The organism is Herbaspirillum frisingense (assembly GCF_047325095.1).
Taxonomy (GTDB): Bacteria; Pseudomonadota; Gammaproteobacteria; order Burkholderiales; family Burkholderiaceae_D; genus Herbaspirillum; species Herbaspirillum frisingense.
Window position 1 is genome coordinate 4,608,911 of sequence record NZ_CP168558.1, and the last position, 57,671, is coordinate 4,666,581.

General features: G+C 63.2%; 44 protein-coding genes, 1 tRNA gene and 1 pseudogene (2 of these 46 running past the window's edge). 21 read left to right on the plus strand and 25 right to left on the minus strand.

Annotated elements, in window-relative coordinates:
* From ACEOAC_RS21100 to ACEOAC_RS21110, 3 genes are all read left to right on the plus strand, one after another.
* Positions 1–283, plus strand: the 3' portion of a protein-coding gene (locus ACEOAC_RS21100) for an enoyl-CoA hydratase/isomerase family protein (RefSeq protein WP_166758372.1). It extends 494 nt beyond the left edge of the window; only the last 283 of its 777 coding nucleotides appear in the window; its start codon lies off the left edge, out of view; the stop codon is at positions 281–283.
* Between the two features lie 170 nt (positions 284–453).
* The gene (locus ACEOAC_RS21105; RefSeq protein WP_413445218.1) at positions 454–1,572 is read left to right on the plus strand and encodes a porin; all 1,119 of its coding nucleotides are present in this window, start codon (positions 454–456) and stop codon (positions 1,570–1,572) included.
* Positions 1,573–1,676: 104 nt separating this feature from the next.
* Complete coding sequence (locus tag ACEOAC_RS21110; protein WP_413628569.1) at positions 1,677–2,552, plus strand: alpha/beta fold hydrolase; 876 nt, start codon at positions 1,677–1,679, stop codon at positions 2,550–2,552.
* Positions 2,553–2,575: 23 nt separating this feature from the next.
* On the opposite strand, the gene ACEOAC_RS21115 is transcribed toward ACEOAC_RS21110, so the two are convergent.
* A complete protein-coding gene (locus ACEOAC_RS21115) occupies positions 2,576–3,487 on the minus strand; it encodes a methyltransferase domain-containing protein (protein WP_413628570.1) in 912 nt (303 codons plus the stop codon).
* A gap of 551 nt (positions 3,488–4,038) precedes the next feature.
* Between ACEOAC_RS21115 and ACEOAC_RS21120 the strand changes: the two are divergent.
* Positions 4,039–4,362: pseudogene (locus ACEOAC_RS21120) on the plus strand (helix-turn-helix domain-containing protein); the annotation flags it as partial.
* A gap of 315 nt (positions 4,363–4,677) precedes the next feature.
* On the opposite strand, the gene ACEOAC_RS21125 reads toward ACEOAC_RS21120, so the two are convergent.
* Positions 4,678–4,756 (minus strand) — tRNA-Ile (locus ACEOAC_RS21125).
* Positions 4,757–4,811: 55 nt separating this feature from the next.
* Positions 4,812–7,037 carry an RNA polymerase sigma factor RpoD gene (gene rpoD, locus ACEOAC_RS21130; protein ID WP_006462953.1) on the minus strand — a complete coding sequence of 742 codons (2,226 nt, stop codon included), beginning with the start codon at positions 7,035–7,037 and terminating at the stop codon, positions 4,812–4,814.
* 115 nt (positions 7,038–7,152) lie between these two features.
* On the opposite strand from rpoD, the gene ACEOAC_RS21135 reads away from it, so the two are divergent.
* The gene (locus ACEOAC_RS21135) at positions 7,153–7,383 is read left to right on the plus strand and encodes a hypothetical protein (RefSeq protein ID WP_413445427.1); all 231 of its coding nucleotides are present in this window, start codon (positions 7,153–7,155) and stop codon (positions 7,381–7,383) included.
* Between the two features lie 497 nt (positions 7,384–7,880).
* Here ACEOAC_RS21135 and dnaG read toward each other — a convergent pair whose 3' ends face one another.
* From dnaG to ACEOAC_RS21175, 8 genes are all read right to left on the minus strand, one after another.
* Positions 7,881–9,677 (minus strand): DNA primase, encoded by a 1,797-nt coding sequence (gene dnaG, locus ACEOAC_RS21140; protein WP_006462951.1) that lies wholly within the window; start codon positions 9,675–9,677, stop codon positions 7,881–7,883.
* 52 nt (positions 9,678–9,729) lie between these two features.
* Positions 9,730–10,176, minus strand: a complete 447-nt coding sequence (locus ACEOAC_RS21145) for a GatB/YqeY domain-containing protein (RefSeq protein ID WP_413445104.1) — start codon at positions 10,174–10,176, stop codon at positions 9,730–9,732.
* A 295-nt stretch (positions 10,177–10,471) separates the two neighbouring features.
* Positions 10,472–10,684, minus strand: a complete 213-nt coding sequence (gene rpsU / locus ACEOAC_RS21150) for a 30S ribosomal protein S21 (protein WP_006462949.1) — start codon at positions 10,682–10,684, stop codon at positions 10,472–10,474.
* Positions 10,685–10,916: 232 nt separating this feature from the next.
* Complete coding sequence (locus tag ACEOAC_RS21155; protein ID WP_006462948.1) at positions 10,917–12,125, minus strand: NAD(P)/FAD-dependent oxidoreductase; 1,209 nt, start codon at positions 12,123–12,125, stop codon at positions 10,917–10,919.
* Between the two features lie 246 nt (positions 12,126–12,371).
* Positions 12,372–13,601 carry a YbdK family carboxylate-amine ligase gene (locus ACEOAC_RS21160; protein ID WP_413445103.1) on the minus strand — a complete coding sequence of 410 codons (1,230 nt, stop codon included), beginning with the start codon at positions 13,599–13,601 and terminating at the stop codon, positions 12,372–12,374.
* Positions 13,598–14,806 carry a cation:proton antiporter gene (locus tag ACEOAC_RS21165; RefSeq protein ID WP_006462946.1) on the minus strand — a complete coding sequence of 403 codons (1,209 nt, stop codon included), beginning with the start codon at positions 14,804–14,806 and terminating at the stop codon, positions 13,598–13,600. The genes ACEOAC_RS21160 and ACEOAC_RS21165 overlap by 4 nt, the downstream gene beginning before the upstream one ends.
* Positions 14,807–15,151: 345 nt before the next feature.
* Positions 15,152–18,673, minus strand: a complete 3,522-nt coding sequence (locus ACEOAC_RS21170; protein ID WP_413628571.1) for a UvrD-helicase domain-containing protein — start codon at positions 18,671–18,673, stop codon at positions 15,152–15,154.
* The gene (locus ACEOAC_RS21175) at positions 18,622–21,417 is read right to left on the minus strand and encodes a PD-(D/E)XK nuclease family protein (protein ID WP_413444198.1); all 2,796 of its coding nucleotides are present in this window, start codon (positions 21,415–21,417) and stop codon (positions 18,622–18,624) included. The genes ACEOAC_RS21170 and ACEOAC_RS21175 overlap by 52 nt, the downstream gene beginning before the upstream one ends.
* 497 nt (positions 21,418–21,914) lie before the next feature.
* Here ACEOAC_RS21175 and trxA point away from each other — a divergent pair, with 497 nt between their 5' ends.
* The 5 genes from trxA (at position 21,915) to ACEOAC_RS21200 (ending at position 27,658) form a co-directional block, all read left to right on the plus strand.
* A complete protein-coding gene (gene trxA, locus ACEOAC_RS21180; RefSeq protein WP_006462943.1) occupies positions 21,915–22,241 on the plus strand; it encodes a thioredoxin TrxA in 327 nt (108 codons plus the stop codon).
* 125 nt (positions 22,242–22,366) lie between these two features.
* On the plus strand, positions 22,367–23,629 hold the full coding sequence (rho, locus tag ACEOAC_RS21185) for a transcription termination factor Rho (protein ID WP_006462942.1): 1,263 nt from the start codon (positions 22,367–22,369) through the stop codon (positions 23,627–23,629).
* A gap of 286 nt (positions 23,630–23,915) precedes the next feature.
* Complete coding sequence (locus tag ACEOAC_RS21190) at positions 23,916–24,185, plus strand: type B 50S ribosomal protein L31 (protein WP_006462941.1); 270 nt, start codon at positions 23,916–23,918, stop codon at positions 24,183–24,185.
* Between the two features lie 281 nt (positions 24,186–24,466).
* Positions 24,467–26,191, plus strand: a complete 1,725-nt coding sequence (locus tag ACEOAC_RS21195) for an ArnT family glycosyltransferase (RefSeq protein ID WP_413444199.1) — start codon at positions 24,467–24,469, stop codon at positions 26,189–26,191.
* A gap of 75 nt (positions 26,192–26,266) precedes the next feature.
* Positions 26,267–27,658, plus strand: coding sequence for an MATE family efflux transporter (locus ACEOAC_RS21200; RefSeq protein ID WP_413444197.1), 1,392 nt, complete (start codon positions 26,267–26,269; stop codon positions 27,656–27,658).
* On the opposite strand, the gene ACEOAC_RS21205 is transcribed toward ACEOAC_RS21200, so the two are convergent.
* Positions 27,648–29,747 carry a putative bifunctional diguanylate cyclase/phosphodiesterase gene (locus ACEOAC_RS21205; RefSeq protein ID WP_102661790.1) on the minus strand — a complete coding sequence of 700 codons (2,100 nt, stop codon included), beginning with the start codon at positions 29,745–29,747 and terminating at the stop codon, positions 27,648–27,650. The two genes, ACEOAC_RS21200 and ACEOAC_RS21205, sit on opposite strands and share 11 nt — an antisense overlap.
* A 988-nt stretch (positions 29,748–30,735) precedes the next feature.
* Here ACEOAC_RS21205 and ACEOAC_RS21210 point away from each other — a divergent pair.
* On the plus strand, positions 30,736–31,188 hold the full coding sequence (locus ACEOAC_RS21210; protein WP_166758385.1) for an XRE family transcriptional regulator: 453 nt from the start codon (positions 30,736–30,738) through the stop codon (positions 31,186–31,188).
* Positions 31,189–31,419: 231 nt separating this feature from the next.
* On the opposite strand, the gene ybiB is transcribed toward ACEOAC_RS21210, so the two are convergent.
* Positions 31,420–32,472: a DNA-binding protein YbiB gene (gene ybiB, locus ACEOAC_RS21215; protein ID WP_413444196.1), complete on the minus strand. Its 1,053-nt coding sequence runs from the start codon at positions 32,470–32,472 to the stop codon at positions 31,420–31,422.
* Positions 32,473–32,602: 130 nt separating this feature from the next.
* Here ybiB and tsaD point away from each other — a divergent pair, with 130 nt between their 5' ends.
* On the plus strand, positions 32,603–33,664 hold the full coding sequence (tsaD, locus tag ACEOAC_RS21220; RefSeq protein WP_241811364.1) for a tRNA (adenosine(37)-N6)-threonylcarbamoyltransferase complex transferase subunit TsaD: 1,062 nt from the start codon (positions 32,603–32,605) through the stop codon (positions 33,662–33,664).
* A gap of 99 nt (positions 33,665–33,763) precedes the next feature.
* Here the strand turns inward: tsaD and plsY are convergent, their stop codons facing one another.
* The 4 genes from plsY to ACEOAC_RS21240 all read right to left on the minus strand — a co-directional run bounded on the left by plsY (position 33,764) and on the right by ACEOAC_RS21240 (position 36,435).
* On the minus strand, positions 33,764–34,381 hold the full coding sequence (gene plsY / locus ACEOAC_RS21225) for a glycerol-3-phosphate 1-O-acyltransferase PlsY (RefSeq protein ID WP_077237343.1): 618 nt from the start codon (positions 34,379–34,381) through the stop codon (positions 33,764–33,766).
* Positions 34,382–34,414: 33 nt separating this feature from the next.
* A complete protein-coding gene (gene ybaK, locus ACEOAC_RS21230; RefSeq protein WP_006462931.1) occupies positions 34,415–34,915 on the minus strand; it encodes a Cys-tRNA(Pro) deacylase in 501 nt (166 codons plus the stop codon).
* A 77-nt stretch (positions 34,916–34,992) separates the two neighbouring features.
* Positions 34,993–35,916: a site-specific tyrosine recombinase XerD gene (gene xerD / locus ACEOAC_RS21235; protein WP_006462930.1), complete on the minus strand. Its 924-nt coding sequence runs from the start codon at positions 35,914–35,916 to the stop codon at positions 34,993–34,995.
* A 9-nt stretch (positions 35,917–35,925) separates the two neighbouring features.
* A complete protein-coding gene (locus ACEOAC_RS21240; protein ID WP_006462929.1) occupies positions 35,926–36,435 on the minus strand; it encodes a methylated-DNA--[protein]-cysteine S-methyltransferase in 510 nt (169 codons plus the stop codon).
* A 98-nt stretch (positions 36,436–36,533) separates the two neighbouring features.
* Between ACEOAC_RS21240 and ACEOAC_RS21245 the strand changes: the two genes are divergently transcribed.
* Positions 36,534–37,187 (plus strand): VOC family protein, encoded by a 654-nt coding sequence (locus tag ACEOAC_RS21245; RefSeq protein ID WP_413628572.1) that lies wholly within the window; start codon positions 36,534–36,536, stop codon positions 37,185–37,187.
* 517 nt (positions 37,188–37,704) lie between these two features.
* On the opposite strand, the gene ACEOAC_RS21250 is transcribed toward ACEOAC_RS21245, so the two are convergent.
* The 3 genes from ACEOAC_RS21250 to ACEOAC_RS21260 all read right to left on the minus strand — a co-directional run bounded on the left by ACEOAC_RS21250 (position 37,705) and on the right by ACEOAC_RS21260 (position 40,687).
* A complete protein-coding gene (locus tag ACEOAC_RS21250) occupies positions 37,705–38,985 on the minus strand; it encodes a TRAP transporter large permease (RefSeq protein ID WP_006462927.1) in 1,281 nt (426 codons plus the stop codon).
* Positions 38,982–39,542 carry a TRAP transporter small permease gene (locus ACEOAC_RS21255; protein WP_006462926.1) on the minus strand — a complete coding sequence of 187 codons (561 nt, stop codon included), beginning with the start codon at positions 39,540–39,542 and terminating at the stop codon, positions 38,982–38,984. The genes ACEOAC_RS21250 and ACEOAC_RS21255 overlap by 4 nt, the downstream gene beginning before the upstream one ends.
* Before the next feature lie 128 nt (positions 39,543–39,670).
* Positions 39,671–40,687: a TRAP transporter substrate-binding protein gene (locus tag ACEOAC_RS21260; protein ID WP_006462925.1), complete on the minus strand. Its 1,017-nt coding sequence runs from the start codon at positions 40,685–40,687 to the stop codon at positions 39,671–39,673.
* Positions 40,688–40,907: 220 nt separating this feature from the next.
* Here ACEOAC_RS21260 and ACEOAC_RS21265 point away from each other — a divergent pair, with 220 nt between their 5' ends.
* The 3 genes from ACEOAC_RS21265 to ACEOAC_RS21275 are packed head-to-tail and all read left to right on the plus strand — an operon-like array spanning position 40,908 to position 44,468.
* Positions 40,908–42,935 carry a two-component system sensor histidine kinase NtrB gene (locus ACEOAC_RS21265; protein WP_077237467.1) on the plus strand — a complete coding sequence of 676 codons (2,028 nt, stop codon included), beginning with the start codon at positions 40,908–40,910 and terminating at the stop codon, positions 42,933–42,935.
* Positions 42,936–42,985: 50 nt separating this feature from the next.
* A complete protein-coding gene (locus tag ACEOAC_RS21270) occupies positions 42,986–43,576 on the plus strand; it encodes a response regulator transcription factor (protein WP_241811360.1) in 591 nt (196 codons plus the stop codon).
* 1 nt (position 43,577) lies between these two features.
* Positions 43,578–44,468: an AEC family transporter gene (locus ACEOAC_RS21275; RefSeq protein ID WP_006462922.1), complete on the plus strand. Its 891-nt coding sequence runs from the start codon at positions 43,578–43,580 to the stop codon at positions 44,466–44,468.
* A 133-nt stretch (positions 44,469–44,601) separates the two neighbouring features.
* On the opposite strand, the gene ACEOAC_RS21280 is transcribed toward ACEOAC_RS21275, so the two are convergent.
* The 4 genes from ACEOAC_RS21280 to queG form a co-directional block, all read right to left on the minus strand.
* Positions 44,602–45,120 carry an OmpA family protein gene (locus ACEOAC_RS21280; RefSeq protein WP_413445389.1) on the minus strand — a complete coding sequence of 173 codons (519 nt, stop codon included), beginning with the start codon at positions 45,118–45,120 and terminating at the stop codon, positions 44,602–44,604.
* On the minus strand, positions 45,117–46,382 hold the full coding sequence (locus ACEOAC_RS21285; protein ID WP_413445390.1) for a diguanylate cyclase domain-containing protein: 1,266 nt from the start codon (positions 46,380–46,382) through the stop codon (positions 45,117–45,119). Before ACEOAC_RS21285 ends, ACEOAC_RS21280 begins: the two co-directional genes overlap by 4 nt.
* On the minus strand, positions 46,379–46,891 hold the full coding sequence (locus tag ACEOAC_RS21290) for a YfiR family protein (protein ID WP_413445392.1): 513 nt from the start codon (positions 46,889–46,891) through the stop codon (positions 46,379–46,381). The genes ACEOAC_RS21285 and ACEOAC_RS21290 overlap by 4 nt, the downstream gene beginning before the upstream one ends.
* Positions 46,892–47,320: 429 nt before the next feature.
* The gene (queG, locus tag ACEOAC_RS21295) at positions 47,321–48,451 is read right to left on the minus strand and encodes a tRNA epoxyqueuosine(34) reductase QueG (protein WP_006462918.1); all 1,131 of its coding nucleotides are present in this window, start codon (positions 48,449–48,451) and stop codon (positions 47,321–47,323) included.
* 57 nt (positions 48,452–48,508) lie between these two features.
* Here queG and tsaE point away from each other — a divergent pair, with 57 nt between their 5' ends.
* From tsaE to ACEOAC_RS21310, 3 genes are all read left to right on the plus strand, one after another.
* Complete coding sequence (tsaE, locus tag ACEOAC_RS21300; protein WP_006462917.1) at positions 48,509–48,994, plus strand: tRNA (adenosine(37)-N6)-threonylcarbamoyltransferase complex ATPase subunit type 1 TsaE; 486 nt, start codon at positions 48,509–48,511, stop codon at positions 48,992–48,994.
* Positions 48,958–50,313, plus strand: coding sequence for an N-acetylmuramoyl-L-alanine amidase (locus ACEOAC_RS21305; protein ID WP_413628573.1), 1,356 nt, complete (start codon positions 48,958–48,960; stop codon positions 50,311–50,313). Before tsaE ends, ACEOAC_RS21305 begins: the two co-directional genes overlap by 37 nt.
* Positions 50,314–50,547: 234 nt before the next feature.
* Complete coding sequence (locus ACEOAC_RS21310) at positions 50,548–52,758, plus strand: OsmC domain/YcaO domain-containing protein (protein WP_413443443.1); 2,211 nt, start codon at positions 50,548–50,550, stop codon at positions 52,756–52,758.
* A 100-nt stretch (positions 52,759–52,858) separates the two neighbouring features.
* Here ACEOAC_RS21310 and ACEOAC_RS21315 read toward each other — a convergent pair whose 3' ends face one another.
* Positions 52,859–53,521, minus strand: a complete 663-nt coding sequence (locus tag ACEOAC_RS21315) for a VTT domain-containing protein (protein ID WP_006462914.1) — start codon at positions 53,519–53,521, stop codon at positions 52,859–52,861.
* 441 nt (positions 53,522–53,962) lie between these two features.
* Between ACEOAC_RS21315 and ACEOAC_RS21320 the strand changes: the two genes are divergently transcribed.
* Together ACEOAC_RS21320 and ACEOAC_RS21325 are read left to right on the plus strand one after the other, a co-directional pair.
* On the plus strand, positions 53,963–56,983 hold the full coding sequence (locus ACEOAC_RS21320) for an EAL domain-containing protein (RefSeq protein ID WP_413443442.1): 3,021 nt from the start codon (positions 53,963–53,965) through the stop codon (positions 56,981–56,983).
* Positions 56,984–57,439: 456 nt separating this feature from the next.
* Positions 57,440–57,671: the 5' portion of a methyl-accepting chemotaxis protein gene (locus ACEOAC_RS21325; protein WP_077237353.1), read on the plus strand. Its footprint extends 1,742 nt past the window's final position; the window shows 232 of its 1,974 coding nt (coding positions 1–232); its start codon is at positions 57,440–57,442; its stop codon lies beyond the right edge, outside the window.

Here is a 57,671-nt window from a genome sequence, read left to right on the forward strand (position 1 = left end):
GGTCGGCGGCCAGGAGCTGTATCGGCTGGGCATCGTCGAAGCCTGCGTGGCGCCCGAGGCCCTGCTGGAGACGGCACTGGAGATCGCCCATGTGATCGCATCCAAAAGCCCGGTCTCCACGCGCATGGGCAAGCACACCATGAACGTCATCGAAGACCTGAGCCTGCGTGACGGCTATCGCTACGAACAGGACATGACCGCCGCCATCGGCAAGACCGAGGATGCGCGCGAAGCGCAGCTGGCGTTCAAGGAAAAGCGCGCACCGGTCTTCACCGGCCGCTGACCTCTGCCGGTGCCGTCCCACCGCTGCACACCCACGTAGCGGCCGGCCCGGAACACCTTCACAAGATTCCACTGCTGCGACCTCGCCGTCGCAGTGGAAGGGACACGTCTTGCCTGCGCCCGGCATCGGGCCGGGCAGCAGACACATATCAACCACAAGGAGGAGCATCCATGTCTTACCCATTGTCATCACAGTTTTCCCCGTCGACAAGGCAGCCTGACACCCGCACATATGCCCGCCAGCTGGCCCTGGGCGCCGCCCTGCTGCTGTCGACCCACGCCGCGTTGGCGCAGTCCGGCGTGACCATCTATGGCATTGTCGATACCGGCTTCGTACACGAATCCGGTGGCCGCAACGGCTCGGTCAACAAGATCACCGGCGGGATAGGATCGGGTTCCCGACTCGGCTTCAAGGGGACCGAAGATCTCGGTGGCGGCATGTCGGCGCTGTTTGTACTGGAGTCCGGATTCCAGAGCGACACCGGCGCGATGGGCCAGGGCGGCTTGCTCTTCGGGCGCCAGTCCTATGTGGGCCTGTCGGGTTCGCAAGGCACGCTCACGGTGGGCCGCCAGTACACGCCACACTACACCGGCTTCGTGCTGGCCGATCCGTTTGCGGCAGGCTTTGCCGGTAACGCCGCGAACCTGGCGGCGAATTCGGGCAGTCGCATGGACAACACGGTCAAGTACGTGTCACCTTCCTTCGGCGGCGTCTCCGCCGAAGCGGTCTACGGCTTCGGCGAAAACGCCGGTTCCAATGCCATGGGCCGCGCCTGGGGCGGCGCCCTGGCCTATGCCAATGGCGGCCTTTCGCTACGCCTGGCGCACCATAACCGCAACATGGATACGCCCACCGTCCAGCGCAGCGAGAACGCCAAGAACACGCTGCTCTCCGGCAGTTATGACCTGAAGGTGGTCAAGTTCAACTTCGGCTACGGCATCAACAAGGGCTATGGCAGCTCGGCACTCAACAATGCCAATGCCTACGGCCTGGCGGTGGCCCCTACCCCGACCACCGACAGCCGCGACATGATCCTCGGCGTGACCCTGCCCTTGGGACAGCACAAGCTGATCGCCTCCTACATCCGCAAGGATGACCGCACCCGCTTCAACCAGGATGCTTCGCAACTGGGACTGGGCTATCTGTATGCGCTCTCCCGACGTACCGAACTGTACACAACGGTCGCCAGGATCTGGAACCGGAACGGCGCCGGCTACACGGTGGGCAGCGCCATCGAGACCGGCTCGGGCGACATGGCCTGGAATGCCGGGATCAGGCATACGTTCTGAGCCGTACCTGCCTGAGCCCATGCATGGATACGCGTGGGCGGCACGGCAGGCTCCGACCTGCCGTGCCGCCCGCGCCAAGATCGTGACAAGAAAAAGGATACCCCATGAAGATTGCGATGTTGCTGGCTGCCGTAACGGCATGGCTGGCGTGGAGCGCGCCACTGGCGGCAGCCAATGTACGCAACCATGCCATTGTTCAAGAGGGGGAAACGTCGATCGAGGTAATCGTCGATGAAGCCTCAGGCCCCGATGCCCGGGAGCGCAAGGGAGTGATCGTGCTGCTGCCTTCCTCGCAACGCGGCAGCGAGGATTTCGACACCGTCGCCGAACTCCTGTCCCAGGCCGGTTACCGTGTGCTGCGGCCGCAACCGCGTGGCATCGGTGCCAGCCGGGGAGCACTGGAAGGGATGAGCCTGCACACCCTGGCCGGTGATGTGGCGCTGGCGATCCGGCTGCTGGGCCAAGGTCGCGCCGTCGTGGTGGGCCATGCCTACGGACATTACGTGGCCCGGGTCACGGCGCTGGATTATCCCGCACTGGTACGCGGCGTGGTCGTGGCAGCTGCGGCAGCCAAAGGACGGCTCCCGGCGCAATTGAGCGCGGCGCTGGATACCGCTGCAGACCAGCGCAACTCAACCGCGCAGCGGATTGCGGCGCTCAGAGATGCCTTCTTCTCCGGACCGTTCGTGCCGCAGTCCTGGCTGGAGGGATGGCATCCAGAACTTGCTTCGGCCTATCGGCAGGCCAGCCGGACGACACCACAGTCGACGTGGTGGCCGTATTCGACCGTACCCATCCTCGACCTGCAAGCGCAGCACGACCCCTGGCGCCCTGCGGCCACCCGCGATGAACTGCGCGACGCCCTGCCCGGCAGGGTGGAGGTGCGGGTGATTCCAGACGCCAGTCATGCGCTGTTTCCGGAACAGCCGCAGGCGGTTGCCAGGGAGATTGTGGACTGGGTCGACAGGCTGGATCGCTAAGGCCTGTTCACAACGCGCCAGGTTCAGCCCGGCAAGGTCGCCATGATGAACATGCGCTGGAACGGCAACAAGGTACTGCCGTCACTGCGAGGCGGATAGGCCAGATGCATCCTGCGCGCATAATCGGCGCGAAAGGCCTGCAGCTGTTCGCCCTTCATCTTTTCAAGGTAGGGCCGCAGGCTGCTGCCGCTGGCCCATTCCAGGACCGGGTCCTCGCCCTTGAGCACATGAAGATACGTGGTCTGCCAGATATCCAGGCTCGCCACCCGTGGTCGCAGCAGGTCGTGATAACCGCCCATGTCCAGCACATTGCGTCGTTCCGACACGTCACCCAGAACCTCTGCATAGGCCGGCGAGCGCGCCAGCTCCACCTGCGCCAGTCTCAACGGCGCATCGTGCATGACCGGCATCTGCACCGCCAGGCAACCACCGGGATTAAGGAAGGACAACAGCCGTGGGAACAGCTGTGCGTGATCGGGAAGCCATTGGAGGGTCGCGTTGGTGTAGATCAGGTCAAGCTTGTGCTCCGGCGTCCAGTGGTTCAGATCAGCCTGGATGAAGCGACCATGCGGAACGGTCGCGCGCGCCTTGGCCAGCATGTCCTCCGAGCCATCCACGCCCAGCACTTCAGCCTCTGGCCAGCGCTGCTGCAGCAAGGTTGTCAGGTTACCGGCACCGCAACCGAAATCGAGAATACGGGCGGCTGCCTGCAAGGGCAGATGCAACATCAGGTCCAGCGCCGGACGCAGGCGTTCACTGCCGAAGCGCAGATACTGGGCGGCGTCCCACGGAACCTGGGGTTGTTGGGGTTGTTGGGGTTGTTGGGGTTGTTGGGGTTGTTGGGGTTGTTGGGGTTGTTGGGGTTGTTGGGGTTGTTGGGGTTGTTGGGGTTGTTGGGGTTGTTGGGGTTGTTGCGGGTCTTGAAGGTTTGGCATGCCTTGCTCCTGATGGGGTCCTTGGATGGGTCACCATCGTATACCTGTGTGCGTGATCTTGCCTGGTAGGGGGGGAGCGTTGGCTTGGGTGGCTTTGCGTGAGCTGGATCCGCAAAGTCATGACGATTGCCTGTAGCCTTAAAAGAAAAAGGAACTTCGATCTCTCGAAATCCCTTTCAGGTACTGGTGGCCCACCCCGTGAGTCGAACACGGCACCAACGGATTATGAGTCCCTAGTGTTCAATAACTTCACATGTCAACACGTCACAACAGCTTGAGATTCTCGGCATTAGACAACTATGAACCACCTTAAATACTGAACGCCGTTGAACCTTTGTAGTACTCGTTCTATGAGCCAGAGCCGGGAACGTTTGGATCTTCGGGAACTGTTTTATCCAAGAGCGTGTTATCAACGAGACCAAATAACAGGGCAACAATCTCCAGCTGTTGAATTGCATCGAAAACTGACCCACTTAAGCCAGAAATTTGCATCCTAAGTTGACCCATGTTTAGACCACAATCCTGCTCAAGACAGCGAGCGGGAGAACGGAGTGATAAACGTGGCCCTACTTGGAATTATTCAGCGCTGGTACATCAGAGACCGCGTTTCGATCAGGGAAATAGCCCGTAGGCTAGACATTTCCCGAAACACTGTTCGTCGCTATATTCGGTCCGAGGCGATCGAACCGTCTTATCCCACCAGGCAATCACCGAGCTCGCTCGATGAATTCGCGCCTAGACTTTCCGCCTGGCTGAGCGCTGAGGCAGTCAAATCACGGAAGCAAAGAAGAACCCTGAAACAGATGTTCCTGGACTTGAAAGAACTGGGATATAAGGGGTCGTATGACCGCGTAGCTGCCTTCGGAAGGCAGTGGAAAGTGGGTCAGATGGCGAGGGTCAATTCTGCGAGCAAATCAACACTAGCGCTCCCAAAGGGCAAACTTACGCACATCCTGCGGCATACATTTGCCAGTCACTTCGTCATGGAGGGCGGCAACATTTTGACGCTTCAGAAAGTGCTGGGACCACCACAGCCTTGCAATGACGATTCGATATGCTCATCTCTCACCAGATCATCTTAAGGAAGCAAAACGGCTGAACCCGCTTTCCCTGCTCGAAACGCGTTGACCCTCCGTTGAACCTTTAACGAAAAAAAGGGACCCCGACTTCTCGGAATCCCTTTCTGGTACTGGTGGCCCCCCCGTGAGTCGAACACGGCACCAACGGATTATGAGTCCGCTGCTCTAACCAAGCATGAGCTAGGGGGCCAAAAAATCAGCCGGCGATTTTAACATCTTCGCCGGCCAATTCTGACACCCTAATATCAATTCCCTTCCAGGAAGCTCTTCAGCTTGTCCGAACGGGAGGGGTGACGCAGCTTGCGCAGTGCCTTGGCTTCGATCTGGCGGATACGCTCGCGGGTCACGTCGAACTGCTTGCCCACTTCTTCCAGCGTATGGTCGGTCGACATCTCGATGCCGAAGCGCATGCGCAGGACCTTGGCTTCACGCGGGGTCAGCGAGTCCAGGATGTCCTTGACCACGTTGCGCATCGAGGCATGCAGCGCCGCATCGGCCGGGGCCAGCGTGTTGTTGTCCTCGATGAAGTCGCCCAGATGGGAATCGTCGTCGTCACCGATCGGCGTTTCCATGGAGATCGGTTCCTTGGCGATCTTCATGATCTTGCGGATCTTGTCTTCCGGCATTTCCATCTTGATCGCCAGGGTCGCGGGATCCGGCTCGGCACCGGTTTCCTGCAGGATCTGACGCGAGATGCGGTTCATCTTGTTGATCGTCTCGATCATGTGCACCGGAATACGGATGGTGCGCGCCTGGTCGGCGATGGAGCGGGTGATGGCCTGACGGATCCACCAGGTCGCATAGGTCGAGAACTTGTAGCCGCGACGATATTCGAACTTGTCCACTGCCTTCATCAGACCGATGTTGCCTTCCTGGATCAGGTCCAGGAACTGCAGGCCACGGTTGGTGTACTTCTTGGCGATCGAGATCACCAGACGCAGGTTGGCCTCGGTCATTTCACGCTTGGCCATGCGTGCCTTCTTTTCACCAGCGCCCATCTTCTTGTTGATGGCGCGCAGGTCCGGCAGCGGCAGTACCACGCGGGCTTGCAGGTCGATCAGCTTCTGCTGCAGTTCCTTGATGGCCGGGACGTTACGGCTCAGCACGGTGCTGTAGTCATGGTTGGCGGCGACTTCGCCGTCCACCCAGTCCAGGTTCACTTCATTGCCGGGGAAGACCTTGATGAAGTGGGCGCGCGGCATGTTGCACTTGTTGACGGCCACGTCCAGGATCTGGCGTTCGACGGTGCGGACTTCATCCACCTGCGCGCGCAGGGTGTCGCACAGCTTCTCGACGATCTTGGCGGTGAAGCGGATGCCCAGCAGCTCGTTGGAAATGATTTCCTGCGCCTTGACGTAGGGCTTGGAGTTGTAGCCTTCCTTTTCGAAAGCCTTGCGCATGTTCTCGAACTGGGTGCCGATGACGGCGAACTTGCCCAGCGCGTCGCGCTTCAACTGTTCCAGCTGTTCGGCGGAGAAGCCGGCAGCGCCGGAACCGCTGTTCTCGCTTTCCTCTTCTTCGTCTTCTTCCTCGTCTTCTTCCGCTTCTTCGTCGTCCTCGTCGGAGTCCGAAGCGGCGGCGTCGACCTGCTGTTCGCTTTCGTTGGGATCAACCAGGCCATCGACGATTTCGTCGACCTTGATCTCATCCTTGGAGATGCGGTCAGCGGCAGCCAGGATCTCGGCGATCGTGGTCGGGCAGGCGGAGATGGCCTGGATCATGTCCTTCAGGCCGTCTTCGATGCGCTTGGCGATCTCGATTTCGCCTTCGCGGGTCAGCAGCTCGACCGAACCCATTTCACGCATGTACATGCGCACCGGGTCGGTGGTACGGCCGAAGTCGGAATCGACGGTCGACAGGGCGGCTTCGGCGGCGGCTTCGGCGTCGTCATCGCTGGCGACGTTGGCCACGTTGTCCGACAGCAGCAGGGTTTCGGCGTCAGGGGCGTGCTCGTAGACCGAGATGCCCATGTCGCTGAAGGTACCGATGATGCCTTCGATGGCTTCCGGATCGACGATGTTCTCGGGCAGGTGGTCGTTGATTTCCGAGAAGGTCAGGAAACCACGCTCCTTGCCGAGCTTGATCAGGGTCTTCAACTTCTGGCGACGGCGCTCCAGCTCTTCTTCGCTGGCTTCGGTGTCGGAAGAGAAGGCGTCCTTCAACAGGGCCTTTTCCTTGGCCTTGCGGTCCTTGGCCTTGGCCTTGTCGGCGGCCTTCAGTTCAGTACGCTCGATGGTGTTGAGCGCGGCGACTTCGTCGCTCTCGGGCTGGAATTCCTTGGGCTTGCGGCCACGACGGCCCGGCACCTTGACGCTCGGCAGCACATAGCCGGACGTGTCGATGGCTGCCAGGGCGGCAGCATCAGTGGTTTGACTTACGCTCGACGCGGCAGTCGCGCTGACGTCTTTGCCTTCGACCTGTGCGGCTTTGGTGGTCTTGGCGGTCTTGGTTTCGGGTTTCTTGGTGGTCACGGAAGTCTTCGTCGCTTTCACAGAAACCGCTTGTTCGGCGGCTTGAGGTAACTTGTTGGCTGGCGTTGCAGTACCCTTGGGCGCTGCGGCGCGGGCCGGCTTGGCGGCAGTTGTCTTGACTGTCGTCTTTTTCGGCGTCGCTGCTGCTGCAGTCTTTGCCGTGGGTTTTACGATGCTGGCTGCCGTCGCAGTCCCCTTGACTGGCGATTTGGCGGCCACCGCCTTGGTGGGCTTGGCAGCGGCGGTGGATTTTACCGCCGTTGCCGGCTTGCTGCTCTTTGTCGACGCTGCTGGAGTTTTCGCGGGTTTCTTCATTGCATTTGCCATAGAATCAACTGCCAATTGAGAATTCACTCATTGCGCCAATCAAGTCATGCTAATGATGCAACTCCGGTACCGATTTCCCGGTAGACTCCGGCTGCACGCGCAACGTTCCTTTTTACCGGCGGGCCATCGATCCGGAAGGCAGGCAGTCGTGCCATTCCCGATCCGGCAGGCGATACCGCTGTCTGCCGGCCTTCATCCCGATGCGCCGGGGTGAAGACATGGTGCCGCAGGGTGGGGATGCAAGAGCCATCCGGCGGAACTAAAGCCCTATAGTATAGCACAGATGGGGCTCTTTTCTCCGGGATCAAGCCGCGATATTCGGCCATTCGCCAGCGATCCGGCGGGCAAATCACGGCAATTTGCATGGCTTTACCGTGTTTTCCGGAAACCTGCCCTGCCAGCTCCTGCGACCCTGCCATCGATGACCTGGGTCACCGATGTCCATCCTCCTGTTTCAAGCGCGTCGCCCCACTCCCTAGCAGCTACTCATCAGCCTCTGGCAACGGCTGCCCATCCTCATCCCGCCACGGCGGCACCGCCGGTCTGGCGCTTGAGCCATTCCTTGCGTTGCATCAGCTCGCGATAGCGGTTGCGCTCTTCCTCCGTGCGCAGGTTCGAGGTCACCAGCATCTGCATCTCCTCGTCGAGGGCGCGGATCCTGGCCTGGCGGATGGCGCCGGCCATTTCGGCCCGCACCACATCGAATTCGGATTCCGATTCGGCCGCGATTTCCGCGATCATCGAATCGAACTCGGGGCCACCCTCGCGCAGATGCTCGACCAGGGCGGCGAAATTGGCCTGCTCGCCCATGCTCTGGGCGGCGCCGACCAGTTGTCCGAGCATCTCGGCCTGGTCCGGAGCGATGCGGGCGATGGCTTCCAGCGCGCCGGCATCCAGGTCGGCCGACAACTGCGGATGCGCCACCAGCAGGCGCATGATCTGGCGCGCCAGGCCGACCGGCGCGGTACGCTTGCTGCGCGGTGGTGCGGCGCGTACGCGGGCGACCGGTTTTTCCAGTTCAAACAATGCCTCAAGCTCGGCCGCGGTTGACTGCGTGGCCTGGGCGATGCTGCGCACGATCTGCAGGCGCAAGGCGGAGGCCGGCAGGGCCTGCAGCATGGGCTTGGCCGCAAACTGGGCATGGGCGCGGCCTTCCGGGGAGCGCAGGTCGTTCTCGCCGATGATTTCCCGCAGCAGGAACTGCGACAACGGCAGCGCTTCGCGAATCTGTTCCTCGAAGGCCGGGGCACCCATCTCGCGTACGTAACTGTCGGGGTCATGTTCCTTGGGCAGGAACAGGAACTTGATGGTCTTGTTGTCCGAGGCATACGGCAGGCAGGCCTCCAGCGCGCGGCGCGCGGCACGGCGGCCGGCGTTGTCGCCGTCGAAGCTGAAGATCACCTGGTCGGTCTGGCGCAACAGCTTCTGCACGTGGATCGGGGTGCAGGCCGTTCCCAGCGTGGCCACCGCTTGCGGGAAGCCCAGCTGGGCCAGCGCCACCACATCCATATAGCCTTCGGTCACCAGCGCATAGCCGGCCTCGCGAATCGCCTGGCGCGCCTCGAACAGGCCGTACAACTCGCTGCCCTTCTGGAACAGCGGGGTTTCGGGCGAGTTCAGGTACTTGGGTTCACCCCCATCCATCACGCGACCGCCAAAGCCGATCACCTGGCCCTTGGTATTACGGATGGGGAACATGACGCGGCCGCGGAAGCGGTCGTAACGCTTGCGGTGGGCGCCGCCCTCTTCGCTCTTGTCGATCACCAGGCCCGATTCGACCAGGGCCTCGTTCTCGTAATCGGGGAAGACCTGGCGCAGGCTGTCCCACTCGTCGGGCGAATAGCCCAGGCCGAAGCGGGCGGCGATCTCGCCGGTCAGGCCTCGCCCCTTGAGATAGTCGATGGCAATCTGGGCGCCACGCAGCTGGTGCCGGTAAAAGTCATTGGCGCGCGTCATCACATCCGACAAGGCCATGCTCTTGGCCTGCTTTTCCTGGCGCTGGGCCAGGGGGATGCTGTCTTCGCGCTCGGGCACCACCATGCCCACGTTCTGGGCCAGATCCTTGACCGCTTCCACGAAACCCATGCCGGAATACTCGATCAGGAAACTGATCGCGGTGCCGTGCGCGCCACAGCCGAAGCAGTGATAGAACTGCTTGGTCGGGCTGACGGTGAAGCTGGGGGATTTCTCGTTGTGGAAGGGGCACAGGCCCATGAAGTTGGCGCCACCCTTCTTCAGCTGCACGTAACGTCCCACCACGTCGACGATGTCGACGCGGTTGAGCAGGTCCTGGATGAACGACTGTGGAATCACCTGGGTTGCGGACGAATGGACGGAACCAGTGGCAAGAAGGGCGGCAGACCGATCAGGCCGCCAGCGCGGCCTTGACCAGCGCGGACACGGCCGTCATGTCGGCACGACCGGCCAGCCTGGGCTTCAACACGCCCATGACCTTGCCCATGTCCTGCGGACCGGCGGCACCCGTGGCGGCCACGGCAGCCTGCACCTCGGCCTTGATCTCGTCATCCGACAGGCTGGCCGGCATGTAGGCCGCCAGCACCGCCAGCTCGGCCTTTTCGATGTCGGCCAGATCCTGGCGACCACCGGCTTCGAACTGGGAGATGGAATCCTTGCGCTGCTTGACCATCTTGTCGATGATGGTCAGCACGTGGGCGTCGGTCAGTTCGACGCGTTCATCGACTTCCTTCTGCTTCATCGCGGCGATCAAGAGGCGGATGGTGCCCAGCTTGCCCATTTCCTTGGCGCGCATGGCCGCCTTCATGTCTTCCGTGATCTGCTCTTTCAAACCCATGGGGTACTCCGAAGATGAGGTGGATGAGTATTCTGCAATCTGGCGCCATCCCGCATCCAGTGTTCCAGGCGGCAAGGTGGCCGCCTGTCATAGGATCGTAGAACATGGATGGGCTTATCGCCAGCCCGAATCGCTGCCTTTGCTTCATATCTGGGGTTTCAGAGAAGAAAATCCAGGACGGGCAGGCTCAAGGTGACGAACCAGCGAACAAATGAGGAAAAAAGCGAAAACCCGCTGCGGACCAACACCGGAGCGGGTTTGCACATCGGCCGCACCTGGGCGCGGCAGAAAATTCTTAGTACAGCTTCTTCGGCAGCTGTTGGCTGCGGATGCGCTTGTAATGACGCTTCACGGCAGCAGCCAGCTTGCGCTTGCGCTCAGCGGTCGGCTTTTCGTAGAACTCGCGTGCGCGCAGTTCGGTCAGCAGACCGGTCTTCTCGATGGTGCGCTTGAAGCGACGCATTGCAACTTCGAACGGCTCGTTCTCTTTAACGCGAATAGTGGTCATGTAAATTCAAACCAAAAAGGTTAGGTTGGATAGCAAAGAAAGCGATTGTAGCAGTACTGATACCCGATTGGAAGGCCAAACGTGGCATTTTTTCCACCCCGCCAGTAAAAAACGGATAAGAATCAGTCACTTATCACAGTCAAGATGATGCTTCACCTGAAGTCAAGGGAAGCGGACGAAAAATTCCGCCCTTGCCATCTACAACGTCAGCAACCTCACCACCAACTTCGCCTCACACCGCCGAACCGGCCGCCACACCCGAGGCCCAGGCCCACTGGAAGTTGTAGCCACCCAGCCAGCCGGTGACATCGGTGGCCTCGCCGATGAAATGCAGGCCCGGCACCTTGTTGGCCATCATGGTCTGTTGTGACAGCTCGCGGGTATCGACGCCACCCAGGGTGACCTCGGCCTTGCGATAGCCTTCCGAGCCGCTGGGGACGATCACCCAGCGGTTCAGGGAGTCGCCCAGCTTCTTGAGTGCCTTGTCCGGCATGTCGGCAATGCGCGCGCCGGCATCGAAGCCATGGATCTGGAGCCAGCCCTCGGCCAGGCGGTTGGGCAGCCATTGCGCGAGCAGGTTGCCCAGGTTCTTCTTGAGCGTCCCCTTGCCCTCGATCAGTGTCTCGGCCACATCCAGTTGCGGCAGCAGGTTCAGGGTCAGCGGCGCGCCGGGCTTCCAGAAGCTGGAAATCTGCAGGATGGCCGGGCCGGACAGGCCACGGTGGGTAAACAGCAGGTCTTCCAGGAAATAACCCCGCTCCTTCTTCACCCCGGTTTCCACTTCCACCTCCAGGGCGATGCCGGCCAGCTCCACCAGCGATTGCCAGCCCTTGCCATCGAAGGTCAGCGGCACCAGCCCCGGGCGCGGTTCGATCAGCTTCAGATCGAACTGGCGGGCGATGCGGTAGGCAAAATCGGTGGCGCCGATCTTGGGAATGGACAGTCCGCCGGTGGCGATCACCAGGCTCGCCGCCTGGATCTCGCCGGCACTGGTGGCGATGCGGAACAGCTCGCCGCTCTTGCCCACCTCATGCACGGTGCAGGGCATGCGCCAGCTGACGTTGCCGGTCTCGCATTCGGCCTTGAGCATGGCGATGATGTCCTCGGCCGAATCGTCGCAGAACAGCTGGCCCTTGTGCTTTTCGTGAAAGCCGATGCGGTGGCGCTTGACCAGCCCGATGAAGTCCTGCGGGGTATAGCGCGACAGGGCGCTGCGGCAGAAATGCGGATTCTGCGAAAGATAATGCTGCGGTCCTGCGCCCACATTGGTGAAATTGCAGCGGCCGCCCCCGGAGATGCGGATCTTCTCGGCCAGCTTGCCGGCATGGTCGATCAGGACCACGCGCCGGCCACGCTGGCCGGCCACGGCGGCGCACATCATGCCGGCCGCGCCGGCGCCGATGACGGCGACATCAAAATGCTTGGGGGAATGGTGGTTCATGCTGGCTCCGGCACGCATCTCGGTGCAGCCCGAGGTCGCTTCAAAAGCCGTGATTGTCGGCGATCCCGGCCCTTGCGCACAAGAGCCAGGAAACAACGATCACAAAGACCAGGGGCCGGCATCTTGCGACACCGGCCCCCTGCCTTCTCGCCGCCGGCCCGTGTGCTCTGCAATCACCCGGGCGGGCGGACACCTCAACTCAAGCTCACCGCCTTGCGGTGGAAATCATGGATAGCGACATATCGGTTACTGGAAATACGGCGGCGGCTCCACGCCCATCCACAACTCCGAGGACAGCCGCATCATGTCATTGAGCGATCCGCGCTGGGCGAACATCTGGCGCAGCCAGTTGGCGTCCGAGAGCCGGTCATGCGCAATGCGACGCAGGCGCACGATGGTCTGCTGCTCGGCCTCGTTGGCCACGTAGGGTTCCAGCAACTGCAGCTGCTGCAGCAGATGTTCGAAGATGGGCAGCTTGCGCGACTGCGAAGGCGTGGCGCCATGCAATGCCAGCTGACCGTTCAGGCCAAAACGGCTGGCCTCGAACCGGTTGAACTGGTACAGCAGGTAGAAATCGTCACCCACCACGAAGGGCCGTTCAGTCAGGATCCAGCGTGCCAGCAACTGGGCATAGGCGCCCAGGTGCGCCGCATGCTCGATGGTCAGCGGTGTATCGCAGACGCGGATTTCCACGGTGCCGTATTCCGGCTTGGGACGGATGTCCCAGTAGAAATCCTTCATGCTGGCGATGATGCCCATCTGGTGCAATTCATCGTAGTAGGTCTCGAACTCGGCCCAGCGGGTGTGGACAGGGGCCGTGCCCGACAACGGGAAGGCGCGTACCACATTGCTGCGCGAGGAATCGAACTTGGTATCGGCCCCCTGGTAGAACGGCGACGCCGCCGAGAGCGCGATGAAATGCGGCACGTAACGCGAAAAGCCGTGCGTGAGGTACAGCGCATCGTCGCCATTCTCCACCCCGATGTGGATGTGCTGGCCGAACACCGTGAAGGTCTTGGCCAGGTAGCCGTATTTCTCGTGCAGGTAATGGAAACGCTCGCTGGGCGTGATGCGCTGTTCATTCCAGTGCTGGAAGGGATGCGCGCCACCGCCGGAGACGTCGATGTTGAGGTATTGCGCGCCCTTGTTCAAGGCAGCGCGCAGGCCCTTGAGCTCTTCGATCAGTTCATCGACGCGGGTATGGATGCCCGAATTGAGCTCGATCATGCCCTGCGTCATTTCCAGCTTGATCTGCTTTTGCAGGTCGCGCGGCTCGATCCAGTTCAGCAGATCGACCGCATCGCTGGCCAGGTTGTAGTTGCGGCGGTTGACCAGTTGCAGTTCCAGCTCGATGCCCATGGTAAAGGGCGTGGAGGAACCGAACGGCAGGATGCCGGCGCTGCCCTGCGGACCGGCCACATGGGCCTGGCTCGCAGCGGCGTCTTGTTCATTGCGGATCAGTGTCTCGGTATTCATTCGCGTCCACTCTCTCCAGATTTGATCAGGGCAAACTGTGTCGCCACCGGCCCCAGGAATTCCAGGACCACCATGCTGCCCGCCAGCAGCGGCAGCACGTTGGCCGTGGTGTGCGGGTACAGCGAAGAGACCGTCTGCATCAGGCCCACGCCGACCTCGGTCATGGGCAAGGTACCCAGCGTGAGCAGCCCGGCCTGGCGCCAGTTCATGCGTGCAAAGCGGGCGAACAGGAAGATGCCCAGCCCCATCGCCAGGAAGCGGGCAGCGATCAGGATCAGCACCGAGAAGCCCAGCAGGCCCAGGTCCGACAGCTTCATCGAGGCCCCCACGGTGACGAACAGCATCACCACGAACAGCTCATTGGCGACGCCGAATTCCAGCTCCATCAGATCGAACTGCCGATCCAGGTTCTTGGAGAGGATGGCGAAGATCAGCATGGTCAGCATCACCGGCAGGTGCAGCGCATGCGCCACACCGATGGCCAGCGCGATCACCGAGATCACCAGCACGAACTGCGAGCTGTTCTCGCGACCCAGCAGGCGTGCCAGCGGCATCATCAGCCAATAGGTCAGGTAGGCCAGGACCGCCGAGCCCACCAGCGAATACAGGGTGTGCTGGATCAGCGTGGCCACGGGTGTGCCGGCCTCGTGCGCAATCACCGGCAAGAGCGCATAGGCGGCCAGCACGGCGACGAAGTTGTTCAAGGCCGTCATGGCGGCGAGGCGGCGCGTGACCTGGCCTTCGGCCTTGAGGTCGCGCAATACCACCAGCACCACGGCCGGAGCCGTAGCGATGGCCATCACGCCACCCAGCAGCGCCATCACCGAATCGGTACCGAACCAGGTCAGCGCAATGCTGACGAAGCCGAAGCACAGCACCGCCGACACGGCCACGGTGATCATCAGCCACTTCTCGCGACGCAGCCAGCCGATATCGACATAGCGACCCAGCTGATACACCACCAGTGCCACGGCGATGTCGGCAAAGATGTTGGTGACCTTGAGCACTTCGCCCGAAAGCAGGTTGAAGCCGCCCGCACCGAGCAGGAAACCGACCAGCAGATAACCCGTGATGCGTGGCACCCATGGGGACTTGGAAACTACGTAGCCCGCGATCAGCCCGAACAGCAACAGACCGCCGAATACCAGCAAGGCATTCCATTGCAGCGTCTGTGCGAGGGTGAAAGACGGAAGAGCCCACTCCATATCTCCTCCTGTAGAACGATTAGGTTGTTGGAACCGCGCCCGATGCGGGGACCGGACGGGGACCATGCGTAGATCGCATGAGCGTGCAAGCGTGCGAGCGTGGATAGCCGGATCGGCCTGGCGATGCATGACTACCCGATGCGATCGGTCCCGGATTGATCAACGCGGATTTACTAACAAAACCACGTTGCCAACAATCACGGAGCACCGAAGATATCACTCTTGCCCTCTGCGATGATCTTTTTTATCTTACAACGGAAAATTTAAACTTCCTGATTTGATGTTTATTGAATTTCTGGAACTTATCCGAAGCGCATGGAGTAGATGACGGTAGTTGGGGGAGCCTCAATGTTCCACCAGCGTGCCATCGGCGGTAATCAGCGCAGACCTGATTCGCATGTCAGAAAAGACCGACACGAGCGCGTTGCGATAGCGCGCCAGCTGTGCGGCGTAATCGGCGCGTTCGCTATCGAGCAGGCGCCGCTTGTAGTCGAGCACCCAGACTTCATCCTCGAACATCACGACCCGGTCCAGGCGCATCACGCCGCTGGTGGAAACGATCTCCATCTCGTTGCGCGCCCAGCGGTGCAGGGCCGGATTGAAGAAGCGTTCCAGTTGCGGCTGCGCCAGCATCTGGCGCGCCTGCGCATGCACCACCTGCGCCATCTCCGCCGACACGCCCAGCCAGCGCACCAGCACCGGTGGCGCGGGCAGCGCCAAGGGCCAGGCCTGGGCATGGGTCAGGCGTTCCAGCAGCGCGTGCAGGGCCACGCCTTCATCGATGGCTTCGCTGGCGACCAGGGTGCCGTCTTCGGCAACGCCGGTCGGCGTTTCGGCCTCGCCAGCGCCAGAGCCAGAGCCAGTGCCCGCACCGAACAGCGACAACGGGACCGGCCGCGGCTCGAACAGCGACAGCTCGAAGCGCTCTTCCAGCGCTGCCGCCTGCGCGCCCTGCACCGCCTCCTCGCTGATCTCGCGCACCGGGGCATCGCTGGCGAAGAGGCGCTCGTACCAGCTGCCGGCCACCACACCGCCCTCCCCTGCGCCACGGGTGCCGGCCACGCCTGACACCAACAGCAATTGCTTGGCGCGGGTGACGGCGACGTAGAGCAGGTTCCAGTCCTCCTGCTGACGCAGGGCATCCTCTTCGTCGAACAGGCGCTGGCGGGCCACGCCACGTTCACTGCGTCGACCGAAGGCGGAGAAATGCGTCGGCGCATCCCGGTCCTGCGGCCATTCGCAGATGATGCCCAGATTGTCTTCCACCGATTCGCTGTGATTGGCATCCAGGATCGCCACCACCGGCGCCTCCAGCCCCTTGGCGCTGTGTACGGTGAGGATGCGCACGGCATCGGCGCTGGCATCCACGCTGGCCTCATCGGGCGCATCGCCACCGGCACTGCGCTGCAACACGCGCAGCGCGTCGATGAACTTGGGCAGGCTGGGATAACGTCCGGCATCCATGTTCAGCGACAGCTCCACGAAGGCGGCGATATTGCCCAGGGTCTGGCTGCGCGTCAGCGGCGAGGCGTACTGGGCATAGCGCGCGACCAGGTCGCCCTGGTGCAGGATCATGTCCAGCAGATCATGCACCGGCAGGTGCGGTGCCGCCTGCAGCCAGCGTTGCAGCATGCCCGCTGCGCGCACCAGCGCGGCCGAGGCCACACCTTCCTGCTGCATGGCCAGCATGTGCTGCCACCAGTGGCCGCCATCGGCCAGTGCGGCACGGCGGGCGATCTGTACCAGATCGTCGTCGGCCGCGCCGATGATGGGACTCTTGAGGACGTGCGCCAGCGCCCGCGTGTCGTTGGGGGTGATGAGGAAGGTCAGCAGCGCGATCAGGTCGGCGATCTCCAGCGACTCCAGCAGACCGCCGCGCTTGTCCGAGATGAAGGGGATGCCGGCTGCGCGCAAGGCACTTTCATAGGCCGCCAGGTGGCTGCGCTTGCGCACCAGCAGCATGATGTCGCTCCAGCGCATGGGCCGGGTCGACTTGCCCTCCACCACCGGCACCTCGCGGCTGGCCTTGAGCAGCGCCTGCGCCAGCGCCTGCCCCTCCAGCAGGCGACGGGCATCGTCTTCCTCGCCGCGTGCCGTGGTCAGTGGATTGCGCCAGGCGATCACGGGTGCCGGGTCACTGGCGTCGGCGTCCTCGTCGTTGACGTTTTCTGCACCTTCCTCCTGCCGCACCAACGGCAGGCGCCACACCTCGCCTCCCTCCAGGCCCAGCGTGGTCTGCTGGGCGAACAGCGGATTGCCGCCGCGCACGAATGAGCGATTGAGCACCTCGACCACGGCACTGGCATTGCGCCGCGTCTGGTTGGCGCGCAGCACCGCCGCGCCCTGCGCACGCAACAGGTCACGCGCCGCCACGAACACCCGGGGCTCGGCGCGCCGGAAGCGATAGATCGATTGCTTGGGGTCCCCCACCACGAACACGCTCGGTTGCGCCGTATCGCCGCCATAGGCACGCAGCCAGGAACGCACGATGCTCCATTGCAGCGGGTTGGTGTCCTGGAATTCGTCCAGCAGGATGTGCTTGTAGCGCGCATCCAGCCGGGTCTGCAGGTAGGCGGCACTGGCCTCGTCATTGAGCAGGCGATAGGCCTGCCATTCGAGGTCGGCGAAGTCCAGCACGCGCTGTTCCGATTTCACTTCCTGATAGCTGTCGAGATAGGCGCGGCCGGCGATGAAGAGGGCGCGGTTGAGCTGCAGCACCTGTTTTTCCTTGCTGCGTCCCTGCAACTTGCGCAACTCGGTGCCGACGGCATTGAATTCGCTGTCGAAGGCCTCCAGCGCAGCATCCTCGCTCACCTGGAAATGCTGCACCACTGCCGCCAGCAGGGATTTCACCTTGCCGTTCTTGCGCGGCTTGTCCTTGTCGTCGAAGAACTGGCTGTACAGCGCGTCGAAGTGCGCCAGCGCCGGCCCGGCGGTCAACGCCGATTCGATGGCCACGGCGCGGGTCTTGTTGGCGGCGCCACCCTGTCCCAGCAGGATGGCGATGCGACTGGCGCGTTCCACCAGGGCAGCGTCGTCCCACAACGACAGTCGCGCGTCGCGCAGCGCATCCTCGCCGCACAGGGCTTGCAGCCACAGCAGCGGGGTCGGCGTATCAATCTCTTCACTGTCGTCGCCATCGTGCTGGGTCGCGGCCCACCATTCGGCACGCTTGTCGATGAAGGCGTCCAGCAACTGGCGGGCATTGAAGTCGCCGGCCAGTTCATACAGTTCCAGCAAGGCAGCCTTGATGCGCTCACCCTCGGGGTTGCGCAGCTTCTGCATGAAGCGGCGATAGGCCTCGTCCAGCAGCTCGCCATTCTTCTCGGTCAGGGTATAGCCATGCGGCACGCCCGAGGCCAGCGGTGCGATCTGCAGCAGGCGTGCAAACCAGCTATGGAAGGTATCGATGGACAGGCTCTGTTCGGACGACAGGATGCGCTCATACAGGCCGCGCGCCACCGGCAGCAACCGCGGCAGATCGGCCTCGGCCACGCCGCGCTCGCGCAACAGTGCAGCGGCCCCGGCCTCATCGGCCAGCGCCAGTTCATGCAAGAGCTCCATCAGGCGCTCGCGCATTTCCTGCGCGGCCTTGCGGGTGAAGGTGATAGCCAGCAGTTCAGGCGCCTGGGCGCCCGAGAGCAACAGGCGCAGCATGCGTGCCACCAGCAGCCAGGTCTTGCCGCTGCCGGCGCAGGCTTCCACCACCACCGAGTGGCGCGGATCGCAGGCGGCGCGGGTGAACTGGGCGGCCTCGACGGCCCTGCCGTCGATCTCATAGGCCGCCGGTGCGGGCCTGCCGAGCTCACCGGCGCTCACAGCCAGGCTCCCTTGCGGCAGAGGCCGCGCATATCGCAGTACTGGCATACCGATTCGATGCCATTGGCCGGTAGCGGCGCGCCCTGCGCTACCTGATGCAGGGTGGTGGTGATCTGTTGCTTGAGCATGTCTTGCTTGCGGAGGAAATCAGGGGCGGCGGCGTCGCCGGTCTTCTTGTCGCTGCCCAGTTCGAGGGCCACGTAATGGGCGTGTTCTATTGCGCCGCCGGCCAGCAGGCCATAGAAGGCCAGTTGATGATCATCCTCTTCCTTGACCTTCTGCCTGAGGCTGGCGACGCTGCGAGTCTTGTAGTCCAGCAGGGCGCGCTCGCCCTGCGCATTCTGATCCACCCGATCCAGGCGACCATGCAGTTCGATGCCGCCATCCTGCCAGGACAGCGCTTGCGACTGCGACTGCTCACCGAAAACGAACTGCCAGCCATCGGCCTCGCGTTCATTGGCCCAGAGCAGGTAGGCCGGCATCACCTTCTGCCAGCGGGCGTGGAAGGCCAGTGCCGCAGGGTGACGCTGCATTTCGCGCTGGAACACCTCTTCCGAGATGCCGGCCAGCAGAGCGGGACGTGCCGCCAGCGGCGTGGCCTGCTCACGCAGGTGGGCGTGGTAGCGATGCAGGATTTCATGCAGCCAGCTGCCGTAGTCGCGTTTTTCGGGCAGGTCGGAGAGCTCGTCCATCACGGCCACGCGCAACATGCGCGTGGCGAAGAACTGATAGGGGCAGGCCAGGAAACTGCCGAAGCCACTGGCCGACAGGCTGGACGGCAACAGCTCCGGCGCGCTGGGTGCCGGCATGGAGGAGCGCTGCGCCTGCAGCTTGCGCAGCGGCGCCTGCCAATGCACATTGCGCAACGGCGCCATGCCCTGCTGCGCCAGCTTCAGTTCCAGGCGCTGTATCCAGGGGCTGACCGGGTTGGGTTCGCCGTCCTGATGGGTCTGCCAGCACAGCACCACCTCGGGGTTCACGCACAGCAGTTCGGTCAGGTCGCGCAGTTGCTGGCGCTGGCGTTCGGCGCGCGTGACCAGGTTCAGTTCGCGCCGCACGGCATTGGAAAAGAACAGCGTTTCCTGCGGTGGCGATGGCAGGTGTGCGGCATCGGCACCGATCACCAGTACCGCGTCGAAACGACGCAGGCGGGCGCCATTGAGCGGCAGCATCACCACCCGCCGGTCCTTGATGGGCGGCATGTAGGAAGTGGCATCGAGGCGCAGGTTCAGCAGTGCACGCCACTCGGCAAAGGAGAAACTGTCTTCCAGGCCACCTTGCCCGGCGGCGATGTCGTCCAGCATCAGGAGGCATTGTTCGCCCGCGCCATCGTCGCGCAGTGCGTTCTCCATGCCCAGGGCCTGACACAGGGCGCGCTGGGTGTCACACCATTGCGCCAGGGTCTTGCGACCGCCGAAACGGGCGGCCTGGCGGGCGAGCAAGGTGATGCAGGCGAGGTCGGCGCCATCCTCTGCCTGCGCGAAGGCCGATTGCAGGGCTTGCCAGTCACCGGCGATATTGGCACGACGCAGGCGGGCTTCGATGCGCATGACGCGGTCGGCGCGGTCCGGGTCATCGGGAAAGACGAAGGGCGACTTCAGCAGGTCCAGCAGAGCATTGGTCTCGCCACGGGCCGACACCAGATCGTTCCAGGCAGCCAGCGCAGCGGCGGCGCGGGTGGTGGAGAGCTTCCAGCCGGTCTCGTCGGCCACGGCCACTTCGGCGCGTTCCAGCAGGGCCCGCAGACGGCGCGCGGTGACCCGGTCCTGGGCGACGATGGCAATCTCGCCCTTGCCCTGCTCCAGCCAGCGCAGCACGATCTGTGCGCTCTGCACGGCCGCGCTCTCCAGGTCCGGCGCCGGACAGAGCAGCGGGAGCGACAGCGCGGGAGCGTTGGCCGGGACCGGGACCGGGTCCGGGTCCGGCAGGGAGGCCGGTTCGAGGAAGGCCGGCGGTACGCCTTCATCCCCGGCCACCAGTTCTTCCCATGCCGCCAGATAGACCGGATGCAATGGCGCGATGGCCTGGCGGCTCCAGTCGAGGGTGACGATGCGTACCGGCTGATGCCTGCCATAGGTGGCCAGAAAGGCTGCGTCCAGCGGTTCCGGGGCAGTGGGGCTGACCCACACCAGCGGCAGGCTGGCGCGTTCGCCCAAGGCCAGCATGGCGTCAAAGCGCTGCACGATGCGGTCGTTGGCATCCAGCTGGGTCTTCCAGACCTGCCACACCAGCGCGGCCTCGTCGGACAACATGCCATGCGCCGACGGCGCCAGCGGTTCCAGTAGTTGGGCCAGGGCCTGCGCCCAGCGGCCGACAGCGGCCTGCTCACCCTCGGCGCTGGCACGGATCTCGGGCAAGAGCGCCAGCGTCAGCTCGTCCGACAACGCCAGCAGGGTGTGTGCCAAGGGCAGGAGATCGGCATTGCGACGCGCGGAAAACATCTTCTTCAACCAGCCGTGCTCGCGCAACTGGGCGTAGAGCTGCATCAGGCGTTCGCTCTCGGACGGCGGTGCGCTCTCGCCCGGGACCTGCATGGCCAGCAAGCCCGAGAGGGTATTGATGCGCGGTGCGATGAAGGGCCGGCGCAGTTCGCGCGCCAGCGCGGCCTTGAAGTTCTGCGCGTGGGAGAACGCCGGCACCATCAACTGCACACCCGAGAAATCCAGCGCTGCGGCCGCCTGCGTCTCGCTGTGCAGGGCCTGGCCCAGTGGCTGGCCTTCGCGCAGCAACAGACGCACGGCCTGTTGCCAGAAGTCGGGAGTGGGAGCGATCGGGACGGTGGCTGACAGCATGCGTTCTCGGGATTGAATCAGGGCGATTGAGGAAACCAGGGCGCCAGGTCAGGCCACATCGGGCGAGCACGAGGCGCCTTCCAAGGCTGGCGGCGATTGTATTTTTCTCTCGAAGCAAGAGATATTTTCAATCGCAGTGCGCCCCGGACTGCTGCGCATTGTATGCCAGCAGGTCCTGGCGCTTGCGCATTTTTTGCCGGCAGATCGCCTGCAAAGCCGCGTCGGCACTCGTCGGCCAGCCTGCAGCCGGCGTGAGGACGAGACACAACAAGCCCGGGCCGCTGCGTCTACACATTCCCTCAAAATGGGTTATGATTGTTCCTGTACCCCGCCGCTTACCCCTGCCGCGCTTCAAATACAACTAGAATCGGCGCGCAACGACTCCACGTAGACCAAGCAACTCCGGAAGCGTTGATGGCTCACGCCAGGCATGATGGTATGTGTCCACCGGCGCTAATTGACTACTTACTAGACCTCCCTCATACCGAGGAAATGCCATGAGCGAACATATCAAACATATTACCGACGCCTCCTTCGAAGCTGACGTGCTGAAGTCCGACAAGCCCGTGCTGGTTGATTTCTGGGCCGAATGGTGCGGTCCCTGCAAGGCCATCGCCCCGATCCTGGAAGAAGTCGCCAAGGAATACGACGGCAAGCTGCAGATCGCCAAGCTGGATGTGGATTCCAACCAGGCCATTCCGGCCAAGTTCGGCATCCGCGGCATTCCGACCCTGATCCTGTTCAAGAACGGTGCAGCCGCAGCCCAGAAGGTCGGCGCACTGGCCAAGGGCCAGCTGGTTTCGTTCATCGACAGCAACATCTGATGTAATATCCGACGGCGGCGCGCTCGCGCTGCCGTCTGTCCGGCACAACAGGCCGGGCTTGACCCCAGACTCACACCACGCAATTCCCTCCCCCACCTTTACTTATCCCGTCCCGGGACACTCATATGCACTTATCAGAACTAAAAGCGATGCACGTCTCTGCCTTGCTGGAAATGGCAATCAGCCTGGACATCGAGAACGCTGCGCGCCTGCGCAAACAGGAGTTGATGTTTGCCATCCTGAAGAAGCGCGCAAAATCAGGAGAACAGATTTTTGGCGATGGCGCCCTGGAAGTGCTGCCTGACGGCTTCGGCTTCCTGCGCTCGCCCGACGCCAGCTACATGGCGTCCACCGACGACATCTATATCTCGCCTTCGCAGATCCGCCGTTTCAACCTGCACACCGGCGACTCCATCGAAGGTGAAGTGCGCACGCCCAAGGACGGCGAGCGCTATTTCGCCCTGGTCAAGGTCGACAAGGTCAACGGCGAACCGCCGGAAGCCTCCAAGCACCGCATCCTGTTCGAAAACCTCACCCCGCTGCACCCCAACAAGCTGCTGCAGCTTGAGCGCGAGATGCGCGGCGAGGAAAACATCACCGGCCGCATCATCGACCTGATCGCCCCGGTCGGTCGCGGCCAGCGCGGCCTGCTGGTGGCCTCGCCCAAGTCGGGCAAGTCGGTGATGCTGCAACACATCGCCCACGCCATCACCACCAATCATCCGGACACCGTGATGATCGTGCTGCTGATCGACGAACGCCCGGAAGAAGTGACCGAAATGCAGCGCTCGGTGCGTGGCGAAGTGGTCGCCTCCACCTTCGACGAACCGGCCACGCGTCACGTGCAGGTCGCCGAAATGGTGCTGGAAAAGGCCAAGCGCCTGGTCGAAATGAAGAAGGACGTGGTCATCCTGCTGGACTCGATCACCCGCCTGGCACGCGCCTACAACACCGTCATCCCGGCCTCCGGCAAGGTGCTCACCGGCGGTGTGGACGCCAACGCCCTGCAGCGCCCGAAGCGTTTCTTCGGCGCGGCGCGCAATGTGGAAGAAGGCGGCTCGCTGACCATCATCGCCACCGCCCTGATCGAAACCGGCTCGCGCATGGATGACGTGATCTTTGAAGAATTCAAGGGTACCGGCAACATGGAAGTCCACCTGGAGCGTCGCCTGGCCGAGAAGCGCGTCTACCCCGCCATCAACCTCTCCAAGTCCGGCACCCGCCGTGAAGAGCTGCTGATCAAGCCCGACCAGCTGCAGAAGATCTGGGTGCTGCGCAAGCTGATGTACGACATGGACGAGATCGAGGCGATGGAATTCATCCTCGACAAGATGAAGTCCACCAAGAACAACGCCGAGTTCTTCGACATGATGCGTCGCGGCAACTAAGCGTATGACTGCATCATCCGGTCATCCACCGGTGAAACGGCATGCCTGCTTGCAGACATGCCGTTTTTCATTGCATCAGGAGCAATACCATCGCAATACGATCCGCGTCCATGAACCCGAAAAACCACGCCCGGACTGGCCAGAGCATTGCGCACCTTGCCCCAAGCTCCTGATTTGATTGTATAATTTCGGACTTTTCCAAACCGGCAAGTGATCATCAATCGGGTCAAGAAGCAGGGCGACCGACGAAGTGGCGATTGGCTACCAAACTACTCTTGAGGCAATCATGAAAGAAGGCATCCACCCGGATTACCGCGAAGTCCTGTTCCACGACGTGTCGAACGACTTCAAGTTCATCACCCGCTCCACCATCGGCACCCGCGAAACCGCTGAGTTCGAAGGCAAGCAATATCCCCTGGTGAAGATCGAAGTTTCGGCTGAATCGCACCCGTTCTACACCGGCAAGCACAAGATCGTCGACACCGCTGGCCGCGTCGAGAAGTTCCGCCAGAAGTTCGGTTCCGTCGGTTCGAAGACTGCTGTCTCGAAGGCGTAATCAGTACTTCCCTCAGAAAAGGCAGCTCCGGCTGCCTTTTTTGTTTTGCATGGTCGTGGTGCCGGCACGATGCAATGGGCGAATTCCACGCCACAGCACCACAGCAACAGAGCAACACCGCATGCACCAGGATGTAGCAGTCAGAAACAACTATTTACTGTGATTTCCTGCACAATAGGGCCTGCAAAAAATATCCGCCGCCCCATGCAGCGGCGAGCGCACAGCCAAGGCCTGTGCCCCACCCCAATATCGCAGTACAGAACAAGAGCAACAACATCTTGATGAAGCCCGTCCGTCTTCCAGCAGCAGCCACCCATGCGCTTCCGCGCATGGCACTGCTTGCGCTCGCCCTCCTGTATATCCTGCCCGGCCTGATCGGCCGCGACCCCTGGAAGAACGAGGATGCCACCAGCTTCGGCATCATGTGGACCATGGCGCACGGTGTGCTGGCCGACTGGCTCACGCCGAATGTGGCCGGCCTGCCGCTACCGGCGGAAAGTCCACTGGCCTACTGGTTCGGGGCGATCTGCATCAAGCTGTTCGGCTGGCTGCTCGGTGACCCGCTGGCGGCGCGCATTTCCACCATCGGCTGCTTCCTGGTCGGTTCTCTCTCGATCTGGTACACCACCTACCTGTTGGGCCGTCGGCCCGAGGCACAGCCGCTGAAACTGGCCTTCGGTGGCCAGCCCGAACCCAAGGACTTCGGCCGCACGCTGGCCGATGGCGCCTTCCTGATCTATCTGGGTTTCCTCGGCCTGCTGTTGCATAGCCACGAAACCAGCCCCAAGACCCTGCAGATCGCGCTGGTGGCCTACGCCATGTACGGCGCAGCCCGCGTGTTCGATGCCGGCAAGCTGCGCCACGCCTTCTGGCTGGGCCTGGCGCTGGGCATGCTGGTGCTGACCTATGGCTGGCTGCTGCCGGCCGGCGTGCTGATCGCGCTGCTGGTGCTGGCGCTGGTTCGCAAGGATGGCCGCGCACTGCGCCTGGCGGCACTGGTATCGCTGCCGCTGGCCCTGCTCATCAGCGCTGCCTGGGTATTGGCGCTGCGCCGGCTCATCGGCGACGACGCTGCCGGCCAGTTCGATCTCTGGATGAGCTGGAACATCTACCAGTTGAATCGCCCCACCCTGGCCACCCTCGCCTTCCTGGGCAAGTACGGTGTCTGGTTCGCCTGGCCGGCCTGGCCCTTCGCCGGCTGGGCGCTGTATGCCTGGCGCCGCCAGCTGGGTTCGCTGCACATCGCGCTGCCGCTGGCCTTCCTGATCCCGATCACGCTGCTGGTGCTGATGAACGTGCATCACGAAGAAGGCATGTTGCTGCCGCTGCTGCCGGCGCTGGCCATCCTGGCCGCCTTCGGCCTGCCGACCATGAAGCGTGGCGCCATCAATGCGGTGGACTGGTTCTCGGTGATGACGCTGACCACCTCGGCCGCCTTCATCTGGATCGGCTGGATCGCCAAGGAAACCGGCTGGCCGGCGCAGATCGCGCGCAATGCCTACAAGCTGGCGCCTGGCTTCAAACCCGGCTTCGCCTGGATCTCGTTGGCCATCGCCATCGCCGCCACCATCGCCTGGATCGTGGTGGTGCACTGGCGCATCTCGCGCCGCCCCTCGGTACTGTGGCGTGCCGTCGTGCTGTCTTCGGGCGGGGTGATCCTGTGCTGGGTGCTGCTGATGACGCTGTGGCTGCCCTGGGTCAACTATGGCAAGAGCTATGCGGGCGTGGCCGAGCAGATCGAATCCAGGCTGGGCTCGGTCAAGCAATGCGTGCAGACCAATGTCGGCCCGGCGCAGCGCGCCTCCTTCGCCTACTTCGGCAACGTGCGCTTCGCCGACGAACGTGACCAGAGCTGTGATTACCTGCTGCTGCAGGATGACATCAGCAATCAGGATGCCTCACTCATGCTGCGCCAGTACCCCGGGTCCTGGCGCATGGTGTGGGAAGGTCGCCGCCCGTCGGACCGCGATGAACGCTTCCGTCTCTATCGTCGTGCCAGTCGCTGAAGACGGGCCTGCTACTGCTGATATCGCTGATATTGCTGAGACTGCACACCTTGCACATCTGCCCCTAGCCCCCGCGTGACCACCGAACTGCCCGCTCTCTCCTCCCGCCACCACGTCGGCCGCATCGCGCGGCTGGCCTGGCCACTGCTGGTCGGCCAACTGGCACTGATCGCCAATGGCGTGATCGATACCGTGATGGTGTCGCGCTTCTCGGCGCTGGATCTGGGTGCGCTGGCACTGGGGGTATCGATCTATGTGAGCGTGTTCGTGGGTCTGTCGGGCGTGCTGCAGGCCCTGCAACCGACCGTCGGCCAACTGTTCGGCGCCGGCCGGCTGGACGAGATCGGCAACGAGGTCAAGCAGGGCATGTGGCTGGCGGTACTGCTGTCCATCGTGGGGTCGCTGGTGCTGATGTTCTCGCCGGTATTCCTGGCCTTCGCCAAGGCCTCGCCGGAACTGGTGGAAAAGGCCACCCTGTACCTGCGCATCGAGGCGCTGGCGCTGCCGGCGACGCTGTTCTTCCGCGTCTATTCGGCGCTCAACACTGCGCTGGCGCGACCCAAGATGGTCATGGCCATCCAGCTCTGCGGCCTGCTGCTCAAGCTGCCGCTGAACGCCCTGCTGATCTTCGGCGGCCTGGGCCTGCCCGCCTTCGGCGGCCCCGGCTGCGCCATCGCCACTACCCTGATCGCCTGGCTGATGATGATCGCCGCCTGGTTGCTGGTGGCGCGACTGCCCTACTATCGGCCACTCAAGCTGTTCGGCAGCGGCTTCGTCGCCCCCTCCTGGAAAGCCCAGGGCAAGCTGCTGCGCCTGGGTGTTCCGATCGGCATGTCCTACTTCATCGAAGTCACCGCCTTCACGCTGATGGCGGTCTTCATCGCGCGCCTGGGCGCCGTGCCGGTGGCCGGCCACCAGATCGTAGGCAACGTCGGGACCGTGCTCTACATGCTGCCCCTGTCCATCGCCAGCGCCACCAGCACCCTGGTAGCCCAGGCCATCGGCGGCAACAACATGCAGGAGGCGAAGAAAATCGGACGCGCCGGCATCCGCCTGGCGGTCTCGCTGTCGGTGGTGATCGGGATGGTCGTCTGGTTCCTGCGCGAGCACATCATCCACGCCTACACGCCCGATCCGGTGATCATCGGCGCGGCGCTGCCGCTGTTCCTCTACATCGCTTTCTACCAGTTCTTCGATGCGATGCAGGTGACCACCGCCTTCGTACTGCGCGCCTACAAGGTCGCCGTGGTCCCCACCGTGATCTATGCGCTGACCTTGTGGGGCGTAGGCCTGGGCGGAGGCTACCTGCTGGGTCTCGACCCGCTGGGCTGGACCCCGGCCGCGCTGCGCGGACCGGCCGGCTTCTGGGCTGCCAACAGCCTCAGCCTGGGTCTCGTGGCGATGGGCCTGCTGGCCTACCTGCGCGTGATCCAGCGACGCGCTGCCCGGGGCGAACTCAGGATCTGAACGCGCCGCCGGCAAACAGATCGTCGTTGCTGGCGTTGACCAGCCCTGGCACCGTGGGCGCCTCCGCCGGGCGTCCCAGCAGAAAGCCCTGCACCTGGTCGCAATGCAGCAACTGCAGTTCGCGCAATTGCCCCTCCGTCTCCACCCCTTCGGCCACCACCTCCATCTGCAGTGCATGTGCCAGCGCGATGATGGCAGCGACGATGGCGCGCCCGGAGTGATCTTCCAGGTCCAGGCGCGAGGTAAAGAAGCGATCGATCTTGACCTGGCGGCAGTGGAACTGCGCCAGGTAGGCCAGGCTGGAATAACCGGTGCCGAAGTCATCGATGGCGATGTCAAAGCCCAGCGATTGCAGCTCGCGCACCACTTGTGTGGTGCGTTCCACATCCTTCATGGCGGCGGTCTCGGTGATCTCGAACATCAGCCGTTGCGGTGCGATGCCGGCCGCGCCGACCATGGCGATGATGCGCTCCACCAGATCGGCTCGCATCTGCAGCGGCGACAGGTTCAGTGCCACCTTGACCGGCTTCATGCCCGCCCCGTCCCAGCGCGCGATCTGGCAACACACCGCCTGCAGTACCCAGTCACCGATGGCGATGATCTGGCCCGAGCGCTCGGCGATGGGGATGAATTCCGCGGGCGCCATCTCGCCCAGCTCCGGGTGGTTCCAGCGCAGCAGAGCCTCCAGCCCGGTCAACTCCTTGCTGGCACCCCGATACTTGGGCTGGAAGTGCAGGCGGAACTGCTGCTGTTCGATGGCCTGCTGCAAGGCCTGACGCACCTGCAGGTGACGCATCGCGCTGGCATGCATGGCCGGTTCGAAGAAGCGATAGGTATTGCGCCCGCTCTGCTTGGCCTCGTACATGGCGGCATCGGCATTCTTCATCAGGGCATCGGCCGATTCGCCGCTATTGGGATAGACCGCGATGCCGATGCTGGAGGTCACGCGCAGGGTCGCATCCTCGATCTGGAAATCCAGGCGCAGCGCGGCCAGGATGTTTTCCGACAGCTGCTCCACCACTTCCGGCGAGGCCAGATTGCTCATCACCACCACAAACTCGTCACCACCGATGCGCGCCACCATGTCCTCGCCGCGGATGCAGGCGCGGATACGCTGGGCCACCGCCACCAACAGGCCATCGCCCACCGCATGGCCGAGTGAATCATTGATGGCCTTGAAACCATCCAGGTCCATGAACAGCACCGCAAAGGGCCGGCCATTGCGCCGCGCCACCTCCACCGCGTGCTGGATGCGATCGGCCAGCAGGGCGCGATTGGGCAGCCCGGTCAGCACGTCGTGGGTGGCGAAGTGCAGCAGCTTGTCATTGGTACGGCCGACGATCTTCTTCAGGACCTGATTGCGCTGCACGCCGCTGACCACCAAGGCCATGGCCATGGCCAGGAAGGCCAGGAACACCAGGCCATTGACCAGGTGCTCGCGGGTAATACCCTCCAGCATCTGGCTCTGTGCCTGCGGGCCGATCATCACTGCGCGCAGCCCGGCCGCAGCCGAGGACACCAGTCCGGCCCCGACCAGCAGCGCGGCCAGTACCCGCCGCGTCTGCTGCGAATTGAGCGAACCGGTCATGGGCTTGCGACCATTGCTGGCCGAAAACAGGGTCACGATGAAGACCGCCACCACCTCGGTCACCACCAGCGCCACGACCAGCAGGATCGTGTGGTACAGCAGCGGCGGCTGCAGCGTCATGGCCTTGAGCGCGATATGGAAGGCCGCATTGAAAGCCGCACCGATGGCGAGACCGCCGATGACCAGGCGGGTCGGGTGCGGACGCCGCAGCCCCGTCAGGTGCATCAGATAGAAGGCGCTACCCATGCACAGCAGCAAGGACAGCACCACCAGCCTGGCATCGAAGTTGATCGCGATGCTGATCTGCAGCGACGCCACCGTGAGCAGCATTGCGCCCCAGACGCCCACGCCGAACACGGCCGCCCCGACCGACAGCCACAGCCGCCGGTGCTGCGCCTCCTGCAGCACGATGCGCTCGGAAACCTCCAGCGCGGCATAGGCAGAAAGACTGGCGACCAACAAGGCAAAGGCCAGCAGCAGGAAATGAAAGGAACCTGACATCGTCGAACCTGGGCTAGGTTGCGCGTCTTCCATGCGGGCGATCGCTGGGAGCCCGCAAGCATCTGCGCCTGCACGGTATCGCGGCCATTCCGCCCGCCACTGCAGCCGCCGGTGCAAAGCGCACGGCGGGCGGCGGAGCGTCAGTCGATCCACCGTTGCATGCCAACGGGTCGCCGCGGTCCTTTCCGGAGCAGTGCCTGAGCTTGCCTGGAGGCGCCGCAAGGGCGCCGGCAAGGCGGCAGGAACCGACCCGGGAAACCTCAAAAAGTTACGTAACCAGAACGTACCACAGGGATGCTGCTGACTTCTTTGATTTATTCGTCTTGTTTCAACCAGCGTGCTGCTTGTCTGCCCGGCGCTACCGGGTCCATGCCACGCCCCATGGGAAGGAGCGTATTTTCAACCTGCTTCCCCATCCCCACCAGGTGGGAAGTTAATCGGTTATTCACCACCGCATTGAATTTGTTTTTCGGTGAGGCGCTATTCTAGCGCGCTTCTGCGCCGATGTGCCGCGCTGCGGCATGCATGGCGCGTCGGATGTGCTGTCTCGCGGCGGATACATCCCCTGAAAAAATCTGGCTGCGCGGCTCACATGCGATGCATCTGGACTGACAATAAGCGCCGTAGATCACCGGCGCGCAGCATGGTTGACCAGGGCGCCATTGCGGTGACATGCACCGCGAGAGCGTCCGGAAGACAGTCCCAGGCACGTACCTGAAGTGGCCTGATGACCTGACATCCACATGCCCGCAGCGCGCCGTGATCGACGAAACGGTTGTCCCACCATCGCATCGGAGACCTGCGCATGGCCCCCTTCCCGTTCGGCGCAAAGCCGCGACCGATCTGCCTTTCCGGCATCCCGCGAGGATCTCGCGCAGGGCGATGGCGAGGCTTTCCTGACCAGTGAGCATAAATCACGTTTGCTGCGTAACTCACCCCAAATGCAAACGTACCCCGGAAAGCGCTACGTCAAAGTACCTTCGAAACCATGGAAACCGCCAATCAAAAATTCGCAAAGCGCTTGCGCACCGCGATGGAAAAAGCTGGATACGAACCCAAGCCCGCCGTTCTGGAACGGGAATTCAATCTGCGGTACTGGGGCAAACCGATGACCCTGCACGGCGTACGACGCTGGTTGCTGGGCGAGTCGATGCCCAAGCAGGACAAGCTGGAGACGCTGGCCGAATGGCTCATCGTCACTCCCCAGCACCTTCGTTTCGGCGAAGAGATCGGCAAACGCATCGACAAGCGCCGCGCCCGCTGGGAAGAAGCCATCGGCTACCGCGAGCGCGAAGCCTTCGAGGCCTTCATCAATCTGCCGGCGCCCCAGCGCAAGATCGTCAAGGAAGTGATCTTCGCCTTCGCCCAGATTGCCGCCCACGCACCGGAAAAGCTCGTGGCAGCCGCCAAGACCACCGCCCGCCGCCGTCCGCGCAACTAAGCCAGGCGCTCTCCCAAGTCCCTCCGAATCACGATCCCGACTCCCCAGGGATCTTCATCCGGGTCTTTTCCAGCCTGCCCTCATGGCCGCATTGCCGGCAATTCTTCCCGATTTTTTCCTGACCATTGCTGACCGCCACGCCTTGCTTGCATCCTGGCGACGGGCTGTCAATTCGTCAGCTTCCCGCCCCGCAGGAGCCGCTGTGGCGAAACGCCCACGCCGCAAACGATGTCAGGAAATATTTTTGCGCACCCGTGCGGCCACGTCGACGCAGTGATCGACCTGCTCGGCGATGGCCTGCGGCACAGGACGACGGCCATCGAGCACCTCGCTGATCCAGCGCGCCGTGGCCAGTGCGTCGCTACCTTCCGGCAACTCCGGCACGTCCTCGGCCACGCTCTGCTTTTCCACCAGCACGGTGCGCGTGCCATGGCTGAACCAGTCGATGCGTTGGGCGCGCCGGGCATTGGCCACGGTCTCGCCCTCGGTACCGCGCATCAGGAAAGCATCGCCGCGATCATGCGGTGCAGCGTTGCCAAAATAGTCGCTCAACATCTCCAGATACTCGGGATGGGTGTACGACGTCAGACGCAAGGCCGGCTGCGCAAACGGTTGCATGATCTTCACCAGGGTATGCGTGGAGTTGCGCACCCCCAGGATGCGGCGCATCTCCAGCAGTCGCGCGATGGACGGAGCCAGCGCGGCAATCGGGATGAAGGCCGGTTGTCCGGCGGCCATCAGCGCTTCAGCCTGGGCGCCGGAGGCCGCGTGGGCAATGCCCAGTGCACTGAATATCTCGGCGCTGGTCAGGCGCTGCGGGTCACGGGTCACACCGTGCATGAGCACCGGCACGCCCCGGCGCACCAGCAGCATGCACAGCAGCGGCGTAAGGTTGGCCATCTTGCGCGACCCGTTGTAGCTGGGCAGGACCACCGGGGCGTAATCGCCGGCGGGCGCGCGCAGCGGCGTGAAGGACGCTTCGGCGGCCGCCAGGAAACCGGCGATTTCCTGGACCGACTCGCCCTTGATGCGCATGGCCAGGAGGATCGCGCCCAGCTCCAGGTCGCTGACGCGGCCCTCGAGCATGGCCTGGTACATGGCCTGGGCATCGTCACGGGAGAGGCTGCGCGCGCCATCCTTGCCGCGGCCGATCTCCTTGATGAAGGGCGCAGCAACGAAGGGGGTGGCGACCACCGGGGCGGCCAGCGCGGCGGCAATACCCGGGGCAGCACTGGCAGGCTCGACGGCCGCAGCCGGAGCAGGAATGTGGGCATCGTTTTGCATGGCCGAAGGGTACACCAAAAGCGGCGCCTGCCGCAGCCGGCAGGGCCAGCGGCCGGGCTTTCCATTACAATAGCGCCTTTGCCGCGCACCCCACCCGTCGGGGACCGGCCGCTTCATTGAGTCCATCCCCATGCTAGTCCTCGGCGTCGAATCCTCCTGTGATGAAACCGGCCTCGCTCTGTACGACACCGAGCGCGGCCTGCTGGCGCATGCCCTGCATTCGCAGATCGCCATGCACCAGGAGTACGGTGGTGTCGTCCCCGAGCTGGCCTCGCGCGACCACATCCGGCGCGCCATTCCGCTGCTGCGGCAGACCCTGGCGGACGCCCATATGCAGGCGCAAGAGATCGACGCCATCGCCTACACCCAGGGACCGGGACTGGCCGGCGCGCTGCTGGTCGGCGCGTCCGTGGCCTGCGGACTGGGCCTGGCACTGGACAAGCCGGTACTGGGCATCCATCACCTGGAAGGGCACCTGCTCTCCCCGCTGCTGGCCAGCAAGCCGCCGCGCTTTCCTTTCATCGCCCTGCTGGTCTCGGGCGGCCATACGCAATTGATGCGGGTCGATGGCGTGGGGCGCTATGAACTGCTGGGCGAAACCCTGGACGACGCTGCCGGCGAAGCCTTCGACAAGTCGGCCAAGCTACTGGGCCTGGGCTATCCGGGTGGACCGGCCATCTCGCGTCTGGCCGAGTTCGGTGACCCGGCCGCGTACCAGCTGCCGCGCCCCATGCTGCATTCCAAGAATCTGGACTTCAGCTTCTCCGGCCTGAAGACTGCGGTGCTGACCGTGGTCAAACAGCACGGCAGCAACAGCGCCAATATCTGCGAGCAGGACAAGGCCAACATCGCACGCGGCTTCGTGGACGCCATCGTCGACGTGCTGGTGGCCAAGTGCATGACCGCGTTGAAGCAGACCAACCTGAAGCGCCTGGTGATTGCCGGCGGTGTGGGTGCCAATGCCCAGTTGCGTGCTGCCCTCAATGCCGCTGCAGCCAAGCGCCGCTACGAAGTGTTCTATCCGGAACTGCAGTTCTGCACCGACAACGGCGCCATGATCGCCTTTGCCGGCGCCATGCGCCTGCGCGAGCAACCCGATGCGGCGCGCAAGGAATATGGTTTTGGCGTGCGGCCGCGCTGGCCGCTGGATGAACTGCGGCCGCCACAAGGTGCGACGACTCCATCCACATAAATAATTTATACGATATAAACAAAAAGGGCCGCAATCTCCATTGCGGCCCTTCTGTTTTCGGGAAGTGGCAAGCAGCCTTGCCCAACTTACTTGTCCAGCTTACTTGCCGGCCTTCTTCTTGCTCCCGATCTTGCTTTCCTTGCCGGCCAGCAGGTTGCCGATGTTCTTGCGATGGCGATAGATCAGCAGTGCCGCCATCGCGACCACGGCCAGCAGGATGCCGTCGGTGGTACCGAACAGCAGGCCGTAGTAGAACGGGGCGAACAGGGCCGCCACCAGCGCTGCCAGTGAGGAATAGCGGAAAGCGAAGGCCACCACCAGCCAGGTCCCCAGCGTGGCCAGGCCCAGCCAGGGGTCCAGCGCCAGCAGGATGCCCAGCGCGGTGGCCACGCCCTTGCCGCCCACGAAGCGGAAGAACACCGGCCACAGGTGACCCAGGAAGACGGCCAGCGTGACCAGGGCGATACCGGTGTCATCCACGCCATACTGCGGCCCGAACTTCTGCGCCAGCCAGACCGCCAGCCAGCCCTTGAAGCCATCGCCCAGCAGCGTCAGTGCCGCCGCCTTCTTGTTGCCGCTGCGCAGCACATTGGTGGCACCGGGATTCTTGGAACCGTAGGTGCGCGGATCGGCCAGTCCGAAGACCTTGGACACCACCACCGCAAAGGACAGCGAGCCGATCAGGTAGGCCGCGATGGCGAAAAGGATGTTGTACATGAATGCGTTCTTTCTCTTGTCTCTGGGTTCTTGTCAGGGCGCATCAGCCAGGGCGCACTGCACCGCCTTGGCCGGCAACACCTTCAGGAGGACGGCGGGATCGATGCCCACCAGGAAGCCGCGCCGGCCGCCATTGATGTAGATCTTGTCGAGTTCCAGGATGCTGGCTTCCACGTAGACCGGCATGCTCTTGCGGGTGCCGAAGGGCGAGGTCCCACCGATCAGGAAGCCCGAGTGGCGATTGGCCACCTCCGGTTTGCAGGGCTCGACCGACTTGCAGCCGATCTGGCGTGCCAGGTTCTTGGTGGAGACCTTGCAGTCGCCATGCATGAGCACCAGCATCGGCTTGGCCGCCTCATCCTGCATCACCAGGGTCTTGATGACGGCATGCTCGTCCACGCCCAGCTCGCGCGAGGACACCGAGGTGCCGCCATGCTCCTCGTAATCGTAGGGATGCTCGGTGAAGGTCACGCCCTGCTTGCGCAGGAATTGCGTGGCGGGGGTTTCGGAGATGTGTTCTTTCTTGGCGCTCATCGGTGTTCTTCCTGACGGCTGCCTGACCGGCCCAGCAGGCCGGCCGGGCCGTCATGGGCGCACATTATGCCGCAAGATCAGCCGCGGGGGTGATGTGCGGCATGCAGTTGCTTGAGCCTCTCACGTGCCACGTGGGTGTAGATCTGGGTGGTGGAGATGTCGGCATGGCCTAGCAGCAGCTGTACCACGCGCAGGTCGGCGCCATGGTTGAGCAGGTGGGTGGCAAAGGCGTGGCGCAGCGTGTGCGGTGACAGGCGCACCGTGATACCGGCCTGCAGTGCGTGCTTCTTGATCAGGGTCCAGAACATCTGGCGCGTCATCGGCCCGCCGCGTGCGGTGACGAACAGGGCATCGTCGACCTGGCCCTGCAGGATCTGCGGCCGCCCCTCGGCCAGGTAGCGGGCAATCCAGGCACCGGCCTCCTCGCCGAACGGCACCAGCCGGGTCTTGTCGCCCTTGCCGGTCACCCGCAGCACGGCCTCGTTCATACCGACTTCAATGCTCTTCAACAGCACCAGCTCCGACACCCGCAAGCCGCTGGCATACATCAGCTCGATCATGGCGCGGTCGCGCAGCCCGAGGGGCGTGGACACATCGGGTGCGGCCAGCAGGGCCTCGACCTGGCCTTCCGACAGGGTCTTGGGAAAACGCTGCGGCTGGCGCGCCGAGCGCATCTTCAGGCAGGGATCGGCGGCCACCCGGTTCTGGCGCAGCGCCAGCTGGAAAAACCGCTTCAACACCGCCAGCCGGCGATTGGAAGAACTGGGCTTGGTCTGGTCGTGACGGGCCGCGAAATAGGCATGCAGGTCATCGGCCTGGGTCTCATAGAGCGACTTGGCGTGCTCATGATGCAGCCAGTGGGCGTACAGGGTCATGTCGCGCCGGTAGGCCTCCAGCGTATTCTTGGACAGGCCGTCTTCCAGCCACAGGCTGTCGCAGAATTCGTCGATGGCCTCGCGGCTGGCGGCGGGCGCTTCTATCTTCGGTGTCGTGCGTCCCATGCGAGTCCGTCAGTATCCGTGAACGCCTTCGTGGCGCAGCAACCAGCGCTTGACCTCCAGGTGGAAGCCGTCGACGTCGTCATGATGCGAAAACCCGCCCAGGCCGCCGGCTGCGGTGACCCGATGACAAGGAATCACCAGCGGATACCAGTTGGCGCCGCAGGCCTGCCCGACCGCACGCGGGGCGGACTGGATGTGCTTGGCAACCTGGCCATAGGTCTGGACCTGGCCGCAGGGAATGGCGGCGATGGCCTGCCAGACGCGTTGCTGGAAGGCGCTGCCCACCGGAGCCAGCGGCAGCTTGAAACGAAAGCCCGGATCGGCCAGGTAGCGCCGGATCTGCTGCACGGCCTTGGCCGCCACCGGATCGGCGGCATCCTTCTCGGCGTAATGCGCCGGCAGATAGACCATCTCGACCAGCGCCCCGGCCTGGGTACGGATGCCCATGCCGCCAAAGGGCGTATGCACCACGGCGGAAAACAGCGCGGTCAGGGGCGATTCGGTCTGGAGCTGGGTCATGGACAATGGGCCAAATGCGATGGAGGCCTATTTTAAGCAATTCAGGCCCGGGCTTGATACCATCGGGCAAAACAGAGGACCACACTTCAGGAGACCGCATGACGCAGGCATCGCCCCACACCGAACCGGACCACCTGGTGGTCACCGCCCCCAGCCTTGAAGCCGGCATGGCCTGGCTACAGCAGCAACTGGGCGTCTCGATGGCGCCGCGCATCGGCGGACAACATGAGCGACTGGGCACGCACAATGCCCTGCTGTCGTTGGGTGCGGGCTTCTACCTGGAGGTGATCGCCATCGATCCCGCCGGCAGCACTCCTGCTCGTGCACGCTGGTTCGGCATGGACGAGCTGGTCGCGGATGCGCCGCCGCGCCTGGCCCACTGGGTGGCCCGCACCGACGACATCGAAGCGGCGGTGGCAGCCAGTCCCATTGCCGTCGGCGAGATCACGCCCATGAGCCGCGGCACCCTGGCCTGGCTGATCACCATCGCCGCCGACGGCCGCCTGCCCTGCGCGGGGCTGATGCCCTCGCTGATCCAGTGGCACAGCCAGCCTCACCCGGCCAGCGCCCTGCCCGACCTCGGCTGCCGCCTGCAACGCCTGGTGCTGAGCCACCCGGCGCCGGCCGAACTGGGCGCTGCCCTGGCGGCAGTGGGGATGGAGGATGCACGCATCGTGCTGCAGGAAGGAAGGCAGACCGCCATCGAGGCCGTGATATCGACGCCATACGGGGAACGGGTGCTGCCGGGCTGAGAGAGCCCCTGAAGAGAGCCCCTGGAAGGGATGTGGAAAAAATATAAACCGTATAAACCGTACAAACCGTATGAACTATCCGCTTACGGCTGGCACAAAGAAAAAAGGCGCATCCTCGGATGCGCCTTCAAAATACTCCTGATGCATTCCCGGCCGTTTGAACGGCTTCAATCGAATGCACGTCTCCTCAGTTTCCCGGTATCGATACCGTTTGTTATGCACCACCCGCTTTGTATTCGGTGCTGCCCGCCTGCGCCCGCGCCGATGTGTCGGCAGGGTCGCCGGTGAGGCGCGTACATCAACAACTCACTAGAAAAACATCACTGCAAAACTCGATTGCCAGGACGGCAAATGCACGGTGCCGATTCAGCAAAGCCCGCACTTTAGCAGCACTCTGCGCGGTTTCAAAGCACTTTTTCAGGGCAAAACCAACATACTTTCGAGCAACTTAACAGACATCCGACAAAATCGGCACCATCGTAGTGCGTGGTGCCGATTATGAGAGACATTTGTTGTGTCAGTTGTAGATCAGGTTTGGCAGCCACAGCGACAGTGCCGGCCAGTAGGTCACCAGCATCAGGAAACCGAGCATGGTCAGCAGCCACGGCATGACCGCGATGGTCAGCTCGGTAATGCCCATCTTGGTGATGCCCGAGGCCACGTACAGGTTCAGACCGACCGGCGGATGGCACATGCCCACTTCCATGTTGACCACGATGAGGATGCCGAAGTGCACCGGATCGATGCCCAGCTTCATGGCCACGGGGAACAGGATAGGCGCCAGGATCAGCACGATCGAAGACGGCTCCATCACGTTACCGGCCAGCAGCAGCAGGACATTGACCACCAGCAGGAAGGTGATCGGACCCAGGCCGGAGTCGGTGATCCATGCCGCCATCGCCTGCGGGATGTTTTCGCTGGTCACAAGGAACGAGAACAGCACCGCGTTGGTGATGATGTAGAGCAGCATGGCCGACATCGAGGCCGAGTCCAGCAAGACCTTGGGCACCTGGCTCAGGCGCAGGTCCTTGTAGACGAACACCGAGATGAAGAAGGCATACACTGCGGCCATGGCAGCCGCTTCCGTGGGCGTGAACACGCCGCTGTAGATGCCGCCCATGACGATGACGATCAGGAACAGGCCCCAGCCACTCTTGCGGAAGGCCGCGAACCGCTCGGCCCAGGTGGCCTTCCTCAGGCGCGGGTAATTGTTCTTGCGCGCCAGGTACCAGGTGGTCACCCCCAGCAGGAAGGCCAGCAGCAGACCCGGCACCACGCCGGCCATGAACAGCTTGCCCACCGACGTATTGGTCGAGACCGAATACATCACCATCACGATGGAAGGCGGGATCAGGATGCCCAGCGCACCTGAAGTGGTGATCACGCCCGCGCCGAAGCGGTTGGGGAAGCCCTGCTTGACCATCGCCGGCAGGATGATGGAGCCGATCGCCACCACGGTGGCCGGCGAGGAACCGGAGACCGCCGCGAACAGCGCGCAGGCCAGCACGCCGGCCAGCGCCAGGCCTCCATGCCAGTGCCCCACCATGGAGGTGGCGAAGTTGATCATGCGCCGCGCCACGCCGCCATGGGTAAGGAAGTTGCCGGCCAGGATGAAGAAGGGGATCGCCATGATCTCGAACTTCTCGATGCCGGTGAACAACTTCAGCGCCACCGACTGGATCGGCACGTCGGTCATGGTGAAGAGGAAGGTCAGTACCGTCAGGCCCAGCGAGATCGAGATCGGCATCCCGGTCAGCATCAGCCCGAACAGCAGGACGAAAATGATCAATGCATTCATGCTTTACCTCCGCTGGTTTCTTCGTCCAGACCTTCCACGTGGGAATGGTCATGCTTGGGCAATTCGCCGGTCCGGTGGAAATTCCACGCGACCTGGAGGAAACGGAAGCACATCAGATAGGAACCCAGCGGCACGGCCAGGTAGACGATCCACATCGGCACTTCCAGCACTTCGGAGGTGCTGTCGTGCTGGGCGATGTCATAGACGAACTCGGCGCCGAAGGTGCCGACGATGCCGGTGAAGAGGGCGCCAGCGAACAGGCCGAAGAGCACGAACTTGTTGCGCCACGGAGTGTTGAGGCGATTGATGAGCACATCGACGCCGACGTGGATGCCGGTACGCACGCCATAGGCGGCGCCGAACTTGGCCATCCACACGAACATGAAGATGCACAGCTCCTGCGCCCAGCTCATGTTGATCTGGATGAGCTGGTCCTGTAACCAGGGAATGTCGAGGCCGGAGGCGTAACGATGCACCACGGCCACGAAGATGATGAAGGTGGCCGCGGCCATGAGGAACGCGATCAGCCACTCTTCCAGATGGTCGAGTAACTTCATGGAATCTCCTTGCGCCGGCAGGCCGCTCCCATGGTGGTAGCGGCCGCTGGCTTAGCTTGTTCTGATTGTTTTAGAGGGTGGCGCGGCGCACGCCGGACGGGCGCGCCGCGCACAGGTACCGAGCCCGGTTACTTCTGGCCCAGCGCTGCCGATTCCTTGTTGACGGCGTCGATCAGCTCCTTGCCGATACGGCTGGCCATCTGCTGCTGCACCGGCAGCAAGGCCTTGCGCCATTCGGCCTTCTCGGCATCGGTGAGACGGTAGACGGTGGTCTTGCCAGTCTTTTCCACGGCTGCCAGGGCGGCATCGTTTTCCTGCTGGGCGATGGCATTGGCGTACTTGGTGGCGTCCTTCATGGCGCCTTCAAGCTGGGTGCGAACGTCGGCCGGCAGGCCATCCCAGAACTTCTTGTTGACGATCACGGCATAGCCCAGATAGCCGTGGTTGGACACGGTCACGTGCTTCTGCACTTCGTGCATCTTCTGGGTATAGAGGTTCGAAGGCGGGTTCTCGGTGCCATCCACCACGCCGGTCTGCAGCGCCTGGTAGACCTCGGAGAAGGCCAGCACCTGCGGGTTGGCGCCCAGTGCGCGCATCTGCGCGTCCAGCACCTTGGAGGACTGGATGCGCATCTTCAGGCCGCGGAAGTCGGCCGGATGATGCAGCGGCTTGTTGGCCGACATCACCTTGAAACCGTTATCCCAGTAGGCCAGGCCGGTGATGCCCTTGGGCTCCAGCTTCTTGAACAGATCCTTGCCGATGGGGCCTTCGGTCACGCGGTAGAGCACGTCCTTGCTGGGGAAGATGTAAGGCAGGTCGAACACCTCGAACTCCTTCACGCCCAGCGGGCCGAACTTGGCCAGCGACGGGGCCAGCATCTGCACGGCGCCCAGTTGCAGGGCTTCCAGTTCCTCCTTGTCCTTGTACAGGGTGCTGTTGGGATAGACCTCGACCTTGACGCGGCCCTTGGTGGCCTTCTCGGCCAGCTCCTTGAAGCGCTCGGCGGCCTTGCCCTTGGGTGTGTCGTTGGCCACCACGTGGCTGAACTTGATGATGATGGGCTGCTGTGCGAAGGCGCTCGCAGTCAGGCCGGCGTTGACGATGGCAGCGGCCGACATGGCCAGCAGGATGGACTTCAGTTTCATGCGTGTCTCCCCAGTGAGGTATGAATCGTTTTGGTGGTGTACTTGTTTTTGTAGTGGCTCTGCTTGGCGCGGGCCAGATTATGCCCGCGCATTTTGCTCGGTGTCACCAAAATGGGGCAAGTGTGGATAACCACAATGCTCCCCGAACCACACTTCCTGCATTTTCCCGCCGCCCGGGATGCTGGCGCTCGCCCCGGGCGGCAGCTACACTGGCGGCGACATGAAAACCATCCCGCCTCCGCCGATCTCGCCCCAGCCCAACGCCGCCTCGCAATTGCAGGCCTCGGGGCGCAAGACCACCATGCGCTGGCTGATTCCTTTCCTGCTGCTGTGCCTGTTCCTGGCCACCCTGATCTGGTTGCCGCGCCAGGCCCAGCAGATGGAGGCCAGCGAACGGCTGGAGCAGTTGATCGCCGATTCGCTGTGGGTGGAACAGGCGATCCGTTTCCAGCTGAGCCGCGACGACGAAAGCATGCGCATCATCGGACGCGAGATCATCACCGGCCGCCTGAACCAGGACCACTTCCGCAGCCGCCTCAATGCGCTGCTGCGCAACAACCGCGAGTTCTATCGCGTCACCTGGTTCAATGCCGAAGGGCGGCCGGTGGCCTCCACCGACGACTTCCCCATCAGTCGCAACGATCTCTCGCAGTCCTCGCTGATGACCGGTGACCGCGCGCGCCAGATGCACCGCCCGCTCTACAGCCCGCCTGCCGTGCCGCCGGGGATCGCCGAGCCGATGCTGATGGACTATCACGTGCCGCTGTTCCGCGACAATCATTACGTCGGCAGCCTGGTGGCCAGCTATGCGGTGGCGCGTATCCTCAATGAAATGGTGCCGTGGTGGTTCGCCCAGGACAACGAGATTTCGCTCACCGACACCGACGACAACGTAGTGGCACGCCGCACCTCGGGCGGCCCCGGCCTGAATGTCTACACCCACCGCCGCGAACTGGAACTGCCGGGCCTGACCCTGGTGCTGCACACCAACAGCACCAAGAGCGCGCCCAAGCTCTTGCCCAACCTGCTGGTGGGGTCCGTGATCGTGCTCTCGCTGGGCCTGCTGTGGAGCCTGTGGGCGCTGTGGCGGGACATCACCCGCCGCACCAAGGCCGAGAAGGCCCTGCTGAACGAGGCAGTGTTTCGCGCCGCGATGGAAAACTCGCTGGTCACCGGCATGCGCGCACGCGACCTGGAGGGGCGCATCACCTATGTCAATCCGGCCTTCTGCAAGATGGTCGGCTTCGCCGCCGAAGAACTGGTGGGCAAGATCCCGCCCATGCCCTACTGGGCGCCGGAAGCCATGGACGAATACCAGGAGCGTTTTTCCAACGTCCTGGCCGGACGCGCCACACCACAGTTCGAGACCATTTTCCAGCGCCGCGACGGGGAGCGCTTCCCGGTGCTGATCTTCGAGTCTCCGCTGGTGGACCAAAACGGCAAGCAGACCGGCTGGATGGGCTCCATCCTCGACATCTCCGAACGCAAGCGCGCCGAAGACCTTAACCGCACCCAGGAGGAGAAACTGCAGGCCAGCGCCCGCCTGGCCAGCATGGGCGAGATCGCCTCCACCCTGGCGCATGAGCTGAACCAGCCGCTGGCGGCCATTTCCAGCTTCACCACCGGAGCGCTGAACATGATGCAGCAGGGCCAGGCCGACCCCAAGGCGCTGCAGCCGGCGCTGGAAAAGATCCACGCCCAGGCGCAGCGCGCCGGCCACGTGATCCGCAGCGTGCACCAGTTCGTCAAGAAGCGCGAACCGGCGCGGCAGCGCCTGCAGGTGAGGCAGCTGATCGACAACGTGACACCGCTGATCGAACTGCAGGCCCAGCAGTTCTTCGTGGTGTTGCAGTTGCAGGTGCCCCGTTCCCTGCCGCCTATCCTGGGCGACCAGGTACTGCTGGAACAGGTGATCCTGAACCTGACCCGCAATGGCATCCAGTCCATGGCGGCCGTGCCCTCGGCACGCCGCATCCTGCGCGTGACGGCCGAGCTGACCCGCAACGACGATGGGGTGGAATCAGTCACCGTCTCGGTGATCGACCAGGGCCACGGCATTGCCGAGGACGTGGCGGCGCGCCTGTTCTCGCCCTTCTTCTCGACCAAGGCCGAGGGCATGGGCATGGGCCTCAACATCTGTCGCACCACCATCGAATTCCACGGCGGGACGCTGACTTACACCGATAACCCGGCAGGCGGTACAATCTTCCGGTTTTCGCTGCCCGCCCAGAGCGGCCAGCCACAATAAAGAGACCGCCGCCCCACGGCCCCACTGATCTGGCCCCACCCCGCACACCAATGCTGCACATAGTCGACGACGAAGAAATCATCCGCGATTCGCTGACCTGGCTGGCGCGTTCCCGCAACATCGCCGCCACCGCCTATGAAGGTGGTGCTGCGGTCCTGACCGCCCTCGGCGCGGCCGGCGGTATCGATGCCGAAGGGGAATGCCTGCTACTGGATGTGCGCATGCCCGGCACCAGCGGTGTGGCGCTGTTCAATGAACTCAAGACCAAGGGTCTGCTGCACCGGCGCCCGGTGATCTTCCTCACCGGCCATGGCGACGTCCCCATGGCGGTGGACATGCTCAAGAACGGTGCCTTCGATTTCTTCGAGAAGCCCTTCAACGACAACCAGTTGATGGACCGCGTACTGGAAGCCCTGGCCAGCTCGCGCGCCGGCGGCGCCGAGGATGCCGTCCAGGGCCGCCTGGCGGCACTCTCGGCACGCGAACGCGAGGTGCTGGACCTGATCCTGGCCGGCAAGATGAACAAGGTCATCGCCGATGAACTGGGCATCAGCATGCGCACCGTCGAGGTCCACCGCGCCCACATCTTCGACAAGATGAATGTCAAGACCGCCGTCGAACTGGCGCGGCTGCTCAAGTAAGGTGGAAATCCTCAATCTCCTGCTGCCGGACTTCAGCCTGATCGTGCTGGGGGTGCTGGTCTATCGCATCTCCAACTGGGGCGACGAGTTCTGGGCCGGCATGGAAAAGCTGGTGTACTTCCTGCTCTTTCCAGCGCTGCTGTTCTATTCCACCGCACGCCTGAAGGTCGACCTAGGGGTCACCGGTGGCCTGGTGCAGACCGGGGTGCTGTCGCTATTGGCCGGCATCGTACTGACCTGGCTGGGCAAACCCCTGCTGCGGGCCACGCCGATGACCTACGAATCGGGCATGCAGTGCGCCTATCGCTTCAACTCCTACATCGCACTGGCGCTGGCCACCCGCATGGCCGGCGAGGAAGGGGCGGGCCTGATGGCCATCCTGCTGGGCTTTGGCGTCCCGCTGTGCAATATCGCGGCGGTCCATGCGCTGGCACCGAAGAACAGCAACCTCTTACGCGAACTGGCCAAGAATCCACTGCTGGTGGCCACCGCCGGCGGCCTGACGTTTTCGGCACTGGGGCTGCACCTGCCGGAGGCGGCATCGGTGGTGCTCTCGCGCCTGGGCGCGGCTTCCATCGCGCTGGGCCTGCTGATGGTGGGTGCCGGCCTGCGCCTGTCGGGGCTCAAGGAAAGCAAGCTGGTGGTGGGATGGTTCATCCTGATCAAGCTCTTCGCCGTACCGCTGGTGGCCTACCTGATCGGTCGCCATCTGCAACTGCCCCCGCTGCAGTTGCGCATCGTGGTGCTGTTCTGCAGCCTGCCCACCGCCTCCAGCGCCTACATCCTGGCCGCGCGCATGGGCGGCAATGGTCCGTTCACGGCTTTCCTGATTTCCTTCGGCACGCTGCTCTCGGCGCTGACCATTCCGTTCTGGCTGGCGCTGGTGCATTGATCCTGCCGCACCAGGCCAGCCCTGCGGCTTATCGCAGCGGCCGCACGATGATGCGGTGCGCGGTCACTTTCTCGATAGCCCCGCGTGAATACAGCAGCGGGAAGCAGCGCGCCGTGCAGGTGGACTGCTGCGCTTACTGCGCCGGCACCACGATCACGACCCGGCGATTTTCCGCCCGGCCGGCCACGGTGCGGTTGTCGGCGATCGGCTTGCTCTTGCCCAGGCCACGGGTGGCAATGTGATCCCGGCCGATCCCGATGCTGGCCAGCGCATCGGCGACGGCGTCGGCCCGCTGCTGGGACAGGCGATTGTTGTAGGCATCGGCGCCGGTATTGTCGGTATGACCGTCCACCCGTAACTCGGTAATGTCCACCGAAAGCAGCGCGCGCCCGATCTTCCCGACCGCCGTGCGGCTCTGTTCGGTCAAGGCGTAATCATCCACCGCAAAGAGCAGCTTGTCGGCAAAACTGAGCTCCCAGCCCTCGTCGGTGAGATGGAAACCCTGCTGCTCCAACAGGGCGACCTGGGACTGCGTGAGGCCGGCCTGGGGCGCGGCGGGAGGCGGCGTCTGGCATCCGCTCAGCAGCAGGGTGCTCCCCAGCAGCATGGCCGCCAGCAGGCGTGAGGAGAGGGAAGAGGTAGCGAGCGTCATGATTGGTTTTCCTTGTTCATCTGATCTTGGAGAGCGAGCTGATAGGTGCCGCGCTGTGTGTTCTTGGCCCGGTACATCGCCTCGTCGGCCACTGCCAACACCGTCTGCGCGGTGCTGCCGTGCTCCGGGAAGATGGCGATGCCGATGCTCAACGATGTGGCGATCACCTCGCCGCCCGGCAGGACGATGGGCAAGCGCATCTCGGCCAGGATCTTGGCGGCGATCTGCAGCGCATCGTCGCGCTGCCGCAATTGTCGCAACAGCACGGCGAATTCATCGCCGCCCAGGCGCGCGACCAGGTCGTCTTCGCGCAACTGGCTCTTGATGCGGGTGGCGATGGTCACCAGCACATGGTCGCCGGCGGCATGGCCGTAGGTATCGTTGATCTGCTTGAAGCGGTCGCTATCGATGAAATACACCGCCGCCAGGTTGCCGGTCAGCCGCGCCAGCTGCACTGCGCGCTCCAGCTGCTCCTCCAGGAAGGCGCGGTTGCACAGGCCCGTGAGACTGTCGTGACTGGCCTGGTAGGACAGGCTGGCATGCTCCTGCTGGACGTGGATCTGCCAGGCTTCCAGTTCATCGAGCAAGGCGTTGAAGTCTTCATTGAGATCGTGGATCTCGGCGATGGCCGCCGGCCCGGCGCGCAGGGCGAAACTGCGTTCGCGCCGCACGCCGTGGGCGATGCGCGCCAGCTCGTGCAACGGTCCGCTGATGCGGTGCTGCATGCGGCGCGCCAGGCGCAGCGCGATCACGGTACTGATGACCAGGCTCAACAGCACACACAGCAGGCCGGTGGTGATGAACCGCAAGGGGCCGCTTCCGCGCGGCACCAGGTGGATCCGGCCTATCCTGGCCTGCTCCCGGATGATGGGGTAATCCAGTGCCGGTGGCAGGATCCAGCCCGCCAGCATCTGCTCCAGCAGCGGCACCGTGCCGCCCGCATGACGCGTCCAGTGCGCCAGCAGCTGGTCGTTGCGACCGGTGAGCACGACTTCGGCGATGTCCTCGTTGCGGCCGATCAGGGCGATGGCCTCCCCGGCCGCCGCGGCATCCCCGAACACCACGGCCGCCTCCACCGTGTAGCTCATGGAACGGGCGATGAGGCGCAGGTTCTGCTCGGAATAGAAGCGCAGCGCGAACAAGCCGGCCACCGTAATGGTGAGCCCGACCATGAGTGCCGTCACCAGGGCCACGATCAGGTGGGCCTTGCTCAGGACGCTGTCCAGGGCAGGACGTGCCATCGGAATGGGCTCGGTATTCATGGCGACGGTTTGCGGCGGGCGAGTTGGAGAACGCTGGGATGAACTCGCAGCCCGCTACGCGCGATGGCATCCAGGTTTGCATCGAAGGCGATCTGCTTGCCCCGTGACTTGAGGCAGAACATGGAACCGGTGTCGCACGACACGTCCGCCTCGGCAAAGCTCAGTACCGGATGATCCACGACCTGCGGCAGCAGCTTGCGATAGTCGGCTTCGGACAACTTGCCGATGTAGACCAGCCGGCAGCCCTCCAGTGCGGCAACGGTGAGTTCGGTCACCAGGCGCGGCGTGATGCGCTGGCCGGGCGTGGACAGTCGCTCCTCGGTGAGCTCCTGGGCATACCGCGTGAGACCGACCAGGCATAGTTGCAGCTGCGGCTGTGGCTGCGGCCAGCGCACGTAGCTGATGATGCCGGCCACCACCCGGGCAGTATCGGCCGCACGACCTGCGTCATCGGGATCGCCCTGGGCGTGACACGGCAAGGCGCCTGCCACCATCAGCCACGACAACACGGCCAGCAAACACCGCCTCACCCGGAGCAGACCCGGCTGCATGGCATCGGCCGTGCGGAGGAAGGGGGCAAGCCTGTTTGCGGGCGCTGTCATCGGCATCATGGTGTGGGTCGGGATGATGAGGGGGCAGAGGCGCATGGATGGACTGATCAGTCACGCAGAATGCTTGATTTCCGATAAAGATAGGTATTGTCAATTCAATAATTAAATTGGACCTCATCAGGACAAGCTCGTCAATGACTAATTAGCGTGACGCCTCGCTGCCGGGGGATTGACTGAAGGAAAGACAGTCAGCAGAGAGCCCTTGCAGCCCGCCACGAAGGCCCGCCATGCATGGATGGGCCTGAAGGCAACAGCCTTGCATGACGGGCAGCGGTGGGCAAAATCGGGAATTGACCGGATTCCCTCAGCGTGGAAATCCGGTGACAGTCAGGCCGCTCCATGCCGGGCCAGCGCCCACGCCACATGCTCGACCACCAACGCCGAAGGATGAGACAAGCGCGTCCGCAAGGCCGCCACAATGGCCGCATCGCCCCGGTGCGAGGGCGAATCGGCGGCATTGCCCAGACCCACGGCCAGGTTGCGCAGCCAGCGTTCATGGCCGATGCGGCGGATCGCGCTGCCCTCGGTGTTCTTCAGGAACTGCTCTTCGCTCCAGCCGAACAGGTCGACCAGGCTGGCGCTGTCCAGGCCATGGCGCGGGTCGAAGTCGGGCAGGCTGGCGCGCTGGGCAAACTTGTTCCAGGGGCAGTAGAGCTGGCAGTCGTCGCAGCCGTAGATGCGGTTGCCGATCAGCGGCCGCAGGTCGGACGGGATACTGCCCTTCAATTCGATGGTGAGGTAGGAGATGCAGCGCCGCGCATCCAGCTCATACGGGGCGACGATGGCCCCGGTCGGGCAAGCCGTGATGCAGGCGCTGCACTGGCCGCAGTGCGGGGTGACCGGGTCATCGACCGGCAGCGGCAGATCGGTCAGCATCTCGCCCAGGAAGAACATGGAACCGGCCTCCCGGTGCAGCAACAGAGTGTGCTTGCCGCGCCAGCCCAGCCCGGCCTTTTCGGCCAGGGCCACTTCCATGACCGGTGCCGAATCGGTGAAGACGCGGTAACCGAAGCTACCAATGCGCTCCTCGATGCGGGTGGCCAGTTGCTGCAGACGGGCGCGCAAGACCTTGTGGTAGTCGCGCCCGCGTGCATAGATCGAGACCTGGGCCGCCGACGGGTCGCCGCTGCGGGCCTCTTCCCGGGCGCGCCAGTCGGCCTGGCCGGGGTCGGTAGCGGCCGGCAGATAGGGCATGCGCACGCTGACCACGCGCACCGTCCCCGGCACCAGTTCGGCCGGCCGCGCCCGTTTCAGGCCGTGGCTTGCCATATAATCCATCTCGCCGTGGTAACCCTTGTCCAGCCAGGCCTGGAAGCCCGCCTCCCGGTGCGACAGGTCGACATCGGCGATGCGCACCTCGGCAAAGCCCAGTGCACGGCCCCAGTCCTTGATGGCAGCGGCCAGGGCAGCCAGGCTGGCGGAGTCGGCAAGATCGACAGGGGTGGCGTGAGCAGGCATGAAGCGATTGAACCAGTAAACAAGTCATCTCGGATGACGTAACAAACTAGGATGTATATGCAGCGACTCCACCTCCACCTGCCCGACGAAACCGCCACCGCGCGCCTGGGTGCCGACCTGGCGCAGGTGCTGGCACCGGGCCTGGCGATCTACCTGCACGGCGACCTGGGCGCCGGCAAGACCGCGCTGACGCGTGCCTTGCTGCATGCAGCGGGCTATTCGGGGCGGGTCAAGAGCCCGACCTACACCCTGGCCGAACCCTATGAAGTGACACTCGCAGGGCGCATGGTAACAGTCATCCACTTCGATCTGTACCGCATGGCCAGCCCGGAGGAGTTCCTCGATGCCGGTTTCCGTGAACATTTCAACGAAAACTCCGTCTGTATCGTCGAATGGCCCGAAAAAGGCGATCCGGTGTTGCCGCCGCCGGACATCCACGTCAACCTGTCTCTTGCAGGGAACGGTCGTGATGTAGAATTGCGTGCGTTGTCCGACAAGGGTCATCAATGCCTCGCTCGACTGAAATTCGCCCCCAACCTGTGAAGTCCAAAAGCCGCCGCACCATCCTCAAAGCCGGCGGTGCGCTGTTCGTCTCCGTCGTCACTCCGCTGCCCGCCCTGGCCTCCCAGATCCTGGCCGTGCGCGTCTGGCCGTCCGACGACTACACCCGCGTCACGCTGGAAAACGACAGCGACCTGAAGGTCACCCACTTCGTGGTCAAGGACCCGGAGCGCCTGGTGGTGGACATCGAGGGCATCGACCTCAATTCCACCCTGAAGGACCTGGTCGCCAAGATCCAGCCCAACGATCCCTACATCAAGCAGGTACGCGTGGGCCAGAACCGGCCCAGCGTGGTGCGCCTGGTGTTCGACCTGAAGGATGAAATCAAGCCACAGGTGTTCACCCTGGCCCCGGTGGGCGAATACAAGTATCGCTTCGTGATCGACCTGTATCCGGCCGCCCCGCCCGACCCGATCGCCGCCCTGATCCAGAAGGGCGAGTGGAACAAGGAACCCCCGGCCACCCCGCCGCTGGCGCAGGCACCGGCGCCCAAGCCGGACCCGGTACCGCTGGCAGAAATCAAGCCACAACCGGACGACAAGAGCGATCGCAATCCGCGGGTGGTCACGGAAGAGCCGCGCATGCAGCTCACCCGCATGATCACCATCGCGCTGTACCCCGGCCACGGCGGCGAAGACCCCGGCGCCACCGGCGCGCGCGGCAACCGCGAGAAGGACGTGGTGCTGTCCATCGCCAAGCGCCTGAAGCGCAAGATCGAGCAATACCCCAACATGCGCGTCATGCTGACCCGCGACGCCGACTTCTTCGTGCCGCTGGGCCAGCGCGTGGTCAAGGCGCGCAAGGTGCAGGCCGACCTGTTCGTGTCGATCCACGCCGATGCCTTCGTGCAGCCTACCGCACGTGGTTCGTCGGTGTTCGCCCTGTCGGAGAAGGGCGCCAGTTCGACGGCGGCACGCTGGCTGGCCAACAAGGAAAACTCGGCCGACCTGATCGGTGGCGTCAACATCAAGACCCATGACCGCCAGCTGGCCAGCGTGCTGCTGGACCTGTCGACCACCGCCCAGATCAACGACAGCCTGCGCGTGGGCAATGCGGTGTTGAAGGAAATCGGCGGCATCAACAAGCTACACAAGGGCGCGGTGGAACAGGCCGGCTTTGCCGTGCTCAAGGCCCCGGACATCCCCAGCATCCTGATCGAGACCGCCTTCATCTCCAACCCGGAAGAAGAAGCCAAGCTCACCGACGAGCGCTATCAGGACCAGATGGCCGACGCCATCCTGACCGGCATCCGCAACTACTTCGCCAAGAACCCGCCGCTGGCCAAGAACAAGCTGACCTGAACCCGGCACCCGCCGCTGATGCCGTTCAGTCAGGTACTGAACGGCATTTTTATTTCATATTTGTCATTGGTAGCGGTCAACCGTACCTGCAGCCCCGCTGACCGCAACACACCTGCCTTTCGAGGCAGCGTCGGCGTCCGCCTTGGATCACCACCGGATGGGGGATAATAGCGCCCTCTCCCGTTTCTTGTTTCTCGTTTCAGCCGCTTTTCGGCTCTTTATCGGAATTCCGCCATGGAAATCAAAGTCAACTTCCTCGACAAGCTGCGTCTTGAAGCCAAGTTCGACGACTTTACCGTCATCGCCGACCAGCCCATCCGCTACAAGGGGGATGGCTCGGCGCCGGGCCCCTTCGATTACTTCCTGGCGTCCTCGGCCCTGTGCGCGGCGTACTTCGTGAAGCTGTACTGCAATACGCGCAATATTTCCACCGAGAATATCCGCCTGTCCCAGAACAACATCGTCGATCCGGAAAACCGCTACCAGCAGACCTTCAAGATCCAGGTTGAGCTGCCGGCCGACATCAGCGAGGCCGACCGCCGCGGCATCCTGCGCTCGATCGAGCGCTGTACCGTCAAGAAGGTGGTACAGGAGGGGCCGGAATTCATCATCGAGGAAGTCGAGAACCTGGACGCCGATGCCCAATCCCTGCTGACCCTCCAGCCTGAAGCCGGCGCCAGCACCCGCATCCTGGGCAAGGATTTGCCGCTGGAGCAGACCATCGCCAACATGTCGGGCCTGCTGGCCGAGCTGGGCATCAAGATCGAGATCGCCTCCTGGCGCAACATCATTCCCAATGTGTGGTCGCTGCATATCCGCGACGCGCATTCGCCGATGTGCTTCACCAACGGCAAGGGTGCCACCAAGGAAAGCGCGCTGGCCTCGGCCCTGGGCGAATACCTCGAACGCATCAGCAACAACCACTTCTATGCAGGCTCCTACTGGGGCGAGGACATCGCCAATGCCGAGTTCGTGCACTATCCCGACGAACGCTGGTTCAAGCCCGGGCGCGGCAACAAACTGCCCAAGGAAATCCTCGACGACTACTGCCTGGACATCTACAACCCCGACGGCGAGCTGCGCGCTTCGCATCTGGTCGATACCAATTCCGGCAACGCCGAACGCGGCATCTGCTCGCTGCCGTTCGTGCGGCAGTCGGATGGCGAGGTGGTGTATTTCCCTTCCAACCTGGTCGAAAACCTCTTCGTCAGCAATGGCATGAGTGCCGGCAATACCTTGCCCGAGGCCCAGGTGCAGTGCCTGTCGGAGATCTTCGAGCGCGCGGTCAAGCGTGAAATCCTGGAAGGCGAGATCTGCTTGCCCGACGTGCCCCAGGAAGTGCTGGCGAAGTATCCCGGCATCCTGGCGGGCATCCAGGGCCTGGAAGAACAAGGCTTTCCGGTGCTGGTCAAGGATGCCTCGCTGGGCGGCGTCTATCCGGTGATGTGCGTGACCCTGATGAACCCGCGCACGGGCGGGGTCTTTGCCTCCTTCGGTGCTCACCCCAGCTTCGAGGTGGCGCTGGAGCGCAGCCTGACCGAATTGCTGCAGGGACGCAGCTTCGAAGGCCTCAACGACCTGCCCCAGCCGACCTTCGAGAGCAATGCCGTCACCGAGCCCAACAACTTCGTCGAGCACTTCATCGATTCGTCGGGCATCGTCTCGTGGCGCTTCTTCAGTGCCAGGTCGGACTACGAATTTGTGGAATGGGATTTCTCCGGCCAGGGCGAAAATTCCAACGCCGAGGAAGCCGCCGCCCTGTTCGGCATCCTGGATGAGATGGGCAAGCAAGCCTACGTCGCCGTATATGACCAACTGGGCGCCACAGCCTGCCGCATCTTGGTGCCGGGCTATTCCGAGGTGTATCCGGTGGAAGACCTGATCTGGGACAACACCAACAAGGCGCTCCTGTTCCGCGCCGATATCCTGAACCTGCATCGCCTGGACGACGATGCCCTGGCCGCCCTGCTTGAGCGCCTGGAGAACAACGAGCTGGATGACTACTCGGACATCGCCACCCTGATCGGCATCGAGTTCGATGAAAACACCGAGTGGGGCCAGTTGACCGTGCTCGAACTGAAGCTGCTGATCCATCTGGCCCTGCAGCAGTTCGACGAGGCCCATGACCTGGTCGGCGCCTTCCTGCAATACAACGACAACTCGGTCGAACGCGGTCTGTTCTACCAGGCCCTGAACGTCGTGCTGGAAGTGGAACTGGACGATGAGCTGGCGCTGGAAGACTACGAAACCAACTTCCGTCGCATGTTCGGCAATGAGCGCATGGATGCGGCCATCGGATCGGTGAAGGGGGACGTGCGCTTCCACGGCCTGACGCCGACCAGCATGAAGCTCGAAGGCCTGGACCGCCATCAGCGCCTGCTCGACAGCTATCGCAAGCTGCACAAGGCACGCGCCAGGTTCGCGCAGGCTGCCGCTGCGGCCTGAGGCGATTGGCCGGCATCATGAAAAATGCCGTTCAGTCTTCACTGAACGGCATTCACGAGGCTGCCAACGCTTGTTCTTTTCTGCCCTGACGCCGGCGGTCTCAGGCGCTGCGCACCTTGCGCTTGCCACGTACCTTGCGCCACAGCTGCCACAAGGCGCCCAGCACGATGGGAATGATGGCCGCCACGATCCCGATCAGGACCAGGGTATTGAGGTTCTGCTGCACCACCGGGATATTGCCGAACAGGTAGCCCAGCACCACCAGCCCCACCACCCACAGCAAGGCGCCCAGCACATTGAAGAGCTGGAAGCGCGCAAAGCTCATGCCCGACACGCCCGCGATGAACGGTGCGAAGGTTCGCACGATGGGCGTGAAGCGGGCGATGACGATGGTCTTGCCGCCGTGTTTTTCGTAGAAGGAATGGGTCTTTTGCAGGGCTTCCGGATTGAGCCAGCGGTAATTGTGGGTATAGACGCGGTGACCGACCCAGCCGCCTATCCAGTAGTTGAGGGTATTGCCCGCCACCGCTGCGATCACCAGCAGGGTCATCAGCAGCCAGATATCCATGGCCCCCATGGCACAGAAGGTGCCGGCGATGAACAACAGGGAATCTCCCGGCAGGAACGGCAACACCACCAGCCCGGTCTCGCAGAACACGATCAGGAACAACACCGCGTAGATGAGCGTGCCGTACTGCTCGATGAGGACGCCCAGATATTTGTCCACGTGCACCAGCACGTCCAGCAACTGCAGATAATCCATAAAACCCAATCGTTGGTGATTCATCGATGCCGCGGCGCCCCATCGCCAGGCGGCGGGATATTTCCCCGATGCAACATCGGGAGATATCCGGAAGGCGGGGTGATCCCTCCCACCTGCGAAGGCATCATACAACACTCACCCGGGGCGGACTCAAGAACCCCGAACGGATGTCGATAAAAAGAACGGGGCTTGTACTTGTGCAACAGGACAATCCTCGCAGAACCTCATGACGCTGTTGCACTCCTGTGGCGCCGGCCGAGAGCGAGCGCACAAGGCTGGCGATTTGGCATATGATCAAGACAGATTGCTTCAGTTTCCAGCGGGTCGAGATGTACGGCGAGGTATGGTCGGCGCAGACAGGAAAACGGAAAAAATCGTAACTCCGGACTGCATGAGGCAAGACGCGCGGCAGGCGTCATTACCGGGCCACAGGGGGGCTGTATGGGGAGCCAGGAGTCGTTCACCGGCGAATTTGATCATCAGCGTGATCTGCCAGGTGAGGTGCCGCAGGATGATCAGAATCTGTGTGGCCAGGAGCGCGATGCGCTGCTGGGTGCATTGTGGCGTTCGATGGCCATTCTGGAATTCGCTGCCGATGGCACGATACTGCAGGTCAATGACAATTTCCTGGGCATGCTGGGCTACCGTCGCGAAGAGCTGATCGGCCAGCATCACAGCATGCTGTGCGAACCGCTGTACGTCCAGTCTGCGGACTATCAACAATTCTGGCAGCACCTGCGCCAAGGCGAGATCATCACCGGCACCCTGCAGCGCTGCCGCATCGACGGCACCATCGTCTGGCTGGAGGCATTGTGCAGCCCGATCCTGGACGAGCGCGGCGAACTCAGCAAGGTCATCTCGGCGGCCGCCGACATCAGCTCCCACATCGACGACTCGCATCACAGCAACAGTGTGCTGAGCGCGCTCAATCGCTCGCTGGGGGTGGTCGAGCTCTCGCCAGACGGCCTCATCCTTGCCGCCAACCGCAACTACCTCAAGACCATGGAATACCTGGCCGAGGACCTGGTAGGCAAGTCGCACTCCCTGCTATGCGACCCCGAGTATGCCAATGGTGAGGAATATGCCGCCTTCTGGCGCGATGTCTGCAATGGCCGCTTCTTCTCCGGCCGCTTCCCGCGGCGCACCCGCAGCGGCCGCACGATCTGGTGGGAAGCCACCTATTCGCCCCTGCTGGACCCGCACGGCAAGGCCGAGCGCGTGATCTGCATCGGCAACGACGTCACCTACCGCGTGACCCGCGAAAAGAGCGATCGTGAACACCTGCACCTGCTCTCGCTGGGAATCAATGAAACAGACAATGCGGTGCTCATCACCGACGCCCAGAACCGCATCGTCTTCCACAACACCGGCTTTACCCGCATGCTCGGTTTCCAGAGCCAGCAGGTCATCGGCAAGCAGCCACGCGAACTGTTCGCCCATCATCCAACCTTCGTGAAGTCGATCGAACGCTGTCACGGCGAGCTGCTGCAGGGCCACAGCTTCCATACCGAGGAGCTGATCCACGACTTCCACGAACAGCCGGTCTGGATTTCGGCGGTGGTCAACCCGATCCTGGACGCCGATGGCCGTCTCATCAATGCCGTCTGCGTGATGACCGACATCACCAATACCAAGGTACATGAGGTGCTGCAGTACCGCGTCCTCAATGCCATGGCGCGCGACTCTTCGCTGTCCGAGCAGATGAACCTGCTGTGCGAGGAAGTCGAACGCGTCGCGCCGGAGGTAATCGCCTCCATCCTGCGGGTGGACGAACAGGGACGCCTGCACACCCTGGCCGGCCCCAGCCTGCCGGAGGCCTACAGCCGCGCCATCGATGGCCTGTCCATCGGCCCGCTGGTGGGCTCCTGCGGCAGTGCCGCCTTCACCGGCCAGGCGATCATCTCGGAAGACATCGCCAGCGATCCGCACTGGGCCGACTACAAGGAACTGGCGCTGACCCACGGCCTGCGTGCCTGCTGGTCGACGCCGATCAAATCGGCCGATGGCAAGGTGATCGGCACCTTCGGCTTCTACTTCCGCCAGCCCCGCCAGCCCAGCGGCTTTCATCACCTGCTGGTCGATGCTGGCCTGCACCTGTGCGCACTGGCCATCGAACGTGAAGCCTCGCGCGCGCGCATCCACCAGCTGGCCTTCTATGATTCGCTGACCGGCCTGCCCAACCGCAGCCTGCTGCTGGTCCAGGCCGGCCAGGCCATTGCCGCCGCCGAGCGCAACCGTAGCACGGTGGCGGTGATGTTCATCGACCTCGATCGTTTCAAGCAGGTCAACGACTCGCTGGGGCACCAGGCCGGCGACGAACTGCTGCGCACGGTCGCCACCCGGCTGCAATCGCAGGCACGGCGCTCCGACATCGTGGGACGACTCTCCGGGGACGAGTTCGTGGTGGTCCTGACCCAGTACGACACCCTGCACCTGACCGAGGTGGTCAAGCGCATCCAGGAACGACTGGCCATGCCCTGCCACATCAACGGCACCCCGCTCAATCCCTCGGCCAGCATCGGCGTGGCGATCTTCCCGGACAATGGCAACGACATCGAAACCCTCCTGCACCGTGCCGATATCGCCATGTATCAGGCCAAAGCCGTCAATCGCGGCCGCTTCAGTTTCTTCAGCGAAGAAATGAACAGCATGGCCCAGGAGCGCCTGGCCCTGGAAGGCGCCCTGCGCGACGCCCTGCGGGGTGGCCTTTTCGAATTGCATTACCAGCCGCAGATCAGGCTGCGCGAGCATACCCTGCATGGCGTGGAAGCCCTGGCGCGCTGGCACGACGCACAGCTGGGACAGATCTCGCCGGGCCGCTTCATCCCCATTGCCGAGGAATGCGGCCTGATCGGCGAACTCGGCAAATGGGCGCTGGAAGAAGCCTGCTTCCAGCTGGCCGACTGGCGTCGGCGCGGCATCCAGGTGCCTTGCATCTCGGTGAACCTGTCCGCGACCAACTTCCACGACCTGGACCTGCCGCAGTTCGTCACCGGGCTGCTGCGCCGCTACAGCCTGGTACCCACCGACCTGACGCTGGAAATCACCGAAACCGTGTTGATGGACACCAACCCCAGCACCAACCAGACCATCGCCGCCGTGCATGCGCTGGGCATCCCGCTGGCCATGGACGACTTCGGCACCGGCTATTCCAGCCTGGGCTACCTGCGCAAGCTCCCGGTTTCCGAACTGAAGCTGGACCAGAGTTTCGTGCGCGACATGGCCAAGGATGACGCCGTCAGCGCCTTGACCAATGCCGTCATCCGCATCGGCGAAAGCCTGAAACTGACGGTGGTGGCCGAAGGGGTGGAAGATGCCGACCAGTACCAGCTGCTGCTCAGCCAGGGCTGTGACGTGGCGCAGGGCTATTACTTCTCGCGCCCGATGGCGGCCGATGAACTGGAACGCTGGGTCAGGGATTTTCGTGCAAACCTGAACCAAGAAGCCGGCCAGGCGACTTAGCACTACAGTGGCCAAGATGGAGACAATCAGGAACAAGTGAGGCAAATTCGTCATGCCAAAAAAGCACTTTCCGGATAGAAAAACAACAGCACAGTTGCATGTGGGCGCAAACATTCGAAGTATTTTGATCGAGCTCAAACGCTGACGATATACTGACGGCCTCCCCCAGCGAGTACCGTAATGGCAGCGTCAGCAACAACACTGGCGCTGCACGATGTCAACGTGTTCGAAGCCGCGCACCATTGCCGATTCGGCAATGTCGCCGACGTGCTACCTGACCGGCACGCAGGCCGTGCCGCGCGAACGCAGCGTTGCAGGCTTTCCGCATGACGGAGAACAAGGAGGGACCAGCGGTCACAGCGTAATGCGCGCCTGCCGGCGCGACCGACCTCCCGGGCAGTTTTCCGTTCGGTATTTGCATTTCCACACGACGTTTTTTCAAAAACAAGAACAGCCATGGCTAACGATATGTCTGGTGCGCGCCGCGCATCCCTTTTCCACCGCTCGGTAGGTGCAAAACTGACTGCCATGACGGTCGCCCTGGTGGGCGTCGTCTTCGTGATCGCATTGATGCTGATCACCTATTCCGCCTCGCGCATGATGGAGCATCGCTCCATCGAACAGATGGGCAACGATGCCCGTGGCGTGGCCCACATGGTCGGCATCTTCGACCGCTCGGTGAACAGCC

What these genes read in the sequence shown, in the direction of transcription:
- ACEOAC_RS21105 (WP_413445218.1), top strand. Translation starts at nt 454, where the DNA reads ATGTCTTACCCATTGTCATCACAGTTTTCCCCGTCGACAAGGCAGCCT.
- ACEOAC_RS21110 (WP_413628569.1), top strand. Translation starts at nt 1,677, where the DNA reads ATGAAGATTGCGATGTTGCTGGCTGCCGTAACGGCATGGCTGGCGTGG.
- ACEOAC_RS21115 (WP_413628570.1), bottom strand. Translation starts at nt 3,487, where the DNA reads ATGCCAAACCTTCAAGACCCGCAACAACCCCAACAACCCCAACAACCC.
- ACEOAC_RS21145 (WP_413445104.1), bottom strand. Translation starts at nt 10,176, where the DNA reads ATGGGTTTGAAAGAGCAGATCACGGAAGACATGAAGGCGGCCATGCGC.
- rpsU (WP_006462949.1), bottom strand. Translation starts at nt 10,684, where the DNA reads ATGACCACTATTCGCGTTAAAGAGAACGAGCCGTTCGAAGTTGCAATG.
- ACEOAC_RS21155 (WP_006462948.1), bottom strand. Translation starts at nt 12,125, where the DNA reads ATGAACCACCATTCCCCCAAGCATTTTGATGTCGCCGTCATCGGCGCC.
- ACEOAC_RS21160 (WP_413445103.1), bottom strand. Translation starts at nt 13,601, where the DNA reads ATGAATACCGAGACACTGATCCGCAATGAACAAGACGCCGCTGCGAGC.
- ACEOAC_RS21165 (WP_006462946.1), bottom strand. Translation starts at nt 14,806, where the DNA reads ATGGAGTGGGCTCTTCCGTCTTTCACCCTCGCACAGACGCTGCAATGG.
- ACEOAC_RS21170 (WP_413628571.1), bottom strand. Translation starts at nt 18,673, where the DNA reads ATGCCAGTACTGCGATATGCGCGGCCTCTGCCGCAAGGGAGCCTGGCT.
- ACEOAC_RS21175 (WP_413444198.1), bottom strand. Translation starts at nt 21,417, where the DNA reads ATGCTGTCAGCCACCGTCCCGATCGCTCCCACTCCCGACTTCTGGCAA.
- trxA (WP_006462943.1), top strand. Translation starts at nt 21,915, where the DNA reads ATGAGCGAACATATCAAACATATTACCGACGCCTCCTTCGAAGCTGAC.
- rho (WP_006462942.1), top strand. Translation starts at nt 22,367, where the DNA reads ATGCACTTATCAGAACTAAAAGCGATGCACGTCTCTGCCTTGCTGGAA.
- ACEOAC_RS21190 (WP_006462941.1), top strand. Translation starts at nt 23,916, where the DNA reads ATGAAAGAAGGCATCCACCCGGATTACCGCGAAGTCCTGTTCCACGAC.
- ACEOAC_RS21195 (WP_413444199.1), top strand. Translation starts at nt 24,467, where the DNA reads ATGAAGCCCGTCCGTCTTCCAGCAGCAGCCACCCATGCGCTTCCGCGC.
- ACEOAC_RS21205 (WP_102661790.1), bottom strand. Translation starts at nt 29,747, where the DNA reads ATGTCAGGTTCCTTTCATTTCCTGCTGCTGGCCTTTGCCTTGTTGGTC.
- ACEOAC_RS21210 (WP_166758385.1), top strand. Translation starts at nt 30,736, where the DNA reads ATGGAAACCGCCAATCAAAAATTCGCAAAGCGCTTGCGCACCGCGATG.
- ybiB (WP_413444196.1), bottom strand. Translation starts at nt 32,472, where the DNA reads ATGCAAAACGATGCCCACATTCCTGCTCCGGCTGCGGCCGTCGAGCCT.
- tsaD (WP_241811364.1), top strand. Translation starts at nt 32,603, where the DNA reads ATGCTAGTCCTCGGCGTCGAATCCTCCTGTGATGAAACCGGCCTCGCT.
- plsY (WP_077237343.1), bottom strand. Translation starts at nt 34,381, where the DNA reads ATGTACAACATCCTTTTCGCCATCGCGGCCTACCTGATCGGCTCGCTG.
- ybaK (WP_006462931.1), bottom strand. Translation starts at nt 34,915, where the DNA reads ATGAGCGCCAAGAAAGAACACATCTCCGAAACCCCCGCCACGCAATTC.
- xerD (WP_006462930.1), bottom strand. Translation starts at nt 35,916, where the DNA reads ATGGGACGCACGACACCGAAGATAGAAGCGCCCGCCGCCAGCCGCGAG.
- ACEOAC_RS21240 (WP_006462929.1), bottom strand. Translation starts at nt 36,435, where the DNA reads ATGACCCAGCTCCAGACCGAATCGCCCCTGACCGCGCTGTTTTCCGCC.
- ACEOAC_RS21245 (WP_413628572.1), top strand. Translation starts at nt 36,534, where the DNA reads ATGACGCAGGCATCGCCCCACACCGAACCGGACCACCTGGTGGTCACC.
- ACEOAC_RS21250 (WP_006462927.1), bottom strand. Translation starts at nt 38,985, where the DNA reads ATGAATGCATTGATCATTTTCGTCCTGCTGTTCGGGCTGATGCTGACC.
- ACEOAC_RS21255 (WP_006462926.1), bottom strand. Translation starts at nt 39,542, where the DNA reads ATGAAGTTACTCGACCATCTGGAAGAGTGGCTGATCGCGTTCCTCATG.
- ACEOAC_RS21260 (WP_006462925.1), bottom strand. Translation starts at nt 40,687, where the DNA reads ATGAAACTGAAGTCCATCCTGCTGGCCATGTCGGCCGCTGCCATCGTC.
- ACEOAC_RS21265 (WP_077237467.1), top strand. Translation starts at nt 40,908, where the DNA reads ATGAAAACCATCCCGCCTCCGCCGATCTCGCCCCAGCCCAACGCCGCC.
- ACEOAC_RS21270 (WP_241811360.1), top strand. Translation starts at nt 42,986, where the DNA reads ATGCTGCACATAGTCGACGACGAAGAAATCATCCGCGATTCGCTGACC.
- ACEOAC_RS21280 (WP_413445389.1), bottom strand. Translation starts at nt 45,120, where the DNA reads ATGACGCTCGCTACCTCTTCCCTCTCCTCACGCCTGCTGGCGGCCATG.
- ACEOAC_RS21285 (WP_413445390.1), bottom strand. Translation starts at nt 46,382, where the DNA reads ATGAATACCGAGCCCATTCCGATGGCACGTCCTGCCCTGGACAGCGTC.
- queG (WP_006462918.1), bottom strand. Translation starts at nt 48,451, where the DNA reads ATGCCTGCTCACGCCACCCCTGTCGATCTTGCCGACTCCGCCAGCCTG.
- tsaE (WP_006462917.1), top strand. Translation starts at nt 48,509, where the DNA reads ATGCAGCGACTCCACCTCCACCTGCCCGACGAAACCGCCACCGCGCGC.
- ACEOAC_RS21305 (WP_413628573.1), top strand. Translation starts at nt 48,958, where the DNA reads ATGCCTCGCTCGACTGAAATTCGCCCCCAACCTGTGAAGTCCAAAAGC.
- ACEOAC_RS21310 (WP_413443443.1), top strand. Translation starts at nt 50,548, where the DNA reads ATGGAAATCAAAGTCAACTTCCTCGACAAGCTGCGTCTTGAAGCCAAG.
- ACEOAC_RS21315 (WP_006462914.1), bottom strand. Translation starts at nt 53,521, where the DNA reads ATGGATTATCTGCAGTTGCTGGACGTGCTGGTGCACGTGGACAAATAT.
- ACEOAC_RS21320 (WP_413443442.1), top strand. Translation starts at nt 53,963, where the DNA reads ATGGGGAGCCAGGAGTCGTTCACCGGCGAATTTGATCATCAGCGTGAT.